Origin of the sequence: Ideonella sp. BN130291 (assembly GCF_036231905.1) — a bacterium.
In the GTDB taxonomy this organism is placed as follows: domain Bacteria; phylum Pseudomonadota; class Gammaproteobacteria; order Burkholderiales; family Burkholderiaceae_C; genus CAMLIZ01.
In genome coordinates, this window is the sequence record NZ_JAZARE010000006.1 from 218,129 (window position 1) to 273,146 (window position 55,018).

General features: G+C 66.9%; 56 protein-coding genes and 4 tRNA genes (2 of these 60 cut by a window edge). 17 read left to right on the forward strand and 43 right to left on the reverse strand.

Annotation, left to right across the window (positions count from 1 at the left end):
* The 8 genes from rplW to rpsL all read right to left on the reverse strand — a co-directional run.
* Positions 1-156, reverse strand: the beginning of a protein-coding gene (rplW, locus tag VPH43_RS14730) for a 50S ribosomal protein L23 (RefSeq protein ID WP_328578474.1). The gene continues 162 nt to the left of window position 1, outside the view; only the first 156 of its 318 coding nucleotides appear in the window; the start codon lies at positions 154-156; the stop codon falls past the left edge of the window.
* The gene (gene rplD / locus VPH43_RS14735) at positions 153-773 is read right to left on the reverse strand and encodes a 50S ribosomal protein L4 (RefSeq protein WP_328578475.1); all 621 of its coding nucleotides are present in this window, start codon (positions 771-773) and stop codon (positions 153-155) included. The genes rplW and rplD overlap by 4 nt, the downstream gene beginning before the upstream one ends.
* Positions 773-1,444: a 50S ribosomal protein L3 gene (rplC, locus tag VPH43_RS14740; RefSeq protein WP_328578476.1), complete on the reverse strand. Its 672-nt coding sequence runs from the start codon at positions 1,442-1,444 to the stop codon at positions 773-775. The genes rplD and rplC overlap by 1 nt, the downstream gene beginning before the upstream one ends.
* A gap of 146 nt (positions 1,445-1,590) precedes the next feature.
* Positions 1,591-1,902, reverse strand: a complete 312-nt coding sequence (gene rpsJ / locus VPH43_RS14745) for a 30S ribosomal protein S10 (protein WP_046110754.1) — start codon at positions 1,900-1,902, stop codon at positions 1,591-1,593.
* Positions 1,903-2,061: 159 nt separating this feature from the next.
* Positions 2,062-3,252, reverse strand: a complete 1,191-nt coding sequence (gene tuf, locus VPH43_RS14750; RefSeq protein ID WP_328578477.1) for an elongation factor Tu — start codon at positions 3,250-3,252, stop codon at positions 2,062-2,064.
* A gap of 152 nt (positions 3,253-3,404) precedes the next feature.
* Positions 3,405-5,510: an elongation factor G gene (gene fusA, locus VPH43_RS14755; RefSeq protein ID WP_328578478.1), complete on the reverse strand. Its 2,106-nt coding sequence runs from the start codon at positions 5,508-5,510 to the stop codon at positions 3,405-3,407.
* 77 nt (positions 5,511-5,587) lie between these two features.
* The gene (rpsG, locus tag VPH43_RS14760; RefSeq protein ID WP_328578479.1) at positions 5,588-6,058 is read right to left on the reverse strand and encodes a 30S ribosomal protein S7; all 471 of its coding nucleotides are present in this window, start codon (positions 6,056-6,058) and stop codon (positions 5,588-5,590) included.
* A 157-nt stretch (positions 6,059-6,215) separates the two neighbouring features.
* A complete protein-coding gene (gene rpsL, locus VPH43_RS14765) occupies positions 6,216-6,593 on the reverse strand; it encodes a 30S ribosomal protein S12 (RefSeq protein ID WP_328578480.1) in 378 nt (125 codons plus the stop codon).
* Positions 6,594-6,841: 248 nt separating this feature from the next.
* Here rpsL and VPH43_RS14770 point away from each other — a divergent pair, with 248 nt between their 5' ends.
* Entirely contained in the window at positions 6,842-7,315 is a 474-nt protein-coding gene (locus VPH43_RS14770) for a PIN domain-containing protein (protein WP_328578481.1), read from the forward strand.
* Here VPH43_RS14770 and VPH43_RS14775 read toward each other — a convergent pair.
* From VPH43_RS14775 to trpE, 20 genes are all read right to left on the reverse strand, one after another.
* A complete protein-coding gene (locus tag VPH43_RS14775; RefSeq protein WP_328578482.1) occupies positions 7,278-7,670 on the reverse strand; it encodes a methylglyoxal synthase in 393 nt (130 codons plus the stop codon). The genes VPH43_RS14770 and VPH43_RS14775 overlap by 38 nt on opposite strands.
* 92 nt (positions 7,671-7,762) lie before the next feature.
* A complete protein-coding gene (gene rpoC / locus VPH43_RS14780) occupies positions 7,763-11,983 on the reverse strand; it encodes a DNA-directed RNA polymerase subunit beta' (protein ID WP_328578483.1) in 4,221 nt (1,406 codons plus the stop codon).
* A 134-nt stretch (positions 11,984-12,117) separates the two neighbouring features.
* On the reverse strand, positions 12,118-16,242 hold the full coding sequence (gene rpoB / locus VPH43_RS14785; protein WP_328578484.1) for a DNA-directed RNA polymerase subunit beta: 4,125 nt from the start codon (positions 16,240-16,242) through the stop codon (positions 12,118-12,120).
* A 316-nt stretch (positions 16,243-16,558) separates the two neighbouring features.
* A complete protein-coding gene (rplL, locus tag VPH43_RS14790; RefSeq protein WP_328578485.1) occupies positions 16,559-16,936 on the reverse strand; it encodes a 50S ribosomal protein L7/L12 in 378 nt (125 codons plus the stop codon).
* Positions 16,937-16,983: 47 nt separating this feature from the next.
* Complete coding sequence (gene rplJ / locus VPH43_RS14795) at positions 16,984-17,511, reverse strand: 50S ribosomal protein L10 (protein ID WP_328578486.1); 528 nt, start codon at positions 17,509-17,511, stop codon at positions 16,984-16,986.
* 267 nt (positions 17,512-17,778) lie between these two features.
* The gene (rplA, locus tag VPH43_RS14800) at positions 17,779-18,486 is read right to left on the reverse strand and encodes a 50S ribosomal protein L1 (protein ID WP_328578487.1); all 708 of its coding nucleotides are present in this window, start codon (positions 18,484-18,486) and stop codon (positions 17,779-17,781) included.
* A gap of 2 nt (positions 18,487-18,488) precedes the next feature.
* Positions 18,489-18,920 (reverse strand): 50S ribosomal protein L11, encoded by a 432-nt coding sequence (gene rplK, locus VPH43_RS14805; RefSeq protein WP_328578488.1) that lies wholly within the window; start codon positions 18,918-18,920, stop codon positions 18,489-18,491.
* Positions 18,921-19,032: 112 nt separating this feature from the next.
* The gene (gene nusG / locus VPH43_RS14810; protein ID WP_328578489.1) at positions 19,033-19,620 is read right to left on the reverse strand and encodes a transcription termination/antitermination protein NusG; all 588 of its coding nucleotides are present in this window, start codon (positions 19,618-19,620) and stop codon (positions 19,033-19,035) included.
* Positions 19,621-19,630: 10 nt separating this feature from the next.
* A complete protein-coding gene (gene secE, locus VPH43_RS14815) occupies positions 19,631-20,017 on the reverse strand; it encodes a preprotein translocase subunit SecE (RefSeq protein WP_328578490.1) in 387 nt (128 codons plus the stop codon).
* 129 nt (positions 20,018-20,146) lie between these two features.
* A tRNA-Trp gene (locus VPH43_RS14820) sits at positions 20,147-20,222 on the reverse strand.
* 19 nt (positions 20,223-20,241) lie between these two features.
* Positions 20,242-21,432: an elongation factor Tu gene (gene tuf / locus VPH43_RS14825; protein WP_328578477.1), complete on the reverse strand. Its 1,191-nt coding sequence runs from the start codon at positions 21,430-21,432 to the stop codon at positions 20,242-20,244.
* Between the two features lie 45 nt (positions 21,433-21,477).
* Positions 21,478-21,552 (reverse strand) — tRNA-Thr (locus VPH43_RS14830).
* A 93-nt stretch (positions 21,553-21,645) separates the two neighbouring features.
* Positions 21,646-21,719, reverse strand: a tRNA-Gly gene (locus tag VPH43_RS14835).
* An 81-nt stretch (positions 21,720-21,800) separates the two neighbouring features.
* Positions 21,801-21,886: transfer RNA gene (locus VPH43_RS14840), tRNA-Tyr, on the reverse strand.
* A 58-nt stretch (positions 21,887-21,944) separates the two neighbouring features.
* The gene (locus tag VPH43_RS14845) at positions 21,945-22,655 is read right to left on the reverse strand and encodes a uracil-DNA glycosylase (RefSeq protein WP_328578491.1); all 711 of its coding nucleotides are present in this window, start codon (positions 22,653-22,655) and stop codon (positions 21,945-21,947) included.
* Entirely contained in the window at positions 22,652-23,443 is a 792-nt protein-coding gene (gene trpC / locus VPH43_RS14850; RefSeq protein ID WP_328578492.1) for an indole-3-glycerol phosphate synthase TrpC, read from the reverse strand. Before trpC ends, VPH43_RS14845 begins: the two co-directional genes overlap by 4 nt.
* Positions 23,444-23,445: 2 nt before the next feature.
* Positions 23,446-24,480 carry an anthranilate phosphoribosyltransferase gene (gene trpD / locus VPH43_RS14855; RefSeq protein WP_328578493.1) on the reverse strand — a complete coding sequence of 345 codons (1,035 nt, stop codon included), beginning with the start codon at positions 24,478-24,480 and terminating at the stop codon, positions 23,446-23,448.
* A gap of 16 nt (positions 24,481-24,496) precedes the next feature.
* Positions 24,497-25,501, reverse strand: coding sequence for a low-specificity L-threonine aldolase (ltaE, locus tag VPH43_RS14860; RefSeq protein WP_328578494.1), 1,005 nt, complete (start codon positions 25,499-25,501; stop codon positions 24,497-24,499).
* Positions 25,502-25,580: 79 nt separating this feature from the next.
* On the reverse strand, positions 25,581-26,174 hold the full coding sequence (locus VPH43_RS14865; protein WP_328578495.1) for an anthranilate synthase component II: 594 nt from the start codon (positions 26,172-26,174) through the stop codon (positions 25,581-25,583).
* A gap of 2 nt (positions 26,175-26,176) precedes the next feature.
* Positions 26,177-27,652, reverse strand: coding sequence for an anthranilate synthase component I (gene trpE, locus VPH43_RS14870; RefSeq protein WP_328578496.1), 1,476 nt, complete (start codon positions 27,650-27,652; stop codon positions 26,177-26,179).
* A 356-nt stretch (positions 27,653-28,008) separates the two neighbouring features.
* Between trpE and VPH43_RS14875 the strand changes: the two genes are divergently transcribed.
* On the forward strand, positions 28,009-28,626 hold the full coding sequence (locus VPH43_RS14875; RefSeq protein WP_328578497.1) for a chalcone isomerase family protein: 618 nt from the start codon (positions 28,009-28,011) through the stop codon (positions 28,624-28,626).
* On the opposite strand, the gene VPH43_RS14880 is transcribed toward VPH43_RS14875, so the two are convergent.
* On the reverse strand, positions 28,627-29,298 hold the full coding sequence (locus VPH43_RS14880; RefSeq protein WP_328578498.1) for a phosphoglycolate phosphatase: 672 nt from the start codon (positions 29,296-29,298) through the stop codon (positions 28,627-28,629).
* Between the two features lie 50 nt (positions 29,299-29,348).
* Here VPH43_RS14880 and VPH43_RS14885 point away from each other — a divergent pair, with 50 nt between their 5' ends.
* Positions 29,349-30,248 (forward strand): amino acid ABC transporter substrate-binding protein, encoded by a 900-nt coding sequence (locus VPH43_RS14885; RefSeq protein WP_328578499.1) that lies wholly within the window; start codon positions 29,349-29,351, stop codon positions 30,246-30,248.
* Between the two features lie 10 nt (positions 30,249-30,258).
* Here the strand turns inward: VPH43_RS14885 and VPH43_RS14890 are convergent, their stop codons facing one another.
* Entirely contained in the window at positions 30,259-31,608 is a 1,350-nt protein-coding gene (locus tag VPH43_RS14890; RefSeq protein ID WP_328578500.1) for a sigma-54-dependent transcriptional regulator, read from the reverse strand.
* Entirely contained in the window at positions 31,581-33,398 is a 1,818-nt protein-coding gene (locus tag VPH43_RS14895; RefSeq protein ID WP_328578501.1) for a sensor histidine kinase, read from the reverse strand. The genes VPH43_RS14890 and VPH43_RS14895 overlap by 28 nt, the downstream gene beginning before the upstream one ends.
* 222 nt (positions 33,399-33,620) lie before the next feature.
* On the opposite strand from VPH43_RS14895, the gene VPH43_RS14900 reads away from it, so the two are divergent.
* From VPH43_RS14900 to VPH43_RS14910, 3 genes are all read left to right on the forward strand, one after another.
* Positions 33,621-34,118 carry an Lrp/AsnC ligand binding domain-containing protein gene (locus VPH43_RS14900; protein ID WP_442909292.1) on the forward strand — a complete coding sequence of 166 codons (498 nt, stop codon included), beginning with the start codon at positions 33,621-33,623 and terminating at the stop codon, positions 34,116-34,118.
* Positions 34,096-34,578: an Lrp/AsnC ligand binding domain-containing protein gene (locus VPH43_RS14905; RefSeq protein WP_328578502.1), complete on the forward strand. Its 483-nt coding sequence runs from the start codon at positions 34,096-34,098 to the stop codon at positions 34,576-34,578. Before VPH43_RS14900 ends, VPH43_RS14905 begins: the two co-directional genes overlap by 23 nt.
* A gap of 221 nt (positions 34,579-34,799) precedes the next feature.
* A complete protein-coding gene (locus VPH43_RS14910) occupies positions 34,800-35,741 on the forward strand; it encodes a porin (RefSeq protein ID WP_328578503.1) in 942 nt (313 codons plus the stop codon).
* 100 nt (positions 35,742-35,841) lie between these two features.
* Here the strand turns inward: VPH43_RS14910 and rpe are convergent, their stop codons facing one another.
* Positions 35,842-36,522, reverse strand: a complete 681-nt coding sequence (rpe, locus tag VPH43_RS14915) for a ribulose-phosphate 3-epimerase (protein WP_328578504.1) — start codon at positions 36,520-36,522, stop codon at positions 35,842-35,844.
* Between the two features lie 90 nt (positions 36,523-36,612).
* Here rpe and apaG point away from each other — a divergent pair, with 90 nt between their 5' ends.
* Complete coding sequence (gene apaG, locus VPH43_RS14920; protein WP_328578505.1) at positions 36,613-36,987, forward strand: Co2+/Mg2+ efflux protein ApaG; 375 nt, start codon at positions 36,613-36,615, stop codon at positions 36,985-36,987.
* Between the two features lie 12 nt (positions 36,988-36,999).
* On the opposite strand, the gene VPH43_RS14925 is transcribed toward apaG, so the two are convergent.
* Positions 37,000-37,122, reverse strand: coding sequence for a hypothetical protein (locus VPH43_RS14925; RefSeq protein WP_328578506.1), 123 nt, complete (start codon positions 37,120-37,122; stop codon positions 37,000-37,002).
* Between VPH43_RS14925 and mltA the strand changes: the two genes are divergently transcribed.
* Positions 37,121-38,314 (forward strand): murein transglycosylase A, encoded by a 1,194-nt coding sequence (gene mltA / locus VPH43_RS14930; protein WP_328578507.1) that lies wholly within the window; start codon positions 37,121-37,123, stop codon positions 38,312-38,314. The genes VPH43_RS14925 and mltA overlap by 2 nt on opposite strands.
* 75 nt (positions 38,315-38,389) lie before the next feature.
* Here the strand turns inward: mltA and VPH43_RS14935 are convergent, their stop codons facing one another.
* Complete coding sequence (locus VPH43_RS14935) at positions 38,390-39,139, reverse strand: SDR family oxidoreductase (protein ID WP_328578508.1); 750 nt, start codon at positions 39,137-39,139, stop codon at positions 38,390-38,392.
* Between the two features lie 108 nt (positions 39,140-39,247).
* Between VPH43_RS14935 and VPH43_RS14940 the strand changes: the two genes are divergently transcribed.
* Complete coding sequence (locus tag VPH43_RS14940) at positions 39,248-39,889, forward strand: TetR/AcrR family transcriptional regulator (RefSeq protein WP_328578509.1); 642 nt, start codon at positions 39,248-39,250, stop codon at positions 39,887-39,889.
* On the opposite strand, the gene VPH43_RS14945 is transcribed toward VPH43_RS14940, so the two are convergent.
* From VPH43_RS14945 to VPH43_RS14955, 3 genes are read right to left on the reverse strand one after another with little or no spacing between them, the layout of a single operon-like run.
* Positions 39,876-40,517, reverse strand: coding sequence for a hypothetical protein (locus VPH43_RS14945; protein WP_328578510.1), 642 nt, complete (start codon positions 40,515-40,517; stop codon positions 39,876-39,878). The genes VPH43_RS14940 and VPH43_RS14945 overlap by 14 nt on opposite strands.
* Positions 40,514-41,416 carry an EamA family transporter gene (locus VPH43_RS14950; protein ID WP_328578511.1) on the reverse strand — a complete coding sequence of 301 codons (903 nt, stop codon included), beginning with the start codon at positions 41,414-41,416 and terminating at the stop codon, positions 40,514-40,516. Before VPH43_RS14950 ends, VPH43_RS14945 begins: the two co-directional genes overlap by 4 nt.
* A 36-nt stretch (positions 41,417-41,452) precedes the next feature.
* A complete protein-coding gene (locus VPH43_RS14955; RefSeq protein ID WP_328578512.1) occupies positions 41,453-41,995 on the reverse strand; it encodes an Lrp/AsnC family transcriptional regulator in 543 nt (180 codons plus the stop codon).
* Between the two features lie 128 nt (positions 41,996-42,123).
* Between VPH43_RS14955 and VPH43_RS14960 the strand changes: the two genes are divergently transcribed.
* The 8 genes from VPH43_RS14960 to VPH43_RS14995 all read left to right on the forward strand — a co-directional run bounded on the left by VPH43_RS14960 (position 42,124) and on the right by VPH43_RS14995 (position 51,043).
* Complete coding sequence (locus VPH43_RS14960; protein ID WP_328578513.1) at positions 42,124-45,678, forward strand: indolepyruvate ferredoxin oxidoreductase family protein; 3,555 nt, start codon at positions 42,124-42,126, stop codon at positions 45,676-45,678.
* A gap of 228 nt (positions 45,679-45,906) precedes the next feature.
* On the forward strand, positions 45,907-46,449 hold the full coding sequence (locus VPH43_RS14965; RefSeq protein ID WP_328578514.1) for a cytochrome b: 543 nt from the start codon (positions 45,907-45,909) through the stop codon (positions 46,447-46,449).
* Positions 46,450-46,485: 36 nt separating this feature from the next.
* Positions 46,486-47,043 (forward strand): YceI family protein, encoded by a 558-nt coding sequence (locus tag VPH43_RS14970; protein WP_328578515.1) that lies wholly within the window; start codon positions 46,486-46,488, stop codon positions 47,041-47,043.
* Between the two features lie 48 nt (positions 47,044-47,091).
* A complete protein-coding gene (locus VPH43_RS14975; protein ID WP_328578516.1) occupies positions 47,092-47,667 on the forward strand; it encodes a YceI family protein in 576 nt (191 codons plus the stop codon).
* Between the two features lie 7 nt (positions 47,668-47,674).
* Positions 47,675-48,247, forward strand: a complete 573-nt coding sequence (locus VPH43_RS14980; RefSeq protein ID WP_328578517.1) for a YceI family protein — start codon at positions 47,675-47,677, stop codon at positions 48,245-48,247.
* Between the two features lie 103 nt (positions 48,248-48,350).
* On the forward strand, positions 48,351-49,697 hold the full coding sequence (locus VPH43_RS14985) for a sensor histidine kinase (protein WP_328578518.1): 1,347 nt from the start codon (positions 48,351-48,353) through the stop codon (positions 49,695-49,697).
* A 1-nt stretch (position 49,698) separates the two neighbouring features.
* Complete coding sequence (locus VPH43_RS14990; protein ID WP_328578519.1) at positions 49,699-50,163, forward strand: hypothetical protein; 465 nt, start codon at positions 49,699-49,701, stop codon at positions 50,161-50,163.
* A gap of 49 nt (positions 50,164-50,212) precedes the next feature.
* Positions 50,213-51,043, forward strand: coding sequence for a LytR/AlgR family response regulator transcription factor (locus tag VPH43_RS14995; protein ID WP_328578520.1), 831 nt, complete (start codon positions 50,213-50,215; stop codon positions 51,041-51,043).
* 31 nt (positions 51,044-51,074) lie between these two features.
* Here the strand turns inward: VPH43_RS14995 and VPH43_RS15000 are convergent, their stop codons facing one another.
* The 6 genes from VPH43_RS15000 to arfB all read right to left on the reverse strand — a co-directional run.
* On the reverse strand, positions 51,075-51,281 hold the full coding sequence (locus VPH43_RS15000; RefSeq protein ID WP_328578521.1) for a zinc-finger domain-containing protein: 207 nt from the start codon (positions 51,279-51,281) through the stop codon (positions 51,075-51,077).
* Between the two features lie 14 nt (positions 51,282-51,295).
* Entirely contained in the window at positions 51,296-52,219 is a 924-nt protein-coding gene (locus tag VPH43_RS15005; protein ID WP_328578522.1) for a branched-chain amino acid transaminase, read from the reverse strand.
* 36 nt (positions 52,220-52,255) lie between these two features.
* Positions 52,256-52,672: a hypothetical protein gene (locus VPH43_RS15010; protein WP_328578523.1), complete on the reverse strand. Its 417-nt coding sequence runs from the start codon at positions 52,670-52,672 to the stop codon at positions 52,256-52,258.
* Entirely contained in the window at positions 52,669-53,442 is a 774-nt protein-coding gene (locus VPH43_RS15015) for a metallophosphoesterase family protein (RefSeq protein WP_328578524.1), read from the reverse strand. The genes VPH43_RS15010 and VPH43_RS15015 overlap by 4 nt, the downstream gene beginning before the upstream one ends.
* A gap of 16 nt (positions 53,443-53,458) precedes the next feature.
* Positions 53,459-54,823 carry a DNA repair protein RadA gene (gene radA / locus VPH43_RS15020; protein WP_328578525.1) on the reverse strand — a complete coding sequence of 455 codons (1,365 nt, stop codon included), beginning with the start codon at positions 54,821-54,823 and terminating at the stop codon, positions 53,459-53,461.
* A gap of 181 nt (positions 54,824-55,004) precedes the next feature.
* On the reverse strand, positions 55,005-55,018 hold the end of the coding sequence (arfB, locus tag VPH43_RS15025) for an alternative ribosome rescue aminoacyl-tRNA hydrolase ArfB (RefSeq protein ID WP_328578526.1). The gene runs 385 nt beyond the window's last position; the window shows 14 of its 399 coding nt (coding positions 386-399); the start codon falls outside the window, past its right edge; the stop codon is at positions 55,005-55,007.

Genomic DNA, 55,018 nt, shown 5'->3' on the forward strand with positions numbered 1-55,018 from the left:
AACGGCAGCCTTGATCTCGGGCTTGGTCGCGTCGCGCAGAACCTTGAACAGCACCTGGTTGTTCTTCTCGCCGATGCTCGTGGCCTTTTCGGACACGATGGGCGCAACCAGCACCTTGGCCAGACGGCCTTCGTCGAATTTCTGAGCTGCGGTCATGCCAGCATCTCCTTGAGCTGCTCCATCGCGCCCTTGGTCACCAGCACCTTCTTGTAGAAGACGAGCGACAGCGGATCGGCGTAACGGGGCTCGACCACCAGCACGTTGGCCAGGTTGCGCGAGGCCAGCAGCAGGTTGTCATCCACCTGGTCAGCAATGACCATCACCGAGTCCAGGCCCATCTGCTTGAACTTGGCGGCCAGCAGCTTGGTCTTGGGGGCGTCGACGGTGATCGAGTCGACCACGGCCAGGCGGCCTTCACGGGCCAGCTGCGAGAAGATGGCGGCCATGCCGGCGCGGTACATCTTCTTGTTGACCTTTTGGGTGAAGTTCTCGTCCGGGCTGTTCGGGAAGATCCGACCGCCTCCGCGCCACAGCGGCGACGAGGTCATGCCCGCACGGGCGCGGCCGGTGCCCTTCTGGCGCCACGGCTTCTTCGTGCTGTGCTTGACCTGCTGGCGGTCCTTCTGGGCGCGGGTGCCTTGGCGGGCATTGGCCTGGTAGGCCACCACGACCTGGTGCACCAGGGCTTCGTTGTAATCGCGTGCGAACACGGTGTCAGGGGCGTCCACCTTGGACGTGGCCTGACCTTGTTCGTTCAGGAGCTCGAGTTGCATCACTGGGCTCCCTTCTTGACCTTGACCTTGACAGCGGGGCGCACGACCACATGGCCGTTCTTGCTGCCCGGCACGGCGCCCTTGACCAGCAGCAGCTGGCGGGCCTCGTCCACGCGGACGATGTCGAGGTTCTGGGTGGTGACGGTTTCGTCGCCCATGTGGCCCGTCATCTTCTTGCCCGGGAACACGCGGCCCGGATCCTGCGCCATGGAGATCGAGCCCGGCACGTTGTGCGAACGGCTGTTGCCGTGCGACGCGCGCTGCGAGCTGAAGTTGTGGCGCTTGATGGTGCCTGCGAAGCCCTTGCCGATGGAGGTGCCTTGCACGTCCACCACCTGGCCGGCGGCGAACAAGGTCACGGGCACGGTGGCGCCCGGCTTGTACTCGGCCGCCACATTGGCGTCGACACGGAATTCCTTCAGGACTTCACCGGCTTCGACGCCCGCTTTTGCGAGGTGGCCGGCTTCCGGCTTGGTGACGCGCGAAGCCTTGCGCGCACCGAACGCCACCTGGATGGCGCTGTAGCCGTCGGTCTCTTCGGTCTTGATCTGGGTGACGCGGTTGTTGGACACGTCGAGCACGGTCACGGGAATGGCGTCGCCATCGTCCGTGAAGATGCGCATCATGCCCACCTTGCGGCCCAGCAATCCGAGACGATTGCTAAGACTCATGGTTTTCTCCAGCCCCGCGAACGGAGCCTTTGTTTCGAACGCCTGACATCGATTGGCCAGGCTGACTGATGTGCGACCCTCCCCGAAGGGGAGTCGCGGAAAGCCGAGCATTGTAGCAGATGCGATAACCGCACCTGCTACAAGCTTTACTGCAGCTTGATCTCGACGTCCACGCCGGCCGGCAGATCGAGCTTCATCAGCGCGTCCACAGTCTTGTCGGTCGGGTCGACGATGTCCATCAGGCGCTGGTGCGTGCGGATCTCGAACTGGTCGCGCGAGGTCTTGTTGACGTGCGGCGAACGCAGGATGTCGAAACGCTGCATGCGGGTGGGCAGGGGCACGGGGCCACGCACGATCGCGCCGGTGCGCTTGGCGGTGTCCACGATCTCGAGGGCCGACTGGTCGATCAGCTTGTAGTCGAACGCCTTGAGGCGGATACGGATCTTTTGCTTTTGCATGGTGACTCCTAAAGAGCAGTGTTGTGGCCCCTAGGGCCGCAACGGAGAGACAGATGGCCGGAGGGTGGTCTTGGCGCCGGGCCGCCCCAAGCCAAGACCAAACCCCCTCGGGGGGTGGGCGTCAAGCGCGTTCAGCGCGGGACGCCCGGGGGCACCATGTCATTCGATGATCTTCGCCACCACGCCGGCGCCGACGGTGCGGCCGCCTTCACGGATGGCGAAGCGCAGGCCTTCTTCCATCGCGATCGGGGCGATCAGCTTGACGGTGATGGCCACGTTGTCGCCGGGCATCACCATTTCCTTGTCCTTGGGCAGCTCCACCGCGCCGGTCACGTCCGTGGTGCGGAAGTAGAACTGGGGACGGTAGTTGTTGAAGAACGGGGTGTGGCGCCCGCCTTCTTCCTTGCTGAGCACGTAGATCTCGGCGGTGAAGTGGGTGTGCGGCTTGACGCTGCCGGGCTTGCACAGCACCTGGCCGCGCTCGACGTCTTCACGCTTGGTGCCGCGCAGCAGGATGCCCACGTTGTCGCCAGCCTGGCCTTGGTCGAGCAGCTTGCGGAACATTTCCACGCCGGTGCAGGTGGTCTTTTGCGTGGCCTTGATGCCCACGATTTCGATTTCTTCGCCGACCTTGACCACGCCACGCTCGACGCGCCCGGTCACCACGGTGCCGCGGCCGGAGATGGAGAACACGTCTTCCACGGGCATCAGGAAGGCGCCATCGACCGCACGCTCAGGCGTGGGGATGTAGCTGTCCAGTGCGTCGGCGAGCTTGAAGATGGCTTGTTCGCCCAGTTCGCCCTTGTCGCCTTCCATGGCGAGCTTGGCCGAGCCGTGCACGATGGGGGTGTCGTCACCGGGGAAGTCGTACTTGCTGAGCAGTTCGCGCACTTCCATTTCGACGAGCTCGAGCAGCTCGGCGTCGTCGACCATGTCGCACTTGTTCAGGAACACGATGATGTAGGGCACGCCCACCTGACGGGCCAGCAGGATGTGCTCGCGCGTTTGCGGCATCGGGCCGTCAGCGGCCGACACCACCAGGATGGCGCCGTCCATCTGGGCCGCACCGGTGATCATGTTCTTCACGTAGTCGGCGTGCCCGGGGCAGTCGACGTGCGCGTAGTGGCGGTTGGCGGTTTCGTATTCGACGTGCGCGGTGTTGATCGTGATGCCGCGCGCCTTTTCTTCCGGCGCCGCATCGATCTGGTCGTAGGCCTTGGCCTCGCCGCCGAACTTGGTCGACAGCACCGTCGTGATCGCCGCCGTCAGCGTCGTCTTGCCATGGTCCACGTGACCAATCGTGCCCACGTTCACGTGCGGCTTGGTCCGTTCAAATTTGCCTTTTGCCATTTCGTATCTCCAAAAAAGAGCAGTGCCAGTGCTCGGTTTAAGGTCTGCTGCGAGGGGGTGATCCGACTGCCACTGGCAGCAGAGGGTGCCCCGCCGAAGACCGGCTACAAGAGAAGGATGCGCCGCGAGGCGCACCCGCTGTACTTCCTAAATTACGCTTTACCGCGCGACGTAATGATCGCGTCGGCGACGTTCTTTGGAGCTTCGCTGTAGTGCTTGAACTCCATGGTGTACGTCGCACGCCCCTGGGACATCGAGCGCAGCGTGGTGGAGTAGCCGAACATCTCGGACAGCGGAACCTCGGCCTTGATGACCTTGCCGCCGCCGGGCATGTCTTCCATGCCCTGCACCATGCCCCGACGCGACGACAGGTCGCCCATCACGTTGCCGGCGTAGTCTTCCGGCGTCTCGACTTCCACCGCCATCATCGGCTCCAGGATCACGGGGCTGGCCTTGCGGCAGCCGTCCTTGAAACCCATGGACGCGGCCATCTTGAACGCGTTTTCGTTCGAGTCCACCTCGTGGTACGAACCGAAGGTCAGGGTGACCTTCACGTCCACCACCGGATAGCCCGCGAGCACACCGTTGGGCAGCGTGTCTTCCACGCCCTTCTTGACCGCCGGGATGAACTCGCGCGGCACCACGCCGCCCTTGATCGCGTCGACGAACTCGAAGCCCTTGCCCGGCTCCTGCGGCTCGATGCTCAGCACGACGTGGCCGTACTGGCCCTTGCCGCCGGACTGGCGCACGAACTTGCCTTCGACGTCGCTCACCGCCTTGCGGATGGTTTCGCGGTAGGCCACCTGCGGCTTGCCCACGTTGGCTTCCACGCCGAACTCGCGCTTCATGCGGTCGACGATGATTTCCAGGTGCAGCTCGCCCATGCCGGAAATGATGGTCTGGCCGGACTCCTCGTCGGTGCGCAAGCGGAACGACGGATCCTCGGCGGCCAGGCGGCCGAGCGCGACGCCCATCTTCTCCTGGTCGGCCTTGGTCTTCGGCTCGACGGCCTGCGAGATCACCGGCTCGGGGAAGACCATCTTCTCGAGCGTGATCACGTGTTCCGGGTCGCACAGCGTCTCACCGGTGGTCACGTCCTTCAGGCCCACGCAGGCAGCGATGTCACCGGCCAGGATCTCCTTGATCTCCTCGCGCTGGTTGGCGTGCATCTGCAGGATCCGGCCGATGCGCTCCTTCTTGCCGCGGATCGGGTTGTAGACCGAGTCGCCGGACTTCAACACGCCCGAATAGACACGCACGAAGGTCAGCTGGCCGACATACGGGTCGGTCATCAGCTTGAACGCCAGCGCGGCGAACTTTTCGTTGTCGTCGGCCTTGCGGGTGACGGCCTGCTCGTTCTCGTCGGTGCCCGGCACCGGCGGGATGTCGATCGGCGAGGGCATGTACTCGATCACCGCGTCGAGCATGCGCTGCACGCCCTTGTTCTTGAAGGCCGTGCCGCACAGCATCGGCTGGATTTCCGTGGCGATCGTGCGGGTGCGCAGGCCGAGCTTGATCTCGGCCTCGGTCAGCTCGCCCGATTCCAGGTACTTGTTCATCAGCTCTTCGCTGGCTTCGGCGGCGGCCTCGATCATGTTCTCGCGCCACTTGTCCGCTTCGGCCTGGAGGTCCGACGGGATGTCGCGGTACTCGAACTTCATCCCCTGGGACGCCTCGTCCCAGATGATGGCCTTCATCTTGATCAGGTCGATGACGCCGGTGAAGTTTTCTTCGGCGCCGATCGGGATCACCACCGGCACCGGGTTGGCCTTCAGGCGCGTCTTCATCTGGTCATAGACCTTGAAGAAGTTGGCGCCCGTGCGGTCCATCTTGTTGACGAATGCGAGGCGCGGCACCTTGTACTTGTTGGCCTGGCGCCAGACAGTTTCGGACTGCGGTTGCACGCCACCCACGGCGCAATACACCATGCAGGCGCCGTCGAGAACGCGCATGGAACGCTCCACCTCGATGGTGAAGTCCACGTGTCCGGGGGTGTCGATGATGTTGATGCGGTGCTCGGGGAAGTTCATTTCCATCCCCTTCCAGAAGCACGTGGTCGCAGCGGAGGTGATGGTGATGCCCCGCTCCTGCTCCTGCTCCATCCAGTCCATCGTTGCGGCACCGTCGTGCACTTCACCGATCTTGTGGTTCACACCGGTGTAGTACAGGATGCGCTCGGTCGTGGTGGTCTTGCCGGCATCGATGTGCGCGGAGATACCGATATTGCGGTAGCGCTCGATGGGGGTCTTGCGGGACATGATTGACTCCAAATACAGGGGCCGCCTGCCGGGTTCACACGAACCCGGGTGTCAGGCGGCCTGCTAACGACAGGGGCTTAGAAGCGGAAGTGCGAGAAGGCCTTGTTCGCTTCGGCCATGCGGTGCACTTCGTCGCGCTTCTTCATCGCGCCGCCACGGCCTTCCGCGGCCTCCAGCAGCTCGTTGGCCAGGCGCTGGGCCATGGACTTCTCACCGCGCTTGCGCGCCGATTCCTTCAGCCAACGCATGGCGAGTGCCACGCGGCGGACGGGACGAACTTCCACGGGAACTTGGTAGTTCGCACCGCCGACGCGACGGGACTTCACCTCGACCATCGGCTTCACGTTGTTCAGCGCGGTGAGGAACACCTCGAGCGGATCACGGTTGGCCTTCTTCTCGACTTGCTCGAGCGCGCCGTAGATGATGCGCTCGGCGACAGCCTTCTTGCCCGACTCCATCACAACGTTCATGAACTTGGACAGATCGACGTTGCCGAACTTGGGATCGGGCAGGATCTCGCGCTTGGGTACTTCGCGACGACGTGGCATGGGACTCTTCCTTCTTCAGCTTCAGTTGGCTCGGGCTCTTTTGCCCTTGCCGCGAAAGACCACCAGGGCCTTCCACTTACTCGGCAAGCCATGTTTGACGGGCTGCCGCAACACACGTTCCGAGCTTTGCAGCCGGACGTGACATGACCTTGACGATTTAGGCCTTCTTCGGACGCTTGGCGCCGTACTTGGAGCGCGACTGCTTGCGGTCTTTCACGCCTTGCAGGTCGAGCGAACCGCGCACGATGTGGTAGCGCACACCCGGCAGATCCTTCACACGGCCGCCGCGCACCAGCACGACGCTGTGCTCTTGCAGGTTGTGGCCTTCGCCGCCGATGTAGGAAATGATCTCGAACCCGTTGGTCAGGCGAACCTTGGCCACTTTACGCAGCGCGGAGTTCGGTTTCTTGGGGGTCGTGGTGTAGACGCGGGTGCAAACGCCGCGACGCTGCGGCGAGTTTTGCATCGCCGGCGATTTGGACTTCGTGGTCTCGACCTGGCGGCCGTGACGCACGAGCTGGTTGATGGTTGGCATAGGTGAACTTGTTCCCGTTTGAAGTCACTCGATTTCCGTCAGATGCCGAGCACTCCAGTGGGGAGACGGGCCCGAAGCCGGATGTGGAGGGCGCAAGAAAAACGCCCTGACCCGGTGAGCCGCTCGACAAAGAGCGCAGCAGAATCTGCCGAAAAGCCCTCCATTATAGGGAGCAGGCGCCTCAGCAGCAAGTTGTCCACAAGTCAAGCCCGGGAGAACGACCGGGTTGTCAGAATACTGAACATAAAGTGAGTGAGCACTCTCCAGAGAACGGCTGCGCCGGCGTCACCAATGGCGCGCCCCGCCTCGTCCTGGACACCAACGTCGTGTTCGATTGGCTGGTGTTCGGCAATCCGGCACTGGCCCCGGTGATCGCGGCGATCGGTGCAGGGGAGGTCCAGTGGGTCGCCACCGAAGCGATGCGCGCGGAAATGGCCCACGTGCTGCAGCGCGGCCTGCCGGGCGGCCGAACCGTGGATCCCTTGAGCTGGCAAACCGCCTGGGCGCGCCACGCGCTGCTGGTGGATCCGCCGCTGGCGCCGTTGAACCTGCCGCGCTGCAGCGACGCCGACGACCAGAAGTTCATCGACCTGGCCATCGGCATGCGTGCGCGCTGGCTGCTGACGCGCGACCGCGCCGTGCTGAAACTGGCTCGCCGCGCGCGCGCCTACGGCGTGCAGGTGCTCACGCCGGAGCGCTGGAGTCTGGTGTCCCCCGGCTGAACTCCCGCAGCAGGCACCGGGCGCTGGCCAGGTTGGTGGCGCAAGGCACGTTGTGCACGTCGCACGCCCGCACCAGCGCATTGATGTCCGGTTCGTGCGGCTGCGGCGTCATGGGATCGCGCAGGAAGATGACCGCGTCCACGCCGCCCACCGACAGCCGGGCGCCGATCTGCAGGTCACCACCGAGCGGCCCGCTCAACAGGCACTCCACCGCGAGCCCGGCCTCGGCCTGCAGCCGCCCGCCGGTGGTGCCGGTGGCCACCAGCTCGCAGCGGCCCAGGAAGCCGGCGAACTCGCGCGCCAGCGCCACCATGTCGTCCTTCTTGTGGTCGTGGGCAATCAAGGCGATCTTCATCAGCCCATCATAGGCAGCGGCCGTTACAGCCGGGCATCAGAAACGAAAAAGGGGCGACCGAAGCCGCCCCTTGTGCGCAGTGGAGACGCTGATTACTCGGCGCCGCTGTCGCTGTTGGCGTCCACCTGTGCCATCTGCACGGCAGCCAGTTCCTCGGCTTCCTGCATGGCGATGGCGCGGCGTTCGCTCTCGTCCATCTCTTCCTTCGCCTTGCGGGCATCGTGGAAGGCCATGCCGGTGCCGGCAGGAATCAGGCGGCCGACGATGACGTTCTCCTTCAGGCCACGCAGCTCGTCGCGCTTGCCCATGATGGCCGCTTCGGTCAGCACGCGGGTGGTCTCCTGGAAGGAGGCCGCGGAGATGAACGAGTCGGTCGACAGGGACGCCTTCGTGATGCCCAGCAGCACGTCGGTGTAGGTCGCTTCCAGCTTGCCTTCGGAGCGCAGGCGGTCGTTGGTGTCGAACAGCTCCGAACGCTCGACCTGCTCGCCGGCGATGTAGTTGCTGTCACCCGGGTTGGCGATCTGCACGCGACGCAGCATCTGGCGAACGATCACCTCGATGTGCTTGTCGTTGATCTTCACGCCCTGCAGGCGGTAGACGTCCTGGACCTCGTCGACGATGTAGCGCGCCAGCTCCTCGACACCCAGCAGGCGCAGGATGTCCTGCGGATCCGCCGCGCCGTCGACGATGAGTTCGCCACGGTTGACCACCTGGCCCTCGTGCACCAGGATGTTCTTTTCCTTGGGCACCAGCTCTTCGTAGACCTTGCCGTCCGGATCGGTGATCTGCAGGCGCACCTTGCCCTTGGTCTCCTTGCCGAAGGACACCGTGCCGGTGATCTCGGCGAGGGTGCCGACATCCTTGGGCGAACGGGCTTCGAACAGCTCGGCCACGCGGGGCAGACCGCCGGTGATGTCACGCGTCTTCTGGCCTTCGACCGGAATACGGGCGAGCACTTCACCAGGCGCCAGGTCCTGGCCGTCGCGGATCTGGATCAGCGCGCCGACCGGGAAGCCGATGGTCACCGAGTGGTCGGTGCCGGGGATCTTCACCTCGTTGCCACCGGCGTCCAGCAGCTTGACCTGCGGGCGCACGATCTTGGTCGCACCACGGCGCTTCGGATCGATCACCACCAGCGTGGACAGGCCGGTGACCTCGTCCACCTGCTTGGCGACGGTGACACCCTCTTCCACGTTCTCGAAGCGCGCCTTGCCGGCGAACTCGGTGATGATGGGGCGGGTCAGCGGGTCCCAGTTGGCCAGCACGGTGCCGGCCTTGATCTGCTGGTCGGCCTTGACGTTCAAGGTGGCGCCGTACGGCACCTTGTGGCGCTCGCGCTCGCGGCCATGCTGGTCGGAGATGATGATTTCCCCGGAACGGGAAATCACCACCAGCTCGCCCTTGCCGTTGGTCACGTAACGCATCGTGGGGTTGAAGCCGATGAAACCATCGGACTTCGCATCCACGCTCGAGGCCACCGCTGCACGCGAGGCCGCACCACCGATGTGGAACGTGCGCATCGTCAGCTGCGTGCCGGGCTCGCCGATCGACTGGGCGGCGATCACGCCAACCGCCTCACCGACGTTCACCAGGCCGCCACGGCCCAGGTCGCGGCCGTAGCAGCGTGCGCACAGGCCGAATCGCGTGGCGCAGGTCAGCGGCGTGCGGACCTTCACCTCGTCGACACCGGCGGCTTCCATCACGTCCAGCGCATCTTCGTCCAGCATTTCGCCGGCCGCGATCAGCGCCTGCTGCGTCTCGGGGTGCACCACCTCGATGGCCGCCACACGACCCAGGATGCGGTCGCGCAGCGATTCGATGACTTCACCGCCTTCGACCAGCGCGCGCATCGCGATGCCGTTCTGGGTGTCGCAATCGACTTCGGTGACCACCAGATCCTGCGTCACGTCGACCAGGCGGCGCGTCAGGTAGCCGGAGTTCGCCGTCTTCAGCGCCGTGTCCGCCAGGCCCTTACGGGCGCCGTGGGTGGAGATGAAGTACTGCAGAACGTTCAGGCCTTCGCGGAAGTTCGCCGTGATCGGCGTCTCGATGATGGAGCCGTCCGGCTTGGCCATCAGGCCGCGCATGCCGGCCAGCTGGCGGATCTGCGCGGCGGAGCCACGGGCACCGGAGTCGGCCATCATGTAGATGGAGTTGAAGGACTCCTGGTCCACTTCCTTGCCGTGGCGGTCCAGCACCTTCTGCTTGGACAGCTGGCTCATCATGACCTTGCCGACCTCGTCGCCGGTCTTGCCCCAGATGTCCACCACCTTGTTGTAGCGCTCGCCGGAGGTCACCAGGCCCGAGACGTACTGCTGCTCGATCTCCTTGACTTCCTTCTCGGCACGCTCGATCAGGCCGTGCTTCTCCTTGGGCACCAGCATGTCGTCGATGGCGATCGAGATGCCGGCGCGGGTGGCCAGCCGGAAGCCGCTTTGCAGCAGCTTGTCGGCGAACACCACGGTCTCCTTCAGGCCGCACTTGCGGAAGCTCACGTTGATGAGCTTGGAGATTTCCTTCTTCTTCAGCGCCTTGTTGATGTTGCTGAAGGGCAAGCCCTTGGGCAGGATCTCGCTGAGCAGCGCACGGCCCACGGTGGTGTCCACCAGCTTGGTCTCGGGCGTGAACTCGCCGGTGTCCTTGTTCTTGACGTACTCGGTCAGGCGCACCGTCACCTTGGCGGTGATCTCGACCTGCTCGTTGTCGAGCGCACGCTGCACTTCCGGGATGTCCGAGAAGATCATCCCCTCGCCACGGCCGTTGATGCGCTCGCGGGTGGCGTAGTACAGGCCCAGCACCACGTCCTGCGACGGCACGATCGACGGCTCGCCGTTGGCCGGGAACAGCACGTTGTTGGAGGCCAGCATCAGCGCGCGGGCTTCCATCTGCGCCTCGATGGACAGCGGGATGTGCACGGCCATCTGGTCGCCGTCGAAGTCGGCGTTGAAGGCTGCGCAGACCAGCGGGTGAAGCTGGATCGCCTTGCCTTCGATCAGCACCGGCTCGAACGCCTGGATGCCCAGGCGGTGCAGCGTCGGCGCGCGGTTCAGCAGCACCGGGTGCTCCTTGATCACTTCCTCAAGGATGTCCCACACCACCGGCGTGCCGGATTCGACTTCCTTCTTCGCCGCCTTGATCGTCGTCGCGATGCCCATGGCTTCCAGGCGCGAGAAGATGAAGGGCTTGAAGAGCTCCAGCGCCATCAGCTTGGGCAGGCCGCACTGGTGCAGCTTGAGCGTCGGGCCCACCACGATGACCGAACGGCCGGAGTAGTCGACGCGCTTGCCCAGCAGGTTCTGGCGGAAGCGGCCGCTCTTGCCCTTGATCATGTCGGCCAGGGACTTGAGCGCGCGCTTGTTGGCGCCCGTCATGGCCTTGCCGCGGCGGCCGTTGTCCAGCAGCGAGTCGACAGCTTCCTGCAGCATCCGCTTCTCGTTGCGGACGATGATTTCCGGTGCCTTCAGCTCCAGCAGCCGCGCGAGGCGGTTGTTACGGTTGATGACGCGGCGGTACAGGTCGTTCAGGTCGGACGTGGCGAAGCGGCCGCCATCCAGCGGCACCAGCGGACGCAGGTCCGGCGGCAGCACGGGCAGCACTTCCAGCACCATCCAGTTCGGCTTGATGCCGGACTTCTTGAAGGCCTCCATGACCTTCAGGCGCTTGGAGTTCTTCTTGACCTTGAGCTCCGAGCCGGTCATGTCGCCGCGCAGCTTCTCGATCTCGGTGTCGAGGTCCATTTCCTCGAGCAGCTTCTTGATGCCCTCGGCACCCATCGAAGCCACGAACTCGTCACCGAATTCCGCGCGCTTGGCGTCGTAGTCGTCCTCGCTCATGATCGAGAACTTCTTCAGCGGCGTCATGCCGGGGTCGACCACGACATACGCTTCGAAGTACAGCACGCGCTCGATGTCGCGCAGCGTCATGTCGAGCACCAGGCCCAGGCGCGACGGCAGGCTCTTCAGGAACCAGATGTGCGCACAGGGCGCGGCCAGGTCGATGTGGCCCATGCGCTCGCGGCGCACCTTGGTCTGGGTGACTTCAACGCCGCACTTCTCGCAGATCACGCCGCGGTGCTTCAGGCGCTTGTACTTGCCGCACAGGCACTCGTAGTCCTTGATCGGGCCGAAGATCTTGGCGCAGAACAGGCCATCGCGTTCCGGCTTGAAGGTCCGGTAGTTGATGGTCTCGGGCTTCTTCACCTCGCCGAACGACCAGCTCCGGATCTTCTCCGGGGACGCCAGGCCGATCTTGATGGCATCGAAATGCTCATCGGGCGTGAATTGCTTGAAAAGGTCCAACAAGCCTTTCATGGCTTCTCCTTCAATTGCGTAACTGGAAAGAAATCTGGCGTGATCAAAGGCGCGTCAGGCTAGGCGCGAGGGAGGGCCGCATAGCAGCGCTACGCAACCGACCGAGCAACGACGCATGGCGCGGCTTTGGCACGTCAGTTCCTTTCCAGTTCGATGTCGATGCCCAACGAACGAATTTCCTTGACCAGCACGTTGAACGACTCGGGCATGCCGGCGTCGATGGCGTGTTCACCCTTGACGATGCTTTCGTACACCTTGGTGCGGCCGTTCACGTCGTCGGACTTGACCGTCAGCATCTCCTGCAGGATGTAGGAGGCGCCATAGGCTTCCAGCGCCCACACTTCCATCTCACCGAAGCGCTGGCCGCCGAACTGCGCCTTGCCGCCCAGCGGCTGCTGGGTGACGAGCGAGTACGGGCCGGTCGAGCGGGCGTGCATCTTGTCGTCCACCAGGTGGTGCAGCTTCAGCACGTGCATGTAGCCCACGGTGACCGGGCGCTCGAAAGCGTCGCCGGTGCGGCCGTCGTGCAGGGTGGCCTGGGTGCGGGTGGCTGTGAGGCCCTTCTTGGCAGCAATGTCGTCCGGATAGGCGAGCTTGAGCATGCCGCGGATTTCTTCTTCCGCAGCACCGTCGAACACCGGGGTCGCGAACGGCACGCCCTTGCTCAGGTTCTGCGCCATTTCCACCACGTCGTCGTCGCTCAGCTCATCCAGGCGCTCGGTCTTGCCACCGGACTTGTTGTACAGCTCGTCGAAGAACTTGCGCAGCTCGGCCACGCGGGTCTCCTGCTGCAGCATGTCGCCGATGCGCTGGCCGATGCCCTTGCCGGCCCAGCCCAGGTGCACTTCCAGCACCTGGCCCACGTTCATGCGCGAAGGCACGCCCAGCGGGTTGAGCACGATATCGCACGGCGTGCCGTCGGCCATGTAGGGCATGTCCTCGACCGGAACGATCTTGGACACCACGCCCTTGTTGCCGTGGCGGCCGGCCATCTTGTCGCCAGGCTGCAGGCGGCGCTTGACGGCGAGATACACCTTCACCATCTTCAGCACACCGGCCGGCAGCTCGTCGCCCTGCGTGAGCTTCTTGCGCTTTTCTTCGAAAGCCAGGTCGAAGCTGTGGCGCGTCTGCTCCAGCGAGTTCTTGATGCTCTCCAGCTGGTTGGCGATCTCGTCGTCCGCCGGGCGGATGTCGAACCAGTGGAACTTCTCGATGCCCGACAGGTAGGCCTTGTCGATCGCGGTGCCCTTGGCCAGCTTCTGCGGGCCGCCGTTGGCGATCTTGCCGATCAGCAGCTTCTCGATCCGGTCGAAGGCATCGGCCTCCACGATGCGCAGCTGGTCGTTCAGGTCCAGGCGGAAGCGCTTGAGCTCATCGTCGATGATCTGCTGGGCGCGCTTGTCGCGCTGGATGCCTTCACGGGTGAACACCTGCACGTCGATGACCGTGCCATTGGTGCCCTGGTCCACGCGCAGCGAGGTGTCCTTCACGTCGGACGCCTTCTCGCCGAAGATCGCCCGCAGCAGCTTCTCTTCCGGCGTCAGCGTGGTCTCCCCCTTCGGCGTGACCTTGCCCACCAGCACGTCGCCCGGGTTCACCTCGGCACCGATGTACACGATGCCGGATTCGTCCAGACGCGACAGTTGCTGCTCGCTCAGGTTCGGGATGTCGCGGGTGATTTCTTCGGAGCCCAGCTTGGTGTCGCGCGCCATCACCACCAGTTCCTCGATGTGGATCGAGGTGTAGCGGTCTTCCGCGACCACGCGTTCGGAGATCAGGATCGAGTCTTCGAAGTTGTAGCCGTTCCACGGCATGAACGCGACCAGCATGTTCTGGCCGAGCGCCAGCTCGCCGATGTCGGTGGAGGCACCGTCGGCGATGATGTCCTCGGCCGCCACCTTGTCACCCCGGCGCACGATCGGGCGCTGGTGGATGTTGGTGTTCTGGTTGGACCGCTGGTACTTGATCAGGTTGTAGATGTCGACGCCGACTTCACCGGCCACCGTCTCGTTGTCGTTCACACGAATCACGATCCGGTTGGTGTCCACATAGTCCACCACGCCACCGCGGCGGGCGGCCACCACGGTGCCCGAGTCCTTCGCGGCCACGCGCTCGACGCCCGTGCCGACGAAGGCCTTCTCGGGGCGCAGCACCGGCACGGCCTGGCGCTGCATGTTGGCGCCCATCAGCGCGCGGTTCGCGTCGTCGTGCTCGAGGAACGGCACCAGCGACGCCGCCACCGACACGATCTGCGTCGGCGCCACGTCCATGTACTGGATGCGTTCCGGCGAGGTCAGCACCGATTCGCCGTTTTCGCGGGCGGAGACCAGTTCGTCGGTGAGCTTGCCTTCCTTGTCCAGCGTGGCGTTGGCCTGGGCGATGACGTACTTGCCTTCCTGGATGGCGGACAGGTAGTCGATCTCCATCGTGACCTTGCCGTCCTGCACACGCCGATACGGCGTCTCCAGGAAGCCGTACTCGTTCAGCTGTGCGTACAGCGCGAGCGAGTTGATCAGGCCGATGTTCGGGCCTTCCGGCGTTTCGATCGGGCAGACGCGGCCGTAGTGGGTCGGGTGCACGTCACGCACTTCGAAGCCGGCACGCTCACGCGTCAGGCCACCCGGGCCCAGGGCGGAGACACGGCGCTTGTGCGTGATCTCCGAGAGCGGGTTGGTCTGGTCCATGAACTGCGACAGCTGGCTCGCACCGAAGAACTCCTTCAGCGCCGCGGAAATCGGCTTGGAGTTGATCAGGTCATGCGGCATCAGGGCTTCGGTCTCGGCCTGGCCCAGGCGCTCCTTCACCGCCTTCTCGATGCGGGCGAGGCCCGAGCGGTACTGGTTCTCGGCCAGTTCGCCCACGCAGCGCACGCGCCGGTTGCCCAGGTGGTCGATGTCGTCCACTTCGCCGCGGCCGTTGCGCAGCTCGACGAGGATCTTCACCACGTCGAGGATGTCCTCATTGGACAGCGTCATCGCGCCTTCGGCGGAGTCGCGGCCCACGCGGGCGTTGAACTTCATGCGGCCCACGCGCGACAGGTCGTAGGTGTCAGCCGAATAGAACAGGCGATGGAACAGCGCCTCGACGGCGTCTTCCGTCGGCGGCTCGCCGGGGCGCATCATGCGGTAGATGGCCACGCGTGCGGCCAGCTGGTCGGCGGTTTCATCGGACGCGAGCGTCTGGCTGATGTAGGCGCCTTCGTCCAGCTCGTTGGTGTACAGGACCTGGATGTCCTTCACGCCGGCACCGCGCAGCTTCTTCAGCAGCATCTCGGTGATTTCGTCGTTAGCCTTGGCGATGATCTCGCCGGTGTCGCCGTCAACGATGTTGCGGGCCACCACGCGGCCGAGCAAAAAGTCTTCCGGCACGCTGACGAACTTGGTGCCGGTCTGCTCCAGGGTGCGCGTGTGGCGCGCCGTGATGCGCTTGTCCTTCTCGACGACGACGTTGCCGTCCTTGTCGGTGATGTCGAAGCGGGCCACTTCACCGCGCAGGCGGTCGGCCACGAACTCCATCTGGGCACCGGTGTCCATCAGACGGAAGTTGTCGAACACGAAGAAGTTGGCGAGGATCTGCTCGGGGTTCAGGCCGATGGCCTTGAGCAGTATCGTCACCGGCATCTTGCGGCGGCGGTCGACGCGGAAATACAGGATGTCCTTCGGGTCGAACTCGAAGTCCAGCCAGGAGCCGCGGTACGGAATGATCCGCGCGCTGAACAGCAGCTTGCCCGAGCTGTGGGTCTTGCCCTTGTCGTGTTCGAAGAACACGCCCGGCGAGCGGTGCAGCTGGCTCACGATGACACGCTCGGTGCCATTGACGATGAACGAGCCGTAGTCGGTCATCAAGGGCACTTCGCCCATGTAGACCTCCTGCTCCTTGATCTCCTTGACCACCTTGGCCGGCGCCGACTCGCGGTCATAGATGATCATCTGCAGCTTCGCGCGCACGGCGGCTGCGTACGTCAGGCCACGTTGCTGGCACTCACGGGTGTCGAACGGAGGCTTGGCGATGTTGTATTCGATGAACTTCATCTCCACGAACCCGTTGTGCGACACGATCGGGAACGCGGAAAGGAAAGCCGCCTGCAGCCCTTCGGGCTTGCGCTTCTGCGGTGCCACGTCCTTCTGGAGGAACGCGACATAGGATTCCCGCTGCATGGTGAGCAGATACGGGACGTTGAGGACGCTCTCGCGCTTGCCGAAGCTCTTGCGAATACGCTTGCGCTCGGTGTAGCTGTAGGAGGAAGATGCTTGCGCCATAAGGACTCCGTGTCGAACCCGTCTCTGGCCGTGAGCCGGGTTTCGTCGGCGACTGGCTATTCGGGTCCCATCACGAACGGACGGCCCGAAGCTTGGTGGCTGGCCACTACCAGCCGCTGGCGGACAACCCCGGCATTGCACCGGAGCCCGACCAAACCGTTCTCTGCAGTCGGATCAGAGAACACTTGGGAGAACCCTCGATTGTCACCGAGGATGCTCCCAGCTGCTCTCAGGGCCGACAAAAACCATGCCGGCCTTGAAGCGCGAAAGGCTGGGAGCCTTTTTCCGGCTCCCAGCCTCCCCCGGACGAGTGGAATTACTTCAACTCGACCTTGGCGCCGGCGTCTTCCAGCTTCTTCTTGGCAGCTTCGGCGTCGGCCTTGGCAATGCCTTCCTTGACGGCCTTGGGCGCGCCGTCGACCAGGTCCTTGGCTTCCTTCAGGCCCAGGCCGGTGATTTCGCGAACTGCCTTGATGACGGACACCTTGTTGGCGCCGGCTTCGAGCAGCATCACGTTGAACTCGGTCTTCTCTTCGGCGGCCGGAGCGGCAGCACCGCCACCACCGGCGGCCGGGGCAGCCATGGAAGCGGCGGACACGCCAAACTTCTCTTCAATGGCCTTCACCAGGTCATTGAGTTCCATCACGGACATGCCGTCCAGGGCGGTCAGGAAAGCGTCTTTGTCGAATGCCATTTGGGATTCCTCGATTCAGTAGATAAGTTGCAGTGAGCTGTTCGTGATCAGGCAGCTGCCGCTTCAGCGGCGGCCGGCGCTTCCGCGCCGCCACCCTTCTTCTCGGCCAGTGCGGCGAGCACGGCGGCGGTGCGCTGGATCGGCGCCTTGAGCAGGCCGGCCAGCTGGGACAGCAAGACTTCCTTGCTCGGGATCGCGGCCAGGGCCTTCACCCCGTTGGCGTCCAGTGCCTTGCCGGCATAGGCGCCAGCCTTCACGATCAGCTTGTCGTTGGTCTTGGCAAAGTCGGAAATGACTTTGGCCGCGGCAACGGCGTCTTCGGAAAAGCCGTAGATCAGCGGGCCTACCATGGCATCCGCGGCCACCTCGAACGGGGTGCCGGCGACGGCGCGACGGGCCAGGGTGTTCTTCAGCACGTGAAGGTACACACCCTTGGACCGCGCATCGACGCGCAGCTTGTTCAGGTTTTCCACGGTGAGGCCACGGTACTCGGCCAGCGCCAACGTCTGCGAACGCGCGGCTTGCGCGGCCACATCCGTCACGACGGCTGCTTTCTCGTTGCGGTTGAGACTCAAGGTCTGACTCCTCACACAAGTGCCTTTGCCTGGCGGCTCCAGCACTACCTAAGTTCAGCGACCTACTGCCTCGGGAATCGAATTCCTTCAGAAGCGGGACCGCCATCTGCGCTGGTTGTCCGGACCGCACTTGCGCGCGGGCCTTGCGATTAGGAGGCTTTCACCCCACCAGCGGTCTTGGATGGCCCGGAGCAGCTTGCGCCGCACCGGCCCACCAATTCATCGGCGACGCGCCAGACACTCGCGCCGCCTCGTTTCTCTTGGGCTTTAGCCCTGAGCGGCCTGCGCCACGGTGGACGCGTCCACACGCACACCCACTCCCATGGTCGAGGACACCGCCACCTTGCGGATGTAGATACCCTTGCTCGACGCCGGCTTGGCCTTGTTCAGCGCATCCAGCAAGGCGGCGAGGTTGCCCACCAGCTTGTCGGAGTCGAACGAACGGCGGCCGATGGTGCCGTGCACGATACCGGCCTTGTCGACGCGGAACTGCACCTGGCCGGCCTTGGCGTTCTTCACCGCGGTGGCCACGTCGGGCGTCACGGTGCCGACCTTCGGGTTCGGCATCAGGCCGCGCGGGCCCAGGATCTGGCCCAGCGTACCGACCACGCGCATCGTGTCCGGCGAGGCGATCACCACGTCGAAGTTGATGTTGCCTGCCTTGACCTGCTCGGCCAGGTCTTCCATGCCGACGACGTCGGCACCGGCGGCCTTGGCTTCTTCGGCCTTGGCGCCCTGGGCGAACACCGCCACGCGCTTGGTCTTGCCGGTGCCGTTGGGCAGCACGACGGCGCCACGCACGACCTGGTCCGACTTCTTCGCGTCGATGCCCAACTGCACGGCCACGTCGATGGACTCATCGAACTTGGCGGTGGCAGCGTCCTTGACGATCGTCAGCGCGTCGGTGATCGGGTACAGCTTCAGGCTGTCGACCTTGCCCTGCAGGGCCTTCTGTTTCTTCGTGAGCTTGGCCATCATCAGACTCCTTCGACCGTCACGCCCATGGAACGGGCGGTGCCGGCGATCGTGCGCACGGCGCCTTCCAGATCGGCGGCGTTGAGGTCCTTCATCTTGGTCTTCGCGATCTCCTCGATCTGTGCGCGGGTCAGCTTGCCGACCTTGTCCAGGTGCGGACGGGCCGAGCCCTTCTGCAGCGAGATCGCCTTCTTGATCAGCACGCCGGCGGGCGGGGTCTTGATCTGGAAGGTGAAGGACTTGTCGGCGAAGGCGGTGATGACCACCGGCAGCACCAGGCCCGGCTCCACACCCTGGGTCTGGGCGTTGAACGCCTTGCAGAACTCCATGATGTTGAGGCCGCGCTGACCCAGTGCCGGGCCGATCGGGGGAGAAGGGTTGGCCTTGCCGGCCGGAACTTGCAGCTTGATGAAGCCGACGATTTTCTTTGCCATGATGGCTCCTCGAGTTCAAACGTCTGCCGAAGCAGACTCCTCGTCCGTGTGGCCCTGACTCAAGAACGAACGTCGCGCACCGGGCCACCACCCGCGCGCAACACCGGAAAACTCAGACCTTTTCGACCTGCGAAAAGTCCAGCTCGACGGGAGTCGCACGACCAAAGATCGTGACCGACACGCGGACCTTGGACTTTTCGTAGTTCACGTCCTCGATGGCGCCGTTGAAGTCGGTGAACGGACCTTCCTTCACACGCACCAGCTCGCCAACCACCCACTCCACCTTGGGACGGGGCTTCTCGACGCCTTCCTGCATCTGGTTGACGATCTTCATCACCTCGGCTTCGGAGATCGGCGCCGGGCGGTTCTTCGCGCCGCCGACGAAGCCGGTGACCTTGCTGGTGTGCTTGACCAGGTGCCAGGACTCGTCGTCCATCAGCATCTCGACCAGCACGTAGCCGGGAAAGAAACGGCGCTCGGTGACGGCCTTCTTGCCGTTCTTGAGCTCCACCACCTCTTCGGTGGGCACCAGGATGCGGCCGAACTTGGCCTGCATGCCGGCGCGCTCGATGCGCTCGCGCAGGTTGCGTTCCACCGCCTTCTCCATGCCGGAGTACGCGTGCACCACGTACCAGCGCAGCGGGTTCGGGTTGGCAGCCGGGGCGGCGGCATCGGGGGTGCTGTTGTCTTGTTCGCTCATGGCAGTGTCCTTACCGCTTCCAGCCCAGGATCAGGTCGTACAGCACCCACTCCAGCGTCTTGTCGGTGAGCCACAGGAACAGGGCCATCACCACCACGAAGGCGAACACGTACGCCGTCATCTGCACCGCTTCCTTGCGGGTGGGCCAGACAACCTTCTTGACCTCGCGCACCGAATCGCGCCCGAAGGCGATCAGCTGCTTGCCGTTTTCCGAGGTGAAGAACAGGGCCACGGCCGCTGCCAGGATCAGCAGCAGCGCGCCCACGCGCAGCCACAGGTCCTGCCTGCCCAGCAGGTAGAACGCCACGACGGCACCGACCACCAGCAGGCCGGCCGCGACGAGCTTGGCCTTGTCCGCACCGGTGGAGACGGTTTCGACTTGAGGATTGGTGGTCATCACTTTCACTTCGGTTCCCGATGGCGGGCCTCATTTCACGCGCCGCCATCAGCAGCAAAGCCCGCCGGGCAAAAAACCACCCGCGGGCTGCTTTGTCTGGCCGTTCAAGCCCTCGTGGTCACGAGAGCTTGGCAGGGGCAGAGGGTCTCGAACCCCCAACCTTCGGTTTTGGAGACCGACGCTCTGCCAATTGAGCTATGCCCCTGCGGCCTTTGCAGGTTCTGTTACTCGATGATCTTGGCCACCACGCCGGCGCCGACGGTGCGGCCGCCTTCACGGATGGCGAAGCGCAGGCCTTCTTCCATCGCGATCGGGGCGATCAGCTTGACGGTGATGGCCACGTTGTCGCCGGGCATCACCATTTCCTTGTCCTTGGGCAGCTCCACCGCGCCGGTCACGTCCGTGGTGCGGAAGTAGAACTGGGGACGGTAGTTGTTGAAGAACGGGGTGTGGCGCCCGCCTTCTTCCTTGCTGAGCACGTAGATCTCGGCGGTGAAGTGGGTGTGCGGCTTGACGCTGCCGGGCTTGCACAGCACCTGGCCGCGCTCGACGTCTTCACGCTTGGTGCCGCGCAGCAGGATGCCCACGTTGTCGCCAGCCTGGCCTTGGTCGAGCAGCTTGCGGAACATTTCCACGCCGGTGCAGGTGGTCTTTTGCGTGGCCTTGATGCCCACGATTTCGATTTCTTCGCCGACCTTGACCACGCCACGCTCGACGCGCCCGGTCACCACGGTGCCGCGGCCGGAGATGGAGAACACGTCTTCCACGGGCATCAGGAAGGCGCCATCGACCGCACGCTCAGGCGTGGGGATGTAGCTGTCCAGTGCGTCGGCGAGCTTGAAGATGGCTTGTTCGCCCAGTTCGCCCTTGTCGCCTTCCATGGCGAGCTTGGCCGAGCCGTGCACGATGGGGGTGTCGTCACCGGGGAAGTCGTACTTGCTGAGCAGTTCGCGCACTTCCATTTCGACGAGCTCGAGCAGCTCGGCGTCGTCGACCATGTCGCACTTGTTCAGGAACACGATGATGTAGGGCACGCCCACCTGACGGGCCAGCAGGATGTGCTCGCGCGTTTGCGGCATCGGGCCGTCAGCGGCCGACACCACCAGGATGGCGCCGTCCATCTGGGCCGCACCGGTGATCATGTTCTTCACGTAGTCGGCGTGCCCGGGGCAGTCGACGTGCGCGTAGTGGCGGTTGGCGGTTTCGTATTCGACGTGCGCGGTGTTGATCGTGATGCCGCGCGCCTTTTCTTCCGGCGCCGCATCGATCTGGTCGTAGGCCTTGGCCTCGCCGCCGAACTTGGTCGACAGCACCGTCGTGATCGCCGCCGTCAGCGTCGTCTTGCCATGGTCCACGTGACCAATCGTGCCCACGTTCACGTGCGGCTTGGTCCGTTCAAATTTGCCTTTTGCCATGTTGTGCGCTCCTAGCGATCGTCAACGGAAGTCGAGCTGAATTGGTGGTGCCCATGACGCGGATCGAACGCGTGACCTCTCCCTTACCAAGGGAGTGCTCTACCACTGAGCCACATGGGCATCGACACGGATCTGGGCTCTTGCTTCAGCACATCGCTTCACAACATCAGCGCAGCGCTTTGCAAAAAACCACACCCGTGTCGACGGGCTTGCTGGAGCGGGAGACGGGAATCGAACCCGTGTCATTAGCTTGGAAGGCTAAGGTTCTACCATTGAACTACTCCCGCACTCGTCATGAAGACTGGAGTCGTCCCGTCCCGTGAGCCCGCGCCAGCAACGCCGCGAGCCCACATCTCAAAAGTTTCGCCTGGTGGAGGAGGCTGGATTCGAACCAGCGTAGGCGTAAGCCAACAGATTTACAGTCTGCCCCCTTTAGCCACTCGGGCACCCCTCCGCGGCGAACCGCAGAATATAGCACGGGTTTTTTGCTTCAGCAACGAGTCGGCCGGAGTTCAAGCCCAGACGACGGGTTCCCCCAGGCCGTGCGCCAAGATGAAGCGGTTGGCCGCGCTGAAATGGCCGCAGCCGATGAAGGGCACCGGTGGCCGGGTGGCGGACAACGGCGACGGATGGTTGCTCTGCAGCACCAGATGGCCCTCGCCCACTGCCTCGATAAGCGGCTTCTTGGCCTGCGCATGCGCGCCCCAGAGCATGAAGACCTTGGGGCCCGGGTCGCCGGCCACCGCAGCAATCAGGCCGTCGGTGAGCGCCTCCCAGCCGCGTTTGGCGTGGCTGGCGGGCGCGCCGTCCTCCACCGTGAGTGCGGTGTTGAGCAGCAGCACGCCCTGGCGCGCCCAGTCGCCCAGGTGGCCGTGCGCGGGCAACGGGCAGCCCAGGTCGCGCTGCAGTTCCTTGTAGATGTTGCGCAGGCTGGGCGGCAGCTTCTGGCCGGGCGGTACCGAAAACGCCAGACCCTCGGCCTGGCCGGCGCCGTGGTACGGGTCCTGCCCCAGGATCACCACCCGCACCCGATCGCGCGGCGTGAGTTCGAGTGCCCGCAGCACCTGGGCCGGGTAGATCACCGCGCCGGCCTGCTGCCGGCTGCCCACATGCGCGAGCAGAGCCTCGCCGGCCGGGCTGGCACGCCAGGCGTCCACCACGGGCTGCCAGCCCCCGCCCACCTGGCCGACAAGCTCGGACAGCGGCTGCCGGAGCTGGTTCATGCAAACAGCTGCGCCAGCGCCGCTCCGGGGTCGTCGGCTCGCATGAAGGCCTCACCCACCAGGAACGCATTCACGCCGGCGTCGCGCATGCGCTTGACGTCCCCCGGCTGCAGGATGCCGGACTCGGTGACCAGCAGCCGGTCGCGCGGCACCTGGGGCAGCAGATTCAGCGTGGTGTCCAGCGTCACCTCGAAGCTGCGCAGGTTGCGGTTGTTGATGCCCACCAGCGGCGTCTTCAGCCGCAACGCGCGCTCCAGTTCGTCCCCGTCGTGCACCTCCACCAGCACCGCCATGCCGAGGTCGAAGGCGCAGGCTTCCAGGTCCGCCATCAGCGCGTCGTCCAGGCAGGCGGCGATCAACAAGATGCAGTCGGCCCCCATGGCGCGGGCCTCGAGCACCTGATACGGGTCGATCATGAAGTCCTTGCGCAGCACCGGCAGCGCGCAGGCGGCACGGGCCTGGCGCAGGTACTCGGCATCGCCCTGGAAGAACTGGCGGTCCGTCAGCACGCTGAGGCAGGCGGCGCCATGCTCCGCATAGCTGGCGGCAATGTCCGCCGGCACGAAGTGCTCGCGCAGCACGCCTTTGCTCGGACTGGCTTTTTTGACCTCGGCGATCACCGCGGGCCGGCCAGCCGTGACCTGGGCCTGCAAGGCGCCGGCAAAGTCGCGCAGATCGCCACGCTGCTCGGCGTCCCGGCGCAGGGATGCGAAGTCCCGGCCGCGCCGGGCGGCAGCCACCTCGTCCCGCTTGACGGCAACAATGCGCTGGAGGATGTCTGCGGGCATGTTCAGGCCGCCTTCAACTTCTGCGTCACCGCGACGAACTGGCTCAGCTTGGCCAGCGCCTTGCCGGAGGCCACCGCGTCGCGCGCGCGTTTCACCCCCTCCGCGATGCTGGCCGCCACGCCGGCGCAGTACAGCGCCCCGCCGGCGTTCAGCAGCACGATGTCGCGGATGGGGCCATCCTCGTTGGCGAAGGCGCGCTGGATGCACTGCACCGACTCGTCCTTGTTCGCGACCTTCAGCACCCGGGTGTCGTACACCGGCAGGCCGAACTCGCTGGGGTGCACGGTGTACTCCTTGACCTCGCCGTTGACCAGCTCGCCGATCAGCGTCTCGCCGGACAGCGAGATCTCGTCCATGCCATTCATGCCGTAGACCACCATCACATGCTCGGCCTGCAGGCGCTGCAACACACGCACCTGGATGCCGACCAGGTCGGGGTGGAACACACCCATCAGCTGGTTGGGCGCACTGGCCGGGTTGGTGAGCGGGCCCAGGATGTTGAAGATGGTGCGCACGCCCAGTTCCTTGCGCACCGGGCCGGCGTGTTTCATGGACGCATGGTGGTTGGGCGCGAACATGAAGCCGATGCCGGTTTCCTCCAGGCACAGCGCCACCTGCTCGGGCGTGAGCATGATGTTGGCGCCCAGGGCTTCCAGCACGTCGGCGCTGCCGGAGCTGGACGACACGCTGCGCCCGCCGTGCTTGGCGATACGCGCGCCGGCCGCGGCGGCCACCACCATGGCGGCGGTGGAGATGTTGAAGGTGTGCGCCGCGTCGCCGCCGGTGCCGCACACGTCCACCAGGTGCGTCTTGTCCGCCACATGCACCGGCGTGGCGAACTCGCGCATCACCTGGGCTGCCGCGGCGATCTCGCCGATGGTTTCCTTCTTCACCCGCAGGCCCATGGCCAGCGCGGCGATCATCACCGGCGACATCTCGCCGCTCATGATGCGGCGCATCAGCGCCAGCATCTCGTCGTGGAAGATCTCGCGGTGCTCGATGACGCGGGTCAGCGCCTCGGTGTTGGTGATGGCCATGCGGGCTCCTGGACGGCTAGAGGGTGTCGCGCAGGATCTGCACTGCGCGTGCAATGTCGCCGTGCGACACGTCGAGGTGGGTCACGAAGCGCATGCGGTACAGGCCGGTGCACAGCAGCCCGCGCGCCTTCAGCCGCTCCACCACGCCCTGCGCCTTCTCGGGCGCCAGGTCCACGAACACCATGTTGGTCTGCGGCGGCTCGACGGTCACGCCGGGAAGGCCGCGCAGGCGTTCGGCCAGGGTGCGGGCCTTGGCATGGTCGTCGGCCAGGCGGTCGATGTGGTGGTCGAGTGCATACAGCGCAGCGCCGGCCAGCACGCCGGCCTGGCGCATGCCGCCGCCAACCATCTTGCGCCAGCGACGAGCGGCGGCGATGAGGCTGCGCGAGCCGCACAGCGCCGCGCCAGCCGGCGCGCCCAGGCCCTTGGAAAAACACACGGTGGTGCTGTCGAAATGGCGCGCGATCTCCCGCGGCGCCACGCCCGATGCCACGGCGGCATTGAACAGCCGTGCCCCGTCGAGATGAGCCGACAGGCCGCGCGAACGCACCAGGTCGGTGGCCGCCTTCAGGTAGTCCTGCGCAATCACCTTGCCGCCCAGGGTGTTCTCCAGGCACAGCAGCGTGGAGCGCGCGAAGTGCGGGTCGTCGGGCTTGATGGCGGCTTCGATCGCCCCGAGGGCCAGGGTGCCGTCCGGCAGGTGGTCCAGCGGCTGCGGCTGGATGCTGCCCAGCACCGCCGCCCCACCCGCCTCCCAGCGATAGCAGTGGGCCATCTGGCCGACGATGTACTCGTCGCCACGCTGGCAGTGGCTCATCAGCGCCACCAGATTGCTCTGCGTGGCGGTGGGCAGGAACAGCGCCGCTTCGAAGCCCAGCAGGGCGGCGATGCGCTCCTGCAGCGCATTCACCGTGGGGTCGTCGCCGAACACGTCGTCGCCCAACGGCGCGGCCATCATGGCCTCGCGCATGGCCGGCGTCGGCTGGGTGACGGTGTCGCTGCGAAGGTCGATCGGTTTCATGTCAGTGCCGCCCGGCCGCCCAAAGGCGCTGACGCACCCCCTCGGGGGCAGCGAACGAAGTGAGCGTGGGGGTCGTCATCTAGTGCGCTCCCTTGGACATCTGCAGGAAGTTGCGCAGCATGGCATGGCCGTGCTCGCTGAGGATGGACTCGGGATGGAACTGCACACCTTCCATCGGCGTGGCGGTGCCGGCCAGCCCGCGGTGGCGCACGCCCATGATCTCGCCGTCTTCCGAGGTGGAGGTGATCTCCAGTTCCTGGGGCAGCGTCTCGCGTTCGATCGCCAGCGAGTGGTAGCGCACGACCTTGAAGCGTGTGGGCAGGTCGCGGTAGACACCCTGTCCGTCGGTGGCCAGCTCGCTCACCTTGCCGTGCATCTGGCGCTGCGCGCGGATGATGCGCCCGCCCAGCGCGGCGCCGATGCTCTGGTGGCCCAGGCACACACCCAGGATGGGCAGCTTGCCGGCGAAATGCTGGATGGCGCTCACGCACACGCCCGCCTCGGCCGGCGAGCAGGGGCCGGGCGAGAGCACCAGTTGGTCCGGCTTCAGCTGCGCGATGCCCTCGACCGTGATCTCGTCGTTGCGCACCACGCGCACCGTCTCGCCCAGCTCGCCGAAGTACTGCACCAGGTTGAAGGTGAAGCTGTCGTAGTTGTCGATCATCAACAGCATTTTCAGAACCCCTCTTCCACCAGCTCCGCCGCCCGCAGCAGCGCCCGCGCCTTCACCTCGGTCTCTTTCCACTCCAGCTCGGGCACCGAATCGGCCACCACGCCCGCTGCGGCCTGCACATACAGCGTGTTGTCCTTGACGATGCCGGTGCGGATGGCGATGGCCACGTCCATGTCGCCGGCAAAGCTGAGGTAACCGCAGGCACCGCCGTAGATGCCACGCTTGACCGGCTCCAGCTCGTCGATGATCTCCATCGCGCGGATTTTGGGCGCGCCGGTCAGGGTGCCGGCGGGGAAGCTGGCCTTGAGCACGTCCAGGCTGGTCATGCCGTCCTTCAGCAGGCCCTCGACGTTGCTCACGATGTGCATCACGTGCGAGTAGCGCTCCACCACGAAGGCCTCGGTCACCTTCACGCTGCCGGTCTGCGCGATACGGCCGATGTCGTTGCGCGCCAGATCGATCAACATCAGGTGCTCGGCGCGCTCCTTGGGGTCGGCCAGCAGCTCGGCTTCCATCTGCTTGTCGAGCTCCGGCGTCGCGCCGCGTGGCCTGGTGCCGGCGATGGGCCGGATGGTGACCTTCTGGCCTTCGGCTGAGTTTTCCTGGCGCACCAGGATCTCCGGCGACGCACCCACGATCTGGAAGTCGCCCATGTCGTAGAAGTACATGTAGGGCGATGGATTGAGCGAGCGCAGCGCGCGGTACAGCGACAGCGGCGACTCGGTGTAGCGCTTCTTCAGGCGCTGGCCGATTTGCACCTGCATCATGTCGCCGGCCGCGATGTATTCCTTGCTCTTCAACACCGCCGCGATGTACGCGTCCTTGCTGAATTCACGCTCGACCGCATGCGAGGCGCCGCGTTTGACCGCCGGCGCGGTGACGCTGTACTTCAGCTTGTCGGTCAGCTCGGACAGCCGCTTCTTCGCCTTGAAAAAGGCTTCGGGCTGGGAGGGATCGGCGTAGACGATGAGGTAGAGCCGGCCCGACAGGTTGTCGATCACCGCCAGCTCTTCCGTCTGCAGCAGCAGGATGTCGGGTGTGTCGATGCCGCCGGCCTTTTGCGCCTTGGCGAGCTTGGGCTCGATGTAGCGCACGGTGTCGTAGCCGAAGTAGCCCGCCAGTCCGCCGCAGAAGCGCGGCATGCCCGGCCGAATCGCCACCTTGAAGCGCTGCTGGTAGGCGGCCACGAAGTCCAGCGGGTTGCCCTCGTGGATTTCCACCACCTCGCCGTCGGTCACCACCTCGGTGCGGAAACCATGGGTGCGCAGCAGGGTGCGGGCGGGCAGCCCGATGAAGGAGTAGCGGCCGAACCGTTCGCCACCCACCACCGATTCCAGCAGGAAGCCGTATTTCTGGCCGCCGGCCAGCTTGAGGTACAGGGACAGCGGGGTTTCGAGGTCGGCAAACGCTTCGGCGATGAGCGGAATGCGGTTGTGGCCTTCGGCGGCGAGGCTCTTGAATTCGAGTTCAGTGATCACTTGTCGGGTCTCCAGGCCGGGCATCGCGGGACGAGGGGCGATGCGCAGGCGGTGAACAAAGGGCCGCGCGGGGCGACCGTTGGAGCCGATCGACGTTCAGGCGGCGGGCGGAAGGCCCGCGCCGCGCCGGCGGCAAACTAGACCGAAGCTGGCCAGCGACGCCAGGGCCAGGCTCCCCGGTCGTGCGACCCTTTGGTCTGTTTGCGCGCTGTGAACATGATGCGGCGCAGTTTAGCAGCGGCCCGGGCGTCGGCCGACATGCAACAAAACGTGAAATGCTTGGCGGCGTCCGCTACAGCCCCGGGAACAGAATGCCGAAATCGGGCTCACAGGATCACACTCCGAGACGCATCGCCATGCCCATCTTTCGACGCACCCTCCTCCTGACCGCCACCGCCCTCGCTTTGTCCAGCCCCTGGCTCGCGCAGGCGCAGAGCACCGTGGAGGTGGGCGGGGTGAAGTACGAAACCACCGCCCAGGTGGGCAACGCCAAGCTTCAGCTCAACGGCGCGGGCGTGCGCTACAAGGCGATCTTCAAGGTCTACGCGGCGGGCCTGTACCTGCAGAACAAGGCCACCACGACCGAAGCGGTGATCGGCGCGCCCGGCCCGCGCCGCATGCACATCGTGATGCTGCGCGACATCGACGCCAACGAACTGGGCAAGCTCTTCACCCGCGGCATGCAGGACAACGCCACCAAGGAAGAGTTCGCGCGCTCGATCAACGGCACCATCAAGATGGGTGAGTTCTTCGCCACCCGCAAGCACCTGAATGCCGGCGACTACTTCACGGTGGACTACCTGCCCGGCACCGGCACCATCGTCACCGTGAATGGCAAGCAGCAGATGGAGACGGTGAAGGAGCCGGAATTCTTCAATGCGCTGATGCACATCTGGCTGGGCCGCCAACCGGCCGATGCGCAGCTGAAGGACGCGCTGCTGGGCAAGAGCGCTGCGGGCCGCCCCGAAACCTGATCAGGCCAGCCGCAGCTCGTCGAGCCGATCGACGTGGCCGTCGGCCGGCACGTCATGCACCGGCTCGCCATGGTTGTAGCCGTAGGTCACCAGCACCACCGGGCAGCCGGCCGCGTGCGCCGCGGCCGCGTCGTTGCGCGAGTCGCCCACCATCAGCGTCTGCGCCGGCACGCTGCCCAGGGCCTCGCAGGTCTTGAGCAGCGGCAGCGGATCCGGCTTCTTGCGCTCGAAGGCATCACCGCCGAACACCACGCTGAAAAAGTGCGCCAGGCCCTTGCGCCGCAGCAGCTCACGCGCAAAGGCGGTCGGCTTGTTGGTCAGGCAGGCCAGCGGCAGGCCGGCATCGCGCAGGCGCTCCAGGCCTGGCTCCACGCCGGCAAACACCTTGGAGTGCTCGCCGTTGATTGCCGCGTAATGGTGCTGGTAGCGCGCCCAGGCCTGCTGGAACACACCAGCGTCCGCACCCACGTGCGCGAGCGTCTGCTGGATCAGGTGCTCCGAGCCCTTGCCCACCGTCTGCTCGATGAATCGCCTTTGCACCGCGGGCAGGCCCAGGTCGGCCAGCATGCGGTTGAGCGCCACCTCGAAATCACCCAGCGTGTCGACCAGCGTGCCGTCGAGGTCGATGATGGCAGCGCGCAGGCCGGCGGCCGCAAAGTACAGAGTTTCCATGTGCCGCGCATGCTATCGTCCCCGCGCGGCCGCCCCTCCCTTGCGCCCCGATGAACGTCAAACCGCTTCTTGCCCTGTGGTGTGTTGCAGCGCTGGGCCTGGCCCAGGCGCAGCAATCCCCCACCCTGCGCAAGATCCGCGAGGCTGGCGTCATCACCATCGCCTACCGGGAATCCTCGGTGCCGTTTTCCTACCTCGACGATGCCCAGCGGCCGGTGGGCTACTCGATGGCCATCTGCGACCGCATCGTGGACGCGGTGAAGGCCCGGCTGCAGCTGCCCGACCTGGAGCGGCGCTACGTGGCGGTGACCTCGGCCACGCGCGTGCCGCTGGTGGCCAATGGCACGGTGGACCTGGAATGCGGGGTCACCACCAACAACGTGGAGCGCCAGCGCCAGGTGGCGTTCACCGTCACCACCTACGTGGCGGCGAGCCGGCTGGTCTCCAAGAAGACGGCGCCCATCGTGCGGCTGGAGGACATGCGCGGCAAGGTGGTCACCTCCACCGTGGGCACCACCAGCCTGCGCCACCTGCAGGAGCTGTACGCCAGCCGCGGCCTCACCATGACCATCCTGGCCGCGCGCGACGATCCGGATGCCTTTCGCCTGGTGGAAACCGACCGCGCCGCCGGCTATGCGATGGACGATGTGCTGCTGGCCGCCACGGTGGCGCGGTCACGCCAGCCGGGCGACTACCTGATCTCCGAGGACGCGCTCTCGGTGGAGCCCTACGGCATCATGCTGAGCAAGGAAGACCGCGCCTTCAAGCGCCTGGCCGACGACGCCATCGTGGCGCTGTTCAAGAGCGGCGACATCCACAAGCTCTACCGCCGCTGGTTCGAGTCGCCCATCCCGCCCAACGGCATCAACCTGTCGCTGCCGATGAGCGCCGCGATGCGCCGCGTGGTGGAGCATCCCACCGACTCGCCGGACCCGGCCACCTACCGCTGAAGCACCCGCTTCATTCGCCGCCGACGCGGTAGTCGTCGGCCGCGATGCCGTGGCGGGCCAGCTTGTCGTACAGCGTCTTGCGGCCAATGCCCAGCGCTTCGCAGGCCGCGCTCATGCGGCCGCGATGCTGCTTGAGCGCCTGCTCGATCAGCACCTTCTCCACCTGGTCCATCTGCTGCGGCAGGGTCAGCGGTGCGGCCGGGCTGGGTGTGAGCAGGTTCTCGCCGCTCAGACCCAGCACATAGCGTTCGGCGGCGTTGCGCAGCTCGCGCACATTGCCGGGCCAGTCGTGCGCCATCAGCTGCTGCGACATGCTGCCGTCCACCGGCAGGGGTTCGCGGCCGTGGCGGGCGGCGGCCTGCAGCATGAAATGCTCGAACAGCAGCGGGATGTCTTCGCGCCGCTCACGCAGGGCGGGCAGGCGCAGCACCGCCACGTTGAGCCGGTAGTACAGGTCGCTGCGGAACTTCTGCTGCTCGCTCAGGGCACGCAGGTCCACCTTGGTGGCCGCCACCACGCGCACGTCCACCGCAATCTCCTCGTTGGAGCCCAGGCGCTCCAGGCGCCGCTCCTGCAGCACCCGCAAGAGCTTGACCTGGAAGGTGAGCGGCATGCTTTCGATTTCGTCCAGCAGCAGGGTGCCGCCCTGGGCATGCTCGATCTTGCCGATGCGGCGCTTGGCGGCCGAGGTGAACGCCCCCATCTCGTGGCCGAACAGCTCGCTTTCCAGCAAGGTCTCCGGCAGGCCGCCGCAGTTGATGGCCACGAAGTGGCGGTCGCGCCGTGGGCTGTGGTCATGCAGGCAGCGCGCCACCAGTTCCTTGCCGGTGCCGGTTTCGCCGATCAGCATCACGTCGGCCGAGGTGGCGGCCAGCTGCTGCACTTGTGTTCGCAGCGTCTGCATCACCGCCGAGCGGCCGAGCAGGGTGGCCTCGATGCCGCGCTGCAGCGACAGCTGCCGGCGCAGCGCCTGCACTTCGGCGCTGAGCACGCGCTTTTCCATCGCGCGTGTGGTCACCTCCACCAGGCGGTCGGGCGCGAACGGCTTTTCAATGAAGTCGTAGGCGCCGGCGCGCATGGCCTGCACAGCCATGTTCACGTCGCCATGCGCGGTGATCAGGATCACCGGGATGGTGGCATCGCGCTGCAGCACCCGCTGCAGCAGCTCGGTGCCCAGCATCTGCGGCAGCCGCACGTCCGTGACCACCACGCCAGCGAAGCCCGGCTGCACCTCGCGCAGGGCCTGCTCGGCCGACTCGAAGGCCATCACCTCGAAGCCGGCGAGCTCCAGCGTCTGCGCCAGGCTGTGGCGCACCGGCGGGTCGTCGTCGATCAGCGCGACCTTGAATCCGTCAAACATGGCTCTCCTCTGGCGACGTCGAACTCGAACACGGCACCCGACGACGTGGGCACGCTGCGCAGCTGGCCGCCGAATTCACGCACGATATGCGACGAGATCACCAGGCCCAGCCCCAGGCCTTCGCCCGGCGGCTTGGTGGTGAAAAACGGCTCGAACAGGCGCTCGTTCAGCGCCGGCGGAATGCCCGGGCCGCTGTCGGCCACCCGCACGACCACCCGCTCGCCCGAGGCCGCGGCGGTGATGGTGAGCCGGCGCTGCTCGCTGGCGCGCATGGCGTCGGCCGCATTGGCCATCAGGTTCACCAGCACCTGCTCCAGCCGGTGGCCGTCGCACTCCACTTCCAGGTCCTCGGCCACGTCGACCTGCAGGCTCACGCGCTCGCTGCGCAGGCGGGTGGCCAGCAGCTGCTGGGCATTGGCAATCGCTTCACGCAAGGGCAGCGATCGGCTGGTGGCGGGCGCCTTGCGCGCAAAGGACTTCAGCTGCGACGTGATGCGGCCCATGCGCTCGGCCAGGCCGGTGATGAACTCGAAGTTCTGCCCAGCCTGCTGCGGCCGCCCACGCTCCAGCAGCAGGCGGCCGTTTTCGGCCAGGGCGCGCAAGGCGGTGAGGGGCTGCCCCAGCTCATGCGAGATGCCGGCTGAGAGCTGGCCCAGCAGCGCCAGCTTGCCGGCCTGCACCAGCTCCTCCTGCGCCTGGCGCAGCACCTGCTCCGCATGCTGGCGCTCCAGCACCTCGTGGCGCAGCTCGGCATTGGACGCTTCGAGTTCGGCGGTGCGCTGTCGCACCTTGGCTTCCAGCTCCTCGTTGGCGCGCTGCAGGGCGGCACGCGCGGCCAGCTTCTGCGCCACCACACGGCGGCGCTGCCACAGCACCATTGCCACCAGACCGAGGCAAGCCACAGCCGCCGCTGCACTCCAGGCCGCCGCGCGTGCATCGCGCCATACGTCGCCGGCGCTGGACAGCACCAGCAGGCGCCAGCCAAAACGCGCCAGCGGCCGCTCATGCACCACCCGCAGGCCCGGCACGTCGGCGGCGGACTGGCGCATGCGCACCAGCTCGCCGCCATGTGCGAGCGCACGCTGCGGCACGGTGAGCGAGGCCAGCGGCTGCAGCTTCCAGGCGGGGACCGAGGACATGATCACCATGCCCTGCGCATCCACCACCAATGGCTTTTCGCTTTCGGGCCGGAAAGCGGAGTCCACCCAGGTGGCCTCGATCGGCTCCAGGCTGATGCGCACCAGCACCGCGCCCAGCGTGGCGCCGTTGCGGCTGAGCGGCCGGGCGAAACACACTTCGGGCGCGCCGCTGGCCGGGTCGGGCGCGAAGCGGCGCGATTCCTCGCCGGCCAGGGCCTCGCCCACGCAGGGTTCGTTGGCCAGCAGGTGGTCCACCTGGGTGTCGGGGCGGAACCAGTCGCTGCTCGCGACCACGCGGCCGCGGCTGTCCACCACGCTGGCCGACAGCGCACCGGCACGCGCGACGAAGCGGGTGAGGCGCCGGTTGACCGTGTCGCGCTGGGCGGCCGCGTCCGGTGCGGCCAGCAGGGTGGCGATCTCGCCGTCGGCGTCGATCAGCGCCGGCAGGTCGGCCTGCTTGCCGAGCTCGACATCCAGCACCGCGGCATACAGGTCGAGCTGGTGCGCCGCCGCATCGGCCAGGCGGGCGAATTCGCGCCGCTCGCTCCAGTCGAAGGCCAGCGCAGCGGCCAGCGCCATCAAGGCCAGCAGCGCCAGCGCGCTCAACAACGGCACGGCGCGGCGGAGCAACTGCAGGCGCTTGGAATCCAAAACCGTCCTTCCTTCCAGCATGCCATCTTCGGCCAGGAGCCGCGCGAAGGTCAATGCAGGCTTTGGCGTGTGCGGCGATCCACACATCGGCTGGCCGCACTTGTGCGGAACCCCACACACCGCGGAGCAGGGTCCGCCCGGCGGGCTCAGGGTAAACGCCTGCTGGCACAAGGGCTGCATGAAAAAGCCCTCCGGCGGTATGGGACCGTCAGCTCCTGACCCATGACCATGCAACTCATCGCCTCACAACGTGTTTCGCGCAGCAGCCCCGACAAGATCGACACCCGCATCCTTCACGCGCTGCGGCGTGACGGGCGCATCTCCAACCTGAAGCTCGCCGAGCAGGTGCACCTGTCGCCCACCGCGGTGGTGGAACGGGTCAAGCGCCTCAAGCGCGATGGCTACATCCTCGGCTACCAGGCGCGCCTGAACCCGGACAAGCTGGGCATGGGCGTGGCCGCGTTCGTGGAGGTGATGCTGGACCGCACCTCGGCCGACGTGATGGAGCGCTTTCGCACCGCCGTGCAGCAGCGCCCCGAGATCCTGGAATGCCACCTCATCGCCGGCAGCTTCGACTACCTGCTGAAGGTGCGGGTGGCCGACATGCAGGCCTACCAGGAGCTGGTGACCTCGGTGATCCGAGAACTGCCCGGCGTGCGGGAGACCCGCACCTACACCGTGATGGAACAGGTCAAGCATGGCAACGCCATCGTTTTCTGACGCGCCCGTGGACCCGATCGACGCGCAGTTGCTGCGCCTGCTGCAGGAGGACGGCCGCATGAGCACCACGCGGCTGGCCGAAAGCGTGGGCCTGGCCCCGGCCACCGTGCACGAACGCGTGGCCCGCCTGAAGCGTGAAGGTTTCATCCTCGGATACGAGGCCGTGCTCAATTCGGCCAAGCTCAGCAGCGGGATGCTGGTGTTTGCCGAAGTGCGCGTGGCCGACTCGCCGCCGGGCGTGGGCCATGCGCTGAAGGCCGCGGTGCGCGCCTGCACGGAAGTGGTGGAGTGCCATGAAGTCACCGGCAATTTCGACTACCTGATCAAGACCCGCGTGGCCGACATGCATGGCTACCGCGACTTCGTGGCCTCGGTGGTCTGGACGCTGCCCGGCGTGAAGGATGTGCGCGCCTACGCGGTGATCGACGAGGTGAAGAACACCGCGCGCATCCCGCTGTAGCGGCGCCTGCGTATTTGTAGTGCGGGCGGCGGCGAAGAACTCCCGCTTTGCCGCCCGCCAAAGCGCACAAGGCAGGCGCGCGGCACGGCCAAAACCGAGTGTCCCGAATGCGCTTTGCCGCAACACTGCCGCCGCGGTGGCGCTCCGGATCGCGATTCATCCGGAGGGAGGCGCGGGGGCGCCACGCGATTCTTCACAACCACCACGAGAGAGACACACCCATGAAGCGACTTTCGTTGAAGCTTTGCGCGGCCGCCGCCCTGGCCTTCTGCGCCACCCTGCCCGCCCAGGCCCAGTCCAGCGTCACCGTCTACGGGCGGCTCAACCTCACCGCCGAACGCCAGAAGGTCGGCGACGTGTCGCGCAGCGTGCTGCAGAACAACTCCTCGCGCATCGGCTTCAAGGGCACGGAGGACCTGGGCGACGGCATGTTCGCCGGCTTCCAGCTGGAGCACGGCTTCAGCGCCGACACCGGCGCGCAGACGCAGACCAACTTCTGGGCTCGCCAGAGCGAAGTGAATCTCGGCACCAAGCAGCTGGGCACCGTGCGCCTGGGCAACTTCACGAGCGAGGCGTACTACGCCACGGCCGACTACGTGAGCATGCACAACCACGACACCGGCACCTCGTCGGATGCGTTCTATGCCTATGTGGGCCGCAACACCAACAAGGTGTCGTACCGCACGCCGACGCTGGGCGGCTTTGTCGCGGAAGCGGGCGTGAGCGCCGGTGAGGGTGCGGGCGAGCGAAGCTACGACCTGGCCGCCAACTGGGACGGCGGCCCGCTGCACCTGGGCGCCGGCTACGAGAAGAACGGCGACGCCAACCAGTTCGCCGTGCGCGCGCTGTACGAGCTGGGCGCCTTCACCTTGGGCGGTTACGTGCAACGCGACGAGAACGCCTATGCCGCCGGCAAGCGCACCACCGTGCGCCTGGCCGGCATGTACGCCTTCGGCAACAACGAGCTGCACCTCAACGTGGGCCGTGCCGGCGACTACAGCGGCGTGGCCGGCGACAGCTCGGCCAACCAGTACACGCTAGGCTTCAATCACAAGCTGAGCAAGCGCACCAAGGTCTACGGTTTCTGGACCAAGGTGGCCGACAACGGCACGATCTACGGCGACTTCAGCTCGTTCGCCGTCGGCGTGCGCCACAACTTCTGATCTTGACGATTGACCCGTCTTGCATCCAGGAGGTGCAGGAGCTTTGTGGGGTGCGCATGGCGCACCCCTTTTTTGTGGGCGTGCCGCGGCGCCCGCTCGCTCAGCCGGCCAGCTGCTGCCGCATCGCGGCAATCACCTTGGCGTAGTCCGGCTGGTTGAAGATGGCGCTGCCGGCCACGAAGGTGTCGGCGCCCGCATCGGCCACCTGGCGGATGTTGTCCACCTTGATGCCGCCGTCCACCTCCAGGCGGATGTCGCGCCCGCTGGCGTCGATCAGCTTGCGCACACGCTCGATCTTGCGCAGCGCCGCCGGAATGAAGCTCTGGCCGCCGAAGCCGGGGTTGACGCTCATGATGAGCACCAGGTCCACCTTGTCGATCACCCACTCCAGCACGTCGATGGGCGCGGCCGGGTTGAACACCAGCCCGGCCTTGCAACCTTCGGCCTTGATCAGCTGCAGTGTGCGGTCCACGTGGGTGGATGCATCGGGATGGAAGCTGACCAGGTCGGCGCCGGCCTTGGCAAACGCCTGCGCCAGCGCATCCACCGGCTGCACCATCAGGTGCACGTCGATCGGCGTGCGGCTGCCGTCGGCCTTGACCGCATGCTTTCGCAGCGCCTCGCACACCATCGGCCCGAAGGTCAGGTTGGGCACGTAGTGGTTGTCCATCACGTCGAAGTGGATCCAGTCGGCGCCGGCCGCGATGACGTTGCGCACCTCCTCGCCCAGGCGGGCGAAATCGGCGGACAGGATGCTGGGAGCGATGCGGTAGGTGGGCATGGGCGGCGGCGCCGGAGCGCGAAAGGGGCGAACGCTTGGAAACAAGCGATTTTAGGTGGCGGGTCTTTCGCGCTTCCTAGAATGCGCGCCATGCCACGCCCCGAATTCACATGCGCCGTGCAGGTGCAGCCGCTGCCCGAGCAGTCCGACGAGAAGGCGGGCGTGCACGCCTATGCCTACACCATCACCATCCAGAACACCGGCGACGTCACCGCGCAACTGATCGGCCGGCACTGGGTGATCACCGACGGTGAAGGCAAGGTGGAGGAGGTGCGCGGCCTCGCGGTGGTGGGCCACCAGCCGCTGCTCAAACCCGGCGAAAGCTTTGAATACACCAGCTGGACCCGGCTGGAAACGCCGCAGGGCACCATGCGCGGCACTTACTTCTGCATGACCGAAGACGCCCACCCCTTCGAGGCGCAGGTGCCGGAGTTCATGCTGGCCGCCCGCGCCGCCCTGCATTGAGCGGCAGCGACTTCACGGCTCGGGAGGTCGGTGGCTCTTGCGCTCGCCCCCGCGCCGGCCGGCGAACATGGTCCACCAGACGATGAGGATCAGCACCGCCAGGGCGCCGAAGGCTTCCAACAGAATCAGCCACATGAGCTTGTTGTCCATCCGTGCGCCGGCGGGCGCGGCCGGCGCATTGATTCTAGGCAGCGCACTCGCCCTGCTGGCCGCTTGTGCCAGCGACCCGGGGCCACGCACCCCACCGCCGATCGAAGACCGGCTGCCTGGCAAGCCGGGCGCTGCCACTGCCCCCGTGGCGCCGCCCGCTGAAGGCGTGGCGCGCGGCCGTGGCCGCTGGGTGCCCAGCAGCTACGCCGAGCTGCCCGGCTGGACCGCCGACAGCGTGCGCGACACCTGGACCGCGCTGCTGCGCAGCTGCGACAAACCGGCACCCGGCTTTGTCGCCTTCTGCGAGCAGGCCCGCCACGCGCCGGCCGCGGACGACAGCTTCCTGCGCGAATGGCTGATGCAGCGGCTGCAGCCCTACCGCATCGAGAGCGCCGAGGGCCAGGCCGAGGGCCTGATCACCGGCTACTTCGAGCCGCTGGTGGACGCGGCGCGCAAGCCGCAGGGCAGCTTCCGCATTCCACTGCATGCCGCGCCCGCCGACCTGGCCACGCGCAAGCCCTACTGGACACGCCAGCAGCTGGATTCGCTGCCCGCCGCGCAAGCCGCGCTGCGCGGGCGCGAGATCGCCTGGCTGAACGATCCACTGGACCTGCTGGTGCTGCAGATCCAGGGCTCCGGCCGGCTACGGTTTGCCGACGGCGGACGCACGGAGGTGGTGCGGGTGGCGTATGCCGGCCACAACGACCAACCCTACAAGTCGGTGGGCCGCTGGCTGATCGACCAGGGCGAACTGCGTGCGGACCATGCGTCCTGGCCCGCAATCCGTGAGTGGGCCCGGCGCAACCCGAGGCGGGTGAACGAACTGCTGTGGGCGAACCCGCGGGTGGTGTTCTTCCGCGAGGAGCCGCTGCCCGACCCGCAACTGGGCCCACGCGGTGCGCAAGGCGTGCCGCTCACACCGGGGCGCTCGATTGCGGTCGACCCGCAGAGCGTTCCCTATGGCACGCCGGTGTGGATTGCCACCACCGAGCCGCTGTCGGCCACGCCGCTGCAGCGCCTGGTGGTGGCGCAAGACACCGGCAGCGCGATCGTGGGCGCGGTGCGGGCGGACTACTTCTGGGGTTGGGGCGACGAGGCGGAGAACCAGGCCGGCCGCATGAAACAGCCGCTGCGCATGTGGGCGCTGTGGCCGGTCATGTCGGCCCCCGGCCGCTGAATACAGCGTCCGCCCCCCGCGGGGGCCCGGGCCGAGCTTGAGGCGGCCCGGCGCCGCCTCGCAGATCGCTACCGATTACACGGTGGCCATGCCGCCATCCACCAGCACGTTCTCGCCCAGCATGTAGGACGAATCGTCGCTGGCGAGGAAAAGCACCGCCTTGGCCACTTCGCTGGCCTGGCCGAAGCGCGCCATCGGCACCTTGCCCTGGATGGAAGCGGCCCATTCGTCCACCGCGGCTTGCGGCAAACCCATCTTGCCGAAGATCGGCGTTTCGATCGGGCCCGGGCTCACCACGTTGACGCGGATGCCTTGCGGCGACAGCTCGGCCGACAAGGTGCGCGCCAGCGAGCGCACCGCCGCCTTGGTGGCGGCGTACACCGACATGCCGGCCGTGCCCAGCTCGGCCACCGTGCTGGCGGTGAGCACGATGCTCGCGGGCTTGCGCAGGATGGGCAGCAGCTTCTGCACGGTGTAGATCACCCCCTTCACGTTCACGTTGAACTGCTGGTCGATGTGGGCCTCGTCCACGTCGGCGAGCGGCCGCGGATGGGCGATGCCGGCGTTCGCGAACACGATGTCCAGGCCACCGAACTCGGCCTGCAGGCGCTTGGCCACGTCGGCCATGTCGGCAGCGGAGCTGGCGTCGGCGCGCAGGCCGAGGGTGCCGTGGCCCAGCGCGGCGGCGGCTTCGGCCACCCGCTCGGCGCTCTGGCCGGTGATGGCGACGCGCGCGCCCTCCTGGATGAACAGTTCTGCCGTGGCCCGGCCGATGCCGGTGGTGCCGCCGGTGATGAGGGCGGTCTTGCCTTCGAGTCGTCGCATGGAAATTCTCCTGAGGGGTTGAGGTGGTGGCGGCGCATTTCTGTACCGCTCGGTATTTAATGTACCGGTCGGTATAGAATCTTGTCAACGGACACCCGGAAAGAAGCCATGAACGCAGAAAGGGGACGGCCCCGCAGCTTCGATATGGACACCGCGCTGGAGCAGGCCACGCAGGTGTTCTGGCGCCTGGGCTTCCAGGGCGCGTCGATGGCCGAGCTCACCGCGGCCACGGGCTTGAGCAAGCCGAGCCTGTATGCCGCGTTCGGCGACAAGGAGTCGCTGTACCTGCAGTGCCTGAACCGCTACGTGGCGCGCCAGGTGGAGCTGCAGGTGGACCTGCTCGAACAGGAAGCGGATGCCCGCGCGGCGGTCGAGCACTTCATGCGCACCATGGCCGCGATGCAGGCCGACCCCAAGCTGCCCGGCGGCTGCTTCGTCGTCACCGGCACGGCAGACTGCGGCAGCCCCGGCACGCCCGCGGCGGTGGAAGCCGCCTTGCGCAATGCGCTGGGCGGGGGTGTCGCGCGAATGCAGAAGCGCCTGGAGCGGGCCGACCCCCAGACCGAGCTGCCGCCCGGGATGGACGCGCACCAGCTCGCCACCCTGTTCGGCGCGGTGCTCACCGGCATGGCGGTCATGTCCAAAGGCGGCGCCGACCGCACGCGGCTGGAGGGCGTGGTCGATGCCGCGATGGCGGTGTGGCCACCAGCGCCGAAACGCCCGCGCCGCCGCGCCGCTACGGCAGGCTGACGCGCATCTGCAGCAGGCGACGCTGGCTGGCGGCCACGTCGCGCGTGGACAAGGCGCCGCGCTCCATGGCACGCCCCTGGTCCACGCTTTCGGCCACGCTCACCCATTCGTTCAAGGGCAGTTGCACGGTGGTGAACACGCCACCGTTGGTGCTGCCGATGTCGCCCCGCGCAGCGCGGCTGTCCTGGTGTGCCACCTCCACCGTCACCGGTGCCGGGCCTCCGGGCCAGCGCGGCCGCAGCTCGAAGGCCGTGCCGGCCTCCATCAAGCCCTGGCGCAGCAGCGCGGCCGGCCCGCGCGGCGTGGTCGCCACCTCCAGCCATTGCACCGGCAGCGACTGCGTGAGGCGCATGCCGGCCCGCCCGCCATTGAGCACGGTCACACGCTGCACCTGGTCGGCTTCGCTGCGCTGATCGCCCGCACGCAGCACCACGCTGCCGCGCGCATCCACAGTGCCGTTCGTGCCCACCACCACCCCACCGCCGGCGGACAGGTCCTGCCCGCTGCGCTGCTGCGACGTCACCCAGCGCAGTTCCACCGCCAGGTTGCGCTGCGGCAGCGCTGCCTCGGCCGCAAAGACGGCTGGCGTGGCACAAGCGAGCACCCAGCCCATGAGCCACTGTTTCATGGGAGGTCCTTGGTCACCGCCGGCGTGGTGCGCCACAGGCTTCGCCAGCGCGGCCAGAACACATTGGTCGCCAGCCCCGCCAGCACCAGCGCCGCCGCGCCCAGCTTCCAGCCGGGCAGGCTTTCACCCAGCCAGAAGGCGGACGCCGCCATGCCGAACACCGGCACCAGCAGCGCCATCGGCGACACCGTGGCGGCCGGGTGGCGCGCCAGCAGCCAGGCCCAGGCCGCATAACCGAAAAGCGTGTTGCCCACCGACTGCCACAACACTGCCGCCCAGGTGGCCATGCTGGCCTGCTGCAGCCCGTGCAGCATGGACGCCGGACCCTCGAACACCAAGGACAGCAGCAGCAAGGGTGGCACCGAGAACAGGCTGGCCCACACCACATAAGCCAGCATGTTCACGCCGACCGCGCGGCGCGCCACCAGGTTGCCGGCGGCCCAGCTGAGCGCGGCCAGCAGCACCAGCACCAGCCCGAGCACCGAGGTGTCCGCATCGGTGTGGGCGGCAATGACCGCGATGCCGGCCACCGCCAACACCAGCGCGGCCCACTGGAACGATTGAAGCCGCTCATGACTGATCCGCATCGACAGGCCGATGGTGAAGAACACCTGCGTCTGCACCACCAGCGAAGCGAGCCCGGGCGAGATGTGGCCATGCATCGCCAGGTACAGCAGGCCGAACTGGCCGGCACCGATGAGCACCCCATAGGCCGCCAGCTCGCGCCAGGGCACCGCCGGCCGCCGCAGGAACAGCACCGCCGGCAGCACCGCGAACACGAAGCGCAGGGTGGCGAACAGCAGCGGCGGCAATTGCGCCAGCCCGAGCTTGATGACGACGAAGTTGCTGCCCCACACGGCGACCACGGCCAGGGCGAGCAGCAGGTGGCGAAGCGGCATGGCGGCGTTCATCGCCGCCACGGTAACAGGGCGCGCTCAGGGCCGCTTGAGGTGCCCCAGCGGCAGGGCGGCGCCGGCCTTCACCTCGCCGAGCGAAAAGCTGGTGTGGATGTCCTTCACGTTGGGCAGCTTGAACAAGGTGTCCATGGACCAGCGCGAATAGGCGTCGAGGTCGGTGCACATCACCTGCAGCTCGAAGGTGCCGGCACCGCTGATGTAGTGGCAGGCGATCACCTCGGGCAGCGAGCGGATCGCCGCTTCCAGCGCGCGGGTGGCTTCGGCGTTGTTGCGCTCGGCGTCCACCCGCACGAAGGCCAGCACGCCCAGGCCGATCTTGCGGCGGTCCAGCTCGGCGCGGTAGCCGGTGATGTAACCCTGCTCCTCCAGCCACTTCACCCGGCGCCAGGTGGGCGCGGTGGACAGGCCGATGCGGTTGGCCAGCTCGGCATTGGACAGTCGGGCGTCGCGCTGCAGCTCCGCCAGGATGGCGACGTCGTAGCGGTCCAGCCCGCTGCCATGCCGCTCGGTGCCCGGCTCGGAGCTGGTGGTTTTCCCTGAATTCGCACTTCGCGATGACATCGTTTCGTCCCGGCGCCTGATCAGCCGCGATTATTGCTCCGGAGGCCGGCACATCGGCAAACAACGAAACCACGTGGCCGGCGGGAATCTATAGACTGTGCAGCCTAGCTTCACGCGCCGGAACACCCATGAACGCACCCCTGCCCGAGTCCATCCGCAAAGCCCTGGAATCGGTGACGCTGGACGACAAGTACGCGCTCGAATCCGGCCGCGCCTTCATGAGCGGCGTGCAGGCGCTGGTGCGGCTGCCGATGCTGCAGCGCAAGCGCGATGCGATGGCCGGGTTGAACACCGCCGGCTTCATCAGCGGCTACCGTGGCTCCCCGCTGGGCACCTACGACCAGGCGCTGTGGCAGGCCAAGAAGCACCTGGCCGCACAGAACATCGTGTTCCAGCCCGGCGTGAACGAGGAGCTGGGCGCCACCGCGGTGTGGGGCACGCAGCAGCTGGACCTCTACCCCGAAAAGAACAAGTTCGACGGCGTGTTCGGCATCTGGTACGGCAAGGGCCCGGGCGTGGACCGCTGCTCCGACGTGTTCAAGCACGCCAACATGGCCGGCACCGCGAAACACGGCGGCGTGATCGCCATTGCCGGCGACGACCACATCGCCAAGAGCTCCACCGCCGCCCACCAGAGCGACCACATCTTCAAGGCCTGCGGCCTGCCGGTGTTCTTTCCGTCCAGCGTGCAGGACATCCTGGACATGGGCCTGCACGCCATCGCCATGAGCCGCTTCTCCGGCCTGTGGTCGGGCATGAAGACGATCCAGGAGGTGGTGGAGTCGGCGTCCTCGATCTCGGTGGACCCGGACCGGGTGAACATCGTCACGCCGGACGACTTCATCATGCCGCCTGGCGGCCTGCACATCCGCTGGCCCGACGCGCCGCTGGAGCAGGAAGCGCGGCTGATGGACTACAAGTGGTACGCGGCGCTGGCCTATGTGCGCGCCAACAAGCTGAACCACAACGTCATCGACGGCCCGCACGACCGCTTCGGCATCATTGCCAGCGGCAAGAGCTTCAACGACACCCGCCAGGCGCTGCACGACCTGGGCCTGGACGACGACACCTGCCGCACGCTGGGCATCCGCCTGCACAAGGTGAACGTCGTGTGGCCGCTGGAAGCCACCATCGCACGCGACTTCGCGCTCGGGCTGCAGGAGATCCTGGTGGTCGAGGAGAAGCGCCAGGTCATCGAGTACCAGCTGAAGGAGCAGCTCTACGGCTGGCGCCCGGACGTGCGCCCCAACGTGCTGGGCAAGTTCGACGAGCAGGAAGGCGACGCTTCGGGCGGCGAATGGGCGCTGCCCAACCCGAGCGAGAACTGGCTGCTGCGGCCCAAGGCCGACCTCACGCCGGCCATCATCGCCAAGGCGATCGCCAAGCGGCTGAAGAAGCTGGGCGTGCCGGCCGACATCGCCGCCCGCATGGAGGCGCGCATCGCCGTCATCGAGGCCAAGGAACGCAGCCTGATCGAGGTGAACACCGCCGGCGCCGACCGCACGCCCTGGTTCTGCTCCGGCTGCCCGCACAACACCAGCACGCGCGTGCCCGAAGGCTCGCGTGCGGTGGCCGGCATCGGCTGCCACTACATGGTGAACTGGATGCCCGGCCGCCACACCAGCACCTTCACCCAGATGGGCGGCGAGGGCGTGCCATGGGTGGGCCAGGCGCCGTTCACCAGCGAGAACCACATCTTCGCCAACCTGGGTGACGGCACCTACTTCCACAGCGGCCTGCTCGCCATCCGCCAGAGCATCGCGGCCGGCGTGAACATCACCTACAAGATCCTCTACAACGACGCCGTGGCCATGACCGGCGGCCAGCAGGTGGGCGAGCGGCCCGAGGGCCACAGCGTGCTGCAGATCATGCAGAGCCTGAAGGCCGAAGGCGTGAGCGCGCTGTGCATCGTGACCGACGAGCCACAGAAGTACCAGGGCGTGGCGCTGATCCCGGGCGTGACCGTGCACCACCGCGATGAGCTCGACACCCTCCAGCGCCAGTACCGCGAGCTCAAGGGCACCACGGCCATCATCTACGACCAGACCTGCGCCACCGAGAAGCGGCGTCGCCGCAAGCGCGGCAAGATGGTGGACCCGGCCAAGCGCGTGGTGATCAACGAGCTGGTGTGCGAAGGCTGCGGCGACTGCTCGGTGCAGAGCAACTGCATGAGCGTGGAGCCGGTGGAGACCGAGTTCGGCCGCAAGCGCCAGATCAACCAGAACAGCTGCAACAAGGACTACTCCTGCGTGAAGGGCTTCTGCCCCAGCTTCGTCACGGTCGAAGGCGGGCAGCTGAAGAAGCCCAAGAAGGACAGGAAGCTCAACCCCTTCGAGATGGCGCCCATCCCCGAGCCGAGCCTGCCGCTGGCCGAGGAAGCCTGGGGCATCGTGGTGGCCGGCGTCGGCGGCACCGGCGTCATCACCATCGGCCAGCTGCTGGGCATGGCGGCGCACCTGGAAGGCAAGGGCGTGGTCACGCAGGACGCGGCCGGCCTGGCACAAAAGGGCGGCGCGACCTGGAGCCACATCCAGATCGCCAACCGGGCCGACGCCATCCATACCACCAAGGTGGACACGGCCAAGGCGGACCTCGTGATCGCCTGCGACGAGATCGTCGCGGCCAACAAGGCCACGCTGGCGGTGATGCACCCCGAGCGCACCTACGTGGCGCTGAACTCGCACAAGTCGCCCACCGCCTCGTTCGTGATCAACCCGAACTGGCAGTACCCAGGCAACGCCTGCGAAACCGCCATCGGCTCCGGTGCCGCGGGCGTGGGCAGCGTGGATGCCGACGAGCTGGCCACCAAGCTGCTGGGCGACTCCATCTACGCCAACCCGCTGATGCTGGGCTATGCCTGGCAGCAAGGCCGCGTGCCGCTGAGCCACGCCGCGCTGATGCGCGCGATCGAGTTGAACGGCGTGCAAATCGATGCCAACAAGGCCGCCTTCGAATGGGGCCGTCGTGCGGCGCATGACCTGGCTGCGGTGCAGGCCCTGTACCAGGCGAACAGCGTGATCCAGCTGGTGAAAAAGCCCTCGCTGGACGAGATGATCGCCAAGCGCGTGGCCTTCCTCACCGACTACCAGGACGCCGATTACGCGTCGCAGTACCAGGCCTTCGTGGAGAAGGTGCGCTCGGCCGAGACGCCGCTCAACAGCAGGAAGCTCACCGAGGCGGTGGCACGCTACCTGTTCAAGCTGATGGCCTACAAGGACGAGTACGAGGTGGCCCGCCTGCACAGCGACACCGGCTTCGCCGAGAAAATCGCGGCCCAGTTCGAAGGCGACTACAAGATCAACTTCCACCTGGCGCCGCCGCTGCTGGCCAAGACCAACGACAAGGGCGAGCTGGTCAAGCGCCAATACGGGCCTTGGATGCTCAAGGCGTTCGGCGTGCTGGCGAAGATGAAGGGCCTGCGCGGCACTGCCTTCGACGTCTTCGGCCGCACCGAGGAGCGCAGGACCGAACGCGCGCTGATCGCCGAGTACCGGGCTTCGATCGAGGAGCTTCTCACCGGCCTGGATGCAGCCAACCTGTCGCTCGCGGTGGAGATCGCCCGCATCCCTGAAGACATCCGGGGTTACGGCCACGTGAAGGCACGCCACCTGGCCAGCGCGCGGCCGAAGTGGCAGCAGCTGATGGTGCAGTGGCGCTCCGGCGCGGTGCAACAGGCGGCTTGAGCGGGCACTTCTTCCGGTGAACAACGGCGGCTTCGGCCGCCGTTGTCTTTGGGCCGCGGAAGCTTTTGCTTGCACGGCACCTTGAACCGCGCGGCACATTGCCGGCATTCACCCGGGCCGGCGCCGGGTCGACCTTTCACCGCGTTTGAATCGTGAAGTGAACAGCGGTGAACCGTTGTGCACGGTGGCCGGCCGAGACTCGCCCCACTGCAGCGCAAGCATCCTCCCATGACCGACACGCCCGTCCAGCGCTATTCCACCGTGGCCATCGCCTTCCACTGGCTGCTGGCGCTGATGATCGTCGCTTCGTTCTGTTTCGGCCTGTACATGGCCGACCTGCCGTTCTCGCCGCGCCGCCTCAAGCTCTACAACTGGCACAAGTGGGCGGGGGTCACCATCCTGGCGCTGTCGGCTCTGCGCCTGCTGTGGCGCCTGTTCCACCGGCCGCCGGCTGACCTGCCGATGCCGGCATGGCAGCGCCAGGCGGCACATGTGACCCATTGGGGCCTGTACCTGTTGTTCTTCGCGGTGCCGCTGGTGGGCTGGGCCTATTCCTCGGCGGCCGGTTTCCCGATCGTGCTGTACGGCGTGTTGCCGCTGCCTGATTTCGTGTCGCCCGACAAGGCGCTGGCCGACGCCATCAAGCCCTGGCATGGCCGGCTGGCCTGGCTGCTGGCGGTGCTGGTGCTGATGCACGTGGCCGCGGCGCTGAAACACCACTTCGTCGACCGCGACGGCCTGCTGGACCGCATGCGTCCCGGCCGGGCCTGAGTTCGTAGGTCCGTCTTTACACCTTCATCGATCGCCATGAAACCACTGCTGTTCGCCGCCCTCGCCGTCGCCCTGAGCGCCCCCGCCTTCGCCGAGCAGAAACTGCTGCCCGCGCAGAGCGAGGTGGCCTTCACCAGCCGCCAGATGGGCGTGCCGGTGGACGGCAAGTTCCGCACCTTCAACGCCCAGGTGGCGTTCGACCCCAAGAAGCCCGAGGCCGCCAAGATCGGCATCACCATCGACCTGGCGAGCGTGTCGCTGGGCGCGCCGGAAAGCGAAGCCGAGCTGGTGAAGCAGCCCTGGTTCGATACCAAGAAGTTCCCGCAGGCCAGCTTCCAGTCCACCAGCGTCAAGGCCACCGGCGCGGGCAAGTTCGACGTGGCCGGCAAGCTGGCCATCAAGGGCAACGCCCGTGATGTGGTAGTGCCGGTGACGCTGGCGCAGGCTGGCGGCGTCACCACCGCCAGCGGCACCTTCGTGCTCAAGCGGCTGGACTTCAAGATCGGCGAAGGCGAATGGGCGGACACGTCCATGGTCGCCAACGACGTGCAGGTGAAGTTCAAGCTCGCGCTCAGCGGCGTGGGCCCCCTGTGACGGCCCTGTGATCCGTTTTTTTCCAACACCAACCCTCCGAGGTACTGCATGAAGTCGTTCACCCTGGCCGCCGTTGCGGCGGCCCTGCTCGCCACGGGCATTGCCCACGCCGAACCGGCCACCTATGCCATCGACCCCACGCACACCAGCGTGATGTTCGAGATGCCGCACTTCGGCACCTCCACCGTCCGCGGCCGCTGGCAGGCCAAGGAAGGCAGCGTGCAGTTCGACAAGGCCGCCAAGACCGGCAAGGTCGATCTCACGTTGGACACCAACGCAGTGAACAGCGGCGTGCCGGCGCTGGACAAGCACCTGCAGGGCGCGGACTTCTTCGACACCGCCAAGTTCCCCACCGCCAAGTTCGCAGCCGACAAATTCAGCTTCAACGGTGACAAGGTCACCGAAGTCGCGGGCACGCTGACGATGATGGGCAAGACCCACCCGGTCACCCTGAAGGCGACCAACTTCAACTGCTACCAGAGCCCGATGCTCAAGCGCGAGGTCTGCGGCGGCGACTTCGAAACCACCATCCAGCGCAGCCAGTGGGGCGTGAGCTGGGGCCTGAACTACGGCTTCCCCGACGCGGTGCACCTGCTGGTGCAGGTGGAAGCGGTCAAGCAATAAGGCTCCCATGCTGCGGCGCGCCGCGGTCCTGCTGCTCGCCACCTTGGCGGCGGGCAGCAGCCACGCGGAGCCCCGCAGCTACCGGCTGGACCCGGACCACAGCTTCATCACCTTCGAGGTGCTGCATTTCGGCACCTCGACCCTGCGCGGCCGCTTCGGGCCGGTGAGTGGGTACGTGCGACTGGACTCGCAGGCTGGCACCGGCCATGTGGGCCTCACGATCCCCACCGCCCGCGTGGACACCGGCGTGCCGCTGCTCGACCGGCGGCTGTGCGAGCGCGACCTGCTGGGCTGCGCCGACCATCCCAATGCCTACTTCGTGGCCGAGCGCTTCCGCTTCGACGGCGACGCGGTGCGCGAGCTGCGCGGCGAGCTCACGCTGCATGGCGTCAGCCAGGCGCTCACGCTCAAGGCCGTGCACTACGGCTGCCACCCGCATCCGCTGCTCCAGCGCGAGGTCTGCGGCGGCGATTTCGTGGCCGAGCTGCTGCGCAGCGACTTCGGCGCCGCATTCGGCGTGGCCTTCGTCTCCGACCGCGTGACGCTGAAGATCCAGGTCGAGGGCATCCGGGAGCCCTGAGGCCCAGACGGCCTGTCCGCGTTCGGTGCAGCCTGTCGGGGCGGCCGCACGCCTCGTCGCAGGGCGCTTGGGCGGCCCGGGAGCGCCCCGTACAGTGCGGGCCATGGACAACAAGCCATCCTCGCCGGTGTACAAGGCCCCTGACTGGGCAGAGCGACTGCAGGCCGCCCGCCTGGTCGCCATGCAGTTCCTCCGCCGCTACGCCGATTGGCTGGCTTCGCAAAGCTGGAAGCGGCTGGTGCTGCTGGGGGCGCTGGCGCTGGCGGGCACGGGCATCCTGTCGAGCATGCCGCCCTTCAGCACGGAATGGGGCGGCGGCACCCGGTTGGTGGAGCCGGACCGCCATGCCGCGGCGAAAGCAAAAGCCAAGGCCAAAGCCAGGGCGGCCAAGACACCCGGCGTGGTGGTCACGGTGGACGACGATGGCGTTCACATCAACGGCCACGTGAGCGCGGATCCGGCCGCCTCCGCAGCGTCCGGAGCGCCCGCCACGCCGGCAACGCCCGAAGTGCCGGACGTGAACATCAAGCTGCCACCCGGCGCCAACACCGAGGAGGTGCGCCGCGCGATCGAGGAGGCCAAGGACGAGATCCGCTCGGCGATCGAAGCGGCCAACGAGGCGGCCGCGGAAGCTGCCGCCGCTGAAGCCGCTGGGCGCCCCCGCTACGAGCATGTGCCCGGCTTCGTGCTCGGCGAGGTGCTGGTGCCGCTGATGCTCATCATCATCGTGGCCTCCATCATCGCCAAGGTGATGGGCACCGGCCGCAAGAAGGCGGAAGCCGTGGCCGCGGTGGCCACCGAACGCGCCGAGAGCGAATCGCTCAAGCGCCAGGTGGTGGAAGCGCGCATGGCCGCCATGCAGGCCCAGGTGGAACCGCATTTCCTGTTCAACACCCTGGCCTCGATCGACCACCTGATCGAAACCGACCCCGCACGCGCCAGCCAGATGCAGAAGAACCTGATCGCGCTGCTGCGCGCGTCGATGCCCACCATGCGCGAAACCCACGCCAGCGGCATGCGGGAGCTGGCGCGCGAAATGGCGGTGATCAAGCCCTACCTGGAGATCCTGAAGGTGCGCATGGAAGAGCGCCTGCAGGTGGAGCTGGACGTGCCGGAGGGCCTGCAGTCGGCCGAGTTCCCGCCGATGATGATCCAGAGCCTGGTGGAAAACGCGATCAAGCACGGCCTGGAGCCCAAGGCCGAAGGTGGCAAGCTCAGCGTGCGCGCCGAGATCCGCCACGGCAAGCTGTGCATCACCGTGGCCGACACCGGCCTGGGCTTCGGCAAGGCCGCCACCGCCGGCACCGGCGTGGGGCTGGCCAACATCCGCGAGCGCCTGCAGCTGCTGTACGGCACCAAGGCCACGCTCACCGTCACCGAGAACCAGCCCAGCGGCACCGTGGTGACCATCACCGTGCCCTACACCCATCGCAACCAGGAAGGAGCGTGAGATGACGAACACCATGACCGTTTCACCCACGTCGCGCCCGGCCCGTTCCGGCCTGCGCACCTTCCTGCGGTTGGCGTTCGGAGCCGCCGCCGTGCTGGTGCTGCTGACCGCCGTGATGTTTGCGCTATGGTGGATGGTGGGCGCGCCACACGAGTCGATCACGCTGGTGATCGACGACGACAGCATCACGATTCCCGGCGCAGCGGGCGGTGAATGGCTGCTGGCCATCGGCGGCGTGCTGCTCGCGCTGCTCGTCGTGCTGATCGTGGTGCCGCTGGCGCTGCTGGTGGGCCTGGGCGTGCCGGCCGTGCTGGCGGTGTTCGGCCTGGCCGTCGGGCTGCTGTGCCTGGGGGTGACGCTGGCGGTGCTGTGTTCGCCGCTGCTGCTGCCGGTGCTGCTGGTGTGGTGGCTGGTGCGGCGCAGCAACCGCCGGCCGCCGCCGGCATCCACTACGATCCCGGCCTGACGCCCGTGCGCCGTCCGGCGCCATGGCGGGCATCGCGCCAGGAAACCCCATGAACACCGACTCCTCCACTGCCCCACCCGTGCGCTGCGTCATCGCCGATGACGAACGCCTGATGCGCGACCAGCTGCGCGCCCGCCTGGCCGAGGTATGGCCGGAGCTGCAGATCGTGGGCGAGGCTAAGAACGGCACCGAGGCGGTGGAGCTGGTGTCGCAGCACCACCCGGACATCGTGTTCCTGGACATCCGCATGCCGGGCCTGACCGGCGTGGACGCCGCGCGCCAGATCGCCCAGCTGCCCACCGATGACGACTGGGACGGCTGCGAGATCGTCTTCATCACCGCTTACGACCAGTACGCGGTGGAGGCTTTCGAGCAGGGCGTGGCCGACTACGTGCTCAAGCCGGCCGAACGCGAGCGCCTGCAGGTGACGGTGGGCCGCATCAAGAAGCGCCTGGCCGCGCGCGACGGCCAGGGCGACGCCGATGTGGCAGCCAAGCCGCTGCAGCAGCTGCTGCACAAGCTGTCAGCCAGCTTGAACCCCAGCGGCAAGCCCAGCTACCTGCGCTGGATCCAGGCCACCGTGGGCCAGAGCATCCAGATGATCCCGGTGGAGGACGTGCTGTTCTTCATCTCCGACGAGAAGTACACCCGGGTGCAGACCGCCACGGTGGAAGCGCTGATCCGCAAGCCGATCAAGGAGCTGGTGGACGAGCTGGACCCGGAACTCTTCTGGCAGATCCACCGCTCGACGCTGGTGAACGCGACCGCCATCTCCGGCGTGACCCGCGACCTGCGCGGCCGCCAGATCGTGACGGTGAAGGGGCACCCGGAGAAGCTCGAGGTCAGCCGCAGCTACACCGGTCTCTTCAAAGGCATGTAGCGGCCGCTGGCCGCTACATGCTGGGGGCCGGTCAGTGGCCGGCGGAGACCTTCTCGCCGGCCTTCAGCTTGTAGACCGTGCTGCAGTACGGGCACCAGCCTTCGCCGGTGGTGGTGACGTCGATGAACACCTTGGGGTGACTGGCCCACAAGGGCATCTTGGGGTTGGGGCAGAACACCACGCCCGGCCCCTGCAGGTCGCTGGCCAGCACTTCGACGACGGATTTAGCTTCGTTCATACGGCTCTTGCTCTTCAGACCTTGGTCAGCCACTCGGCGTACTTCGCATTGCGCCCGTTGACGATGTCGAAAAACGCGCTCTGGATCTTCTCGGTGATGGGGCCGCGTGCGCCCTCGCCGATCTGGATGCGGTCGAGCTCGCGGATCGGCGTCACTTCGGCGGCGGTGCCGGTGAAGAAAGCCTCGTCGCAGATGTACACCTCATCGCGCGTGATGCGCTTTTCCACCAGCTTCAGGCCGAGGTCCTGGCAGATGGCGAAGATGGTGTTGCGGGTGATGCCGTTCAAGGCGCCGGCCGACAGGTCGGGCGTGTAGACCACGCCGCCCTTGATGACGAACAGGTTCTCGCCCGCGCCTTCGCTCACGAAGCCCGATGCATCCAGCAGCAGGGCCTCGTCGTAGCCATCGTCGGTGGCTTCCATGTTGGCGAGGATGGAATTGGTGTAGTTGGACACCGTCTTCGCCTGCGTCATCGTGATGTTCACGTGGTGACGGGTGTAGCTGGAAGTCTTGACGCGGATGCCGCGCCGCAGACCCTCGTCGCCCAGGTAGGCGCCCCAGGTCCAGGCGGCCACCATCAGGTGGATGGTGTTGCCCTTGGGGCTGACACCCAGCTTCTCGTCGCCGACCCAGATCAGCGGTCGGATGTAGCAGCTCTCGAGCTTGTTGGCGCGCACCACCTCGCACTGCGCGTCCATCACCTGCTGCATCGAGAACGGGATCTTCATGCGCAGGATCTTGCCGCTGTTGAACAGCCGCTCGGTGTGTTCGCGCAGCCGGAAGATCGCCGTGCCGTTGACGGTGTTGTAGGCCCGTACGCCTTCGAATGCGCCGCAGCCGTAGTGCAGCGTGTGGGTGAGCACATGGATCCTGGCGTCGCGCCAGTCCACCAGCTCGCCGTCCATCCAGATCTTGCCGTCGCGGTCAGCCATCGACATCGCGGGTCTCCAAAGGCGTTTTCAGGGGCTGTGATTCTAGAGCGCGGGCTCCTGCACGCCCTGCGCCACCTCAGCGCGCGACAGTTCCCAGCCCACCAGCCGGCCGCCGCGCAGCGCCAGCGTGAGCTGGTCGCCGCCCGGGTCGGTCCAGCGCCAGCGCTCGGGGCCGGCGGCGCCCGTGCTGTCCAGCCGTTCGCCCAGGCTGCGCGTGATCTTCAGCACGTCGATCAGGCGCAATCCCGGCTTGAGCTTGCTCTGCAGCATGACCGCGCTTTCCACATGGCCCATGGGCGCATGGCCGGCCTGGCGCAGCACGCGCAGGGTGCGGCTGAATTCCAGCAGCAGCCAGAACACCGAGAGCGTGATGCCCACCACCGCGCCCTGCCAGCCGAAGCGCGCATACCCCGCGGCGGTGACCAGCACCGCCACCGCCCAGACGATCCAACGATTCATGCCGCGATCCTAGCCGGGGCCACGCGGCCGGTGCGCAGGGCAAACGCCCAGTCGGGCCGGGCGTTGCGCTCGGCTTGCGCCGCAGCCGTTGCCCAGTCGTAGGGCACGGCGTGCTGCTCCACCTGCCAGCCGCCGGGCTGGCGCACCAGCAGCGCCCAGCGCGCGTGCGGGCTGCCCACTTCCATGTGATGCGGGTGCGGATGCTCGTCGTCGTAGGCCTGCAGGCCCACGCTGCCGGGGTTGACCACGAGGCTGCGGCCCACCTGCATGGCGCGCGGCACATGGGTGTGGCCGCACAGGACCAGCGGGTGCGTCACCGCACCCAGGCGCTCCTGCGCCTCGGCGGCGCTGGCGGGGCGCATGCCGGTGCTGCCATGCCGGCCGAAGTCCGGCGTCACGCTGTCCAGCCAGTAAATCAGGTCACTCGTCGGTGTGCCATGGCACAGCAGCACCTCGTCGTTCAGCGCCATGGTGGGCGGCAGGCTCGCCAGCCAGTCGCGGTGCTCGGCCTGCAGGCAGCGCACGGTGTGGGCGTCGGTGGCGCTCATGCGCTCCAGGGCCTGCGTGAGCACCTGGCGTTCATGGTTGCCGGCGATGGCGGGCAGGCCCAGCGGCATCAGGCGGTCGGCGGTTTCCGCCGGCCACAACGGCCCGGAGAGGATGTCGCCGAGGTTCACGGTCACATCGGCCCCGCAGCGTGCGATGTCGGCCAGCACCGCCTCGAGTGCGGGCAGGTTGCCGTGGATGTCGGAGATGGCGGCGATGCGCACGGGAGGCTCCCTTTGGTCAATGCAGGCTGCGGGCCACTTCGATCGCTTCTTCGATGCGCTCGACCGCGTGGATGGTCAGCCCTTCGATCGGCTTCTTCGGGGCATTGGCCTTGGGCACCACTGCGATGCTGAAGCCGAGCTTGGCCGCCTCCTTCAGGCGCTCCTGCCCGCGCGGTGCCGGCCGCACCTCGCCCGCCAGGCCGACCTCGCCGAAGGCGATGAAACCGCGCGGCAGCGGCCGCCCGCGCAGCGAGCTCTGGATGGCCAGCAGCACCGCCAGGTCCGCCGCCGGCTCGCTGATGCGCACACCGCCCACCGCGTTGACGAACACGTCCTGGTCCATGCAGGCCACCCCGGCATGGCGGTGCAGCACCGCCAGCAGCATCGCCAGGCGGTCTCGGTCCAGGCCCACCGACAGGCGCCGCGGGCTGGGGCCGCCGGAATCCACCAGCGCCTGGATCTCCACCAGCATCGGCCGCGTGCCCTCCAGCGTGACCAGCACCACCGAGCCGGGCACCGGCTCGCCATGGGTGGACAGGAAGATCGCGCTCGGGTTGGTCACGCCCTTGAGGCCGCGTTCGGTCATGGCGAACACGCCGATCTCGTTGACCGCGCCGAAGCGGTTCTTGAAGGCCCGCACCAGGCGGAAGCTGGAATGCGTGTCGCCCTCGAAATAGAGCACCGTGTCCACGATGTGCTCCAGCACGCGCGGGCCGGCCAGCGTGCCTTCCTTGGTGACATGGCCCACCAGCACCATCGCCGTGCCGGTGGCCTTGGCGGTGCGGGTCAACTGCGCCGCGCACTCGCGCACCTGCGCCACCGAGCCGGGCGCCGAGGTGAGCTGGTCGGAATACACCGTCTGAATGGAGTCGATCACGCAGAAGGCCGGCTGCTCGCTGGCGACGGTGGCGAGGATCTTCTCCAGCTGGATCTCCGCCAGCACCCGCACCTTGGTGCCGGCCAGGCCGAGCCGGCGCGAGCGCAGCGCCACCTGCGCGGTGCTCTCTTCCCCGGTGACATAGAGCACCGGCACCTGGAGCGACAGCGCATCCACCGCCTGCAGCAGCAGGGTCGACTTGCCGATGCCCGGGTCGCCGCCGATCAGCACCACGCCCCCGGCCACGATGCCGCCGCCCAGCACCCGGTCCAGCTCCTCGATGCCGGTGGGCGTGCGGTCCACGTCCGACGCCTCGATCTCGGACAAGGTGGCCGCCGGCATCGACTTGGCCAGGGCCTGGAAGCGGTGGCGCGCGCTGGTGGTGTTGTCCGCCACGCTTTCTTCCAGCGTGTTCCAGGCGCCGCACTCGGGGCACTTGCCCAGCCACTTGGGGCTGGTGCCGCCGCACTGGGTGCAGACGTAAACCGTTTTTTCCTTCGCCATGCGCGGATTGTGGAGCCCCCGGCCGCCTGGCGGCCGCTCCCCGGGCTGACTGGAGCCTCCCTCGTGGAGGGAGGCTGGAGGGTGCGGTCGGTCGCGCTGGAGCTCCCTCCTGGAGGGGGCTCGGGGAGCCATGCCTTAAGCCGCAGGCTAGGAGGCAGCGCGGCTTCTGCCGCGCGGCCTCCTAGCCGTCGCCCA

Excerpts from the sequence above, each read along its gene's own strand:
- VPH43_RS14980 (WP_328578517.1), top strand. The coding sequence starts at position 47,675 with ATGCTGCGGCGCGCCGCGGTCCTGCTGCTCGCCACCTTGGCGGCGGGC.
- VPH43_RS14935 (WP_328578508.1), bottom strand. The coding sequence starts at position 39,139 with ATGCGACGACTCGAAGGCAAGACCGCCCTCATCACCGGCGGCACCACC.
- VPH43_RS14960 (WP_328578513.1), top strand. The coding sequence starts at position 42,124 with ATGAACGCACCCCTGCCCGAGTCCATCCGCAAAGCCCTGGAATCGGTG.
- rpsJ (WP_046110754.1), bottom strand. The coding sequence starts at position 1,902 with ATGCAAAAGCAAAAGATCCGTATCCGCCTCAAGGCGTTCGACTACAAG.
- radA (WP_328578525.1), bottom strand. The coding sequence starts at position 54,823 with ATGGCGAAGGAAAAAACGGTTTACGTCTGCACCCAGTGCGGCGGCACC.
- VPH43_RS15005 (WP_328578522.1), bottom strand. The coding sequence starts at position 52,219 with ATGTCGATGGCTGACCGCGACGGCAAGATCTGGATGGACGGCGAGCTG.
- VPH43_RS14950 (WP_328578511.1), bottom strand. The coding sequence starts at position 41,416 with ATGCCGCTTCGCCACCTGCTGCTCGCCCTGGCCGTGGTCGCCGTGTGG.
- ltaE (WP_328578494.1), bottom strand. The coding sequence starts at position 25,501 with ATGAAACCGATCGACCTTCGCAGCGACACCGTCACCCAGCCGACGCCG.
- rplD (WP_328578475.1), bottom strand. The coding sequence starts at position 773 with ATGCAACTCGAGCTCCTGAACGAACAAGGTCAGGCCACGTCCAAGGTG.
- VPH43_RS15000 (WP_328578521.1), bottom strand. The coding sequence starts at position 51,281 with ATGAACGAAGCTAAATCCGTCGTCGAAGTGCTGGCCAGCGACCTGCAG.
- rplL (WP_328578485.1), bottom strand. The coding sequence starts at position 16,936 with ATGGCATTCGACAAAGACGCTTTCCTGACCGCCCTGGACGGCATGTCC.
- VPH43_RS14900 (WP_442909292.1), top strand. The coding sequence starts at position 33,621 with ATGACCATGCAACTCATCGCCTCACAACGTGTTTCGCGCAGCAGCCCC.
- VPH43_RS14955 (WP_328578512.1), bottom strand. The coding sequence starts at position 41,995 with ATGTCATCGCGAAGTGCGAATTCAGGGAAAACCACCAGCTCCGAGCCG.
- VPH43_RS14875 (WP_328578497.1), top strand. The coding sequence starts at position 28,009 with ATGCCCATCTTTCGACGCACCCTCCTCCTGACCGCCACCGCCCTCGCT.
- VPH43_RS14880 (WP_328578498.1), bottom strand. The coding sequence starts at position 29,298 with ATGGAAACTCTGTACTTTGCGGCCGCCGGCCTGCGCGCTGCCATCATC.
- VPH43_RS14865 (WP_328578495.1), bottom strand. The coding sequence starts at position 26,174 with ATGCTGTTGATGATCGACAACTACGACAGCTTCACCTTCAACCTGGTG.
- VPH43_RS14975 (WP_328578516.1), top strand. The coding sequence starts at position 47,092 with ATGAAGTCGTTCACCCTGGCCGCCGTTGCGGCGGCCCTGCTCGCCACG.
- VPH43_RS14845 (WP_328578491.1), bottom strand. The coding sequence starts at position 22,655 with ATGAACCAGCTCCGGCAGCCGCTGTCCGAGCTTGTCGGCCAGGTGGGC.
- trpD (WP_328578493.1), bottom strand. The coding sequence starts at position 24,480 with ATGGCCATCACCAACACCGAGGCGCTGACCCGCGTCATCGAGCACCGC.
- rplC (WP_328578476.1), bottom strand. The coding sequence starts at position 1,444 with ATGAGTCTTAGCAATCGTCTCGGATTGCTGGGCCGCAAGGTGGGCATG.
- secE (WP_328578490.1), bottom strand. The coding sequence starts at position 20,017 with ATGACCACCAATCCTCAAGTCGAAACCGTCTCCACCGGTGCGGACAAG.
- rplK (WP_328578488.1), bottom strand. The coding sequence starts at position 18,920 with ATGGCAAAGAAAATCGTCGGCTTCATCAAGCTGCAAGTTCCGGCCGGC.
- VPH43_RS14940 (WP_328578509.1), top strand. The coding sequence starts at position 39,248 with ATGAACGCAGAAAGGGGACGGCCCCGCAGCTTCGATATGGACACCGCG.
- VPH43_RS14925 (WP_328578506.1), bottom strand. The coding sequence starts at position 37,122 with ATGTGGCTGATTCTGTTGGAAGCCTTCGGCGCCCTGGCGGTGCTGATC.
- VPH43_RS14965 (WP_328578514.1), top strand. The coding sequence starts at position 45,907 with ATGACCGACACGCCCGTCCAGCGCTATTCCACCGTGGCCATCGCCTTC.
- apaG (WP_328578505.1), top strand. The coding sequence starts at position 36,613 with ATGCCACGCCCCGAATTCACATGCGCCGTGCAGGTGCAGCCGCTGCCC.
- rplA (WP_328578487.1), bottom strand. The coding sequence starts at position 18,486 with ATGGCCAAGCTCACGAAGAAACAGAAGGCCCTGCAGGGCAAGGTCGAC.
- VPH43_RS14775 (WP_328578482.1), bottom strand. The coding sequence starts at position 7,670 with ATGAAGATCGCCTTGATTGCCCACGACCACAAGAAGGACGACATGGTG.
- VPH43_RS14885 (WP_328578499.1), top strand. The coding sequence starts at position 29,349 with ATGAACGTCAAACCGCTTCTTGCCCTGTGGTGTGTTGCAGCGCTGGGC.
- VPH43_RS14945 (WP_328578510.1), bottom strand. The coding sequence starts at position 40,517 with ATGAAACAGTGGCTCATGGGCTGGGTGCTCGCTTGTGCCACGCCAGCC.
- trpC (WP_328578492.1), bottom strand. The coding sequence starts at position 23,443 with ATGCCCGCAGACATCCTCCAGCGCATTGTTGCCGTCAAGCGGGACGAG.
- VPH43_RS15010 (WP_328578523.1), bottom strand. The coding sequence starts at position 52,672 with ATGAATCGTTGGATCGTCTGGGCGGTGGCGGTGCTGGTCACCGCCGCG.
- nusG (WP_328578489.1), bottom strand. The coding sequence starts at position 19,620 with ATGAGCGAACAAGACAACAGCACCCCCGATGCCGCCGCCCCGGCTGCC.
- rpsL (WP_328578480.1), bottom strand. The coding sequence starts at position 6,593 with ATGCCAACCATCAACCAGCTCGTGCGTCACGGCCGCCAGGTCGAGACC.
- mltA (WP_328578507.1), top strand. The coding sequence starts at position 37,121 with ATGAGCTTGTTGTCCATCCGTGCGCCGGCGGGCGCGGCCGGCGCATTG.
- VPH43_RS14910 (WP_328578503.1), top strand. The coding sequence starts at position 34,800 with ATGAAGCGACTTTCGTTGAAGCTTTGCGCGGCCGCCGCCCTGGCCTTC.
- VPH43_RS14890 (WP_328578500.1), bottom strand. The coding sequence starts at position 31,608 with ATGTTTGACGGATTCAAGGTCGCGCTGATCGACGACGACCCGCCGGTG.
- rpoC (WP_328578483.1), bottom strand. The coding sequence starts at position 11,983 with ATGAAAGGCTTGTTGGACCTTTTCAAGCAATTCACGCCCGATGAGCAT.
- VPH43_RS14970 (WP_328578515.1), top strand. The coding sequence starts at position 46,486 with ATGAAACCACTGCTGTTCGCCGCCCTCGCCGTCGCCCTGAGCGCCCCC.
- rpe (WP_328578504.1), bottom strand. The coding sequence starts at position 36,522 with ATGCCCACCTACCGCATCGCTCCCAGCATCCTGTCCGCCGATTTCGCC.
- VPH43_RS14905 (WP_328578502.1), top strand. The coding sequence starts at position 34,096 with ATGGCAACGCCATCGTTTTCTGACGCGCCCGTGGACCCGATCGACGCG.
- rpsG (WP_328578479.1), bottom strand. The coding sequence starts at position 6,058 with ATGCCACGTCGTCGCGAAGTACCCAAGCGCGAGATCCTGCCCGATCCC.
- VPH43_RS14990 (WP_328578519.1), top strand. The coding sequence starts at position 49,699 with ATGACGAACACCATGACCGTTTCACCCACGTCGCGCCCGGCCCGTTCC.
- tuf (WP_328578477.1), bottom strand. The coding sequence starts at position 21,432 with ATGGCAAAAGGCAAATTTGAACGGACCAAGCCGCACGTGAACGTGGGC.
- tuf (WP_328578477.1), bottom strand. The coding sequence starts at position 3,252 with ATGGCAAAAGGCAAATTTGAACGGACCAAGCCGCACGTGAACGTGGGC.
- VPH43_RS14985 (WP_328578518.1), top strand. The coding sequence starts at position 48,351 with ATGGACAACAAGCCATCCTCGCCGGTGTACAAGGCCCCTGACTGGGCA.
- fusA (WP_328578478.1), bottom strand. The coding sequence starts at position 5,510 with ATGTCCCGCAAGACCCCCATCGAGCGCTACCGCAATATCGGTATCTCC.
- VPH43_RS14995 (WP_328578520.1), top strand. The coding sequence starts at position 50,213 with ATGAACACCGACTCCTCCACTGCCCCACCCGTGCGCTGCGTCATCGCC.
- rpoB (WP_328578484.1), bottom strand. The coding sequence starts at position 16,242 with ATGGCGCAAGCATCTTCCTCCTACAGCTACACCGAGCGCAAGCGTATT.